Origin of the sequence: Pseudomonas sp. LBUM920 (genome assembly GCF_003852315.1) — a bacterium.
Classification (GTDB): Bacteria; Pseudomonadota; Gammaproteobacteria; order Pseudomonadales; family Pseudomonadaceae; genus Aquipseudomonas.
Genome location: NZ_CP027762.1, coordinates 4839425 through 4896747, shown reverse-complemented (window position 1 = coordinate 4896747; position 57323 = coordinate 4839425). Strand labels below are relative to the sequence as shown.

48 protein-coding genes and 1 other RNA gene (2 of these 49 running past the window's edge) are annotated in these 57323 nt (G+C 61.4%); 25 read left to right on the top strand and 24 right to left on the bottom strand.

Annotated elements, in window-relative coordinates:
• From C4J83_RS22580 to C4J83_RS22550, 7 genes are all read right to left on the bottom strand, one after another.
• Positions 1-320, bottom strand: the start of a protein-coding gene (locus C4J83_RS22580) for a nitrate reductase (RefSeq protein ID WP_124418246.1). Its footprint begins 2389 nt before the window's first position; the window shows 320 of its 2709 coding nt (coding positions 1-320); its start codon is at positions 318-320; its stop codon lies off the left edge, out of view.
• The gene (gene nirD / locus C4J83_RS22575) at positions 320-637 is read right to left on the bottom strand and encodes a nitrite reductase small subunit NirD (RefSeq protein WP_017134764.1); all 318 of its coding nucleotides are present in this window, start codon (positions 635-637) and stop codon (positions 320-322) included. Before nirD ends, C4J83_RS22580 begins: the two co-directional genes overlap by 1 nt.
• The gene (gene nirB, locus C4J83_RS22570; protein WP_119742104.1) at positions 634-3087 is read right to left on the bottom strand and encodes a nitrite reductase large subunit NirB; all 2454 of its coding nucleotides are present in this window, start codon (positions 3085-3087) and stop codon (positions 634-636) included. Before nirB ends, nirD begins: the two co-directional genes overlap by 4 nt.
• 234 nt (positions 3088-3321) lie before the next feature.
• A complete protein-coding gene (locus tag C4J83_RS22565; RefSeq protein WP_124418245.1) occupies positions 3322-4992 on the bottom strand; it encodes a bifunctional protein-serine/threonine kinase/phosphatase in 1671 nt (556 codons plus the stop codon).
• The gene (locus C4J83_RS22560; protein ID WP_124418244.1) at positions 4992-6203 is read right to left on the bottom strand and encodes a nitrate/nitrite transporter; all 1212 of its coding nucleotides are present in this window, start codon (positions 6201-6203) and stop codon (positions 4992-4994) included. The genes C4J83_RS22565 and C4J83_RS22560 overlap by 1 nt, the downstream gene beginning before the upstream one ends.
• Before the next feature lie 211 nt (positions 6204-6414).
• Positions 6415-6990 carry an ANTAR domain-containing response regulator gene (locus C4J83_RS22555; protein WP_083357333.1) on the bottom strand — a complete coding sequence of 192 codons (576 nt, stop codon included), beginning with the start codon at positions 6988-6990 and terminating at the stop codon, positions 6415-6417.
• Positions 6991-7003: 13 nt separating this feature from the next.
• Positions 7004-8230, bottom strand: a complete 1227-nt coding sequence (locus C4J83_RS22550) for a CmpA/NrtA family ABC transporter substrate-binding protein (protein WP_124418243.1) — start codon at positions 8228-8230, stop codon at positions 7004-7006.
• 259 nt (positions 8231-8489) lie between these two features.
• On the opposite strand from C4J83_RS22550, the gene sctC reads away from it, so the two are divergent.
• The 4 genes from sctC to C4J83_RS22530 all read left to right on the top strand — a co-directional run bounded on the left by sctC (position 8490) and on the right by C4J83_RS22530 (position 12131).
• A complete protein-coding gene (gene sctC, locus C4J83_RS22545) occupies positions 8490-9968 on the top strand; it encodes a type III secretion system outer membrane ring subunit SctC (protein WP_124418242.1) in 1479 nt (492 codons plus the stop codon).
• Positions 9969-10169: 201 nt separating this feature from the next.
• On the top strand, positions 10170-10571 hold the full coding sequence (locus C4J83_RS22540) for a winged helix-turn-helix domain-containing protein (protein ID WP_106576312.1): 402 nt from the start codon (positions 10170-10172) through the stop codon (positions 10569-10571).
• The gene (locus tag C4J83_RS22535) at positions 10564-11019 is read left to right on the top strand and encodes a transglycosylase SLT domain-containing protein (RefSeq protein ID WP_106576313.1); all 456 of its coding nucleotides are present in this window, start codon (positions 10564-10566) and stop codon (positions 11017-11019) included. The genes C4J83_RS22540 and C4J83_RS22535 overlap by 8 nt, the downstream gene beginning before the upstream one ends.
• An 86-nt stretch (positions 11020-11105) precedes the next feature.
• Positions 11106-12131 carry a quinone-dependent dihydroorotate dehydrogenase gene (locus C4J83_RS22530; RefSeq protein WP_124418241.1) on the top strand — a complete coding sequence of 342 codons (1026 nt, stop codon included), beginning with the start codon at positions 11106-11108 and terminating at the stop codon, positions 12129-12131.
• Positions 12132-12313: 182 nt separating this feature from the next.
• On the opposite strand, the gene rmf is transcribed toward C4J83_RS22530, so the two are convergent.
• On the bottom strand, positions 12314-12529 hold the full coding sequence (rmf, locus tag C4J83_RS22525) for a ribosome modulation factor (protein ID WP_002553055.1): 216 nt from the start codon (positions 12527-12529) through the stop codon (positions 12314-12316).
• A gap of 532 nt (positions 12530-13061) precedes the next feature.
• On the opposite strand from rmf, the gene rlmKL reads away from it, so the two are divergent.
• Entirely contained in the window at positions 13062-15326 is a 2265-nt protein-coding gene (gene rlmKL, locus C4J83_RS22520) for a bifunctional 23S rRNA (guanine(2069)-N(7))-methyltransferase RlmK/23S rRNA (guanine(2445)-N(2))-methyltransferase RlmL (RefSeq protein WP_056861554.1), read from the top strand.
• A gap of 150 nt (positions 15327-15476) precedes the next feature.
• Positions 15477-17861 (top strand): sensor domain-containing diguanylate cyclase, encoded by a 2385-nt coding sequence (locus C4J83_RS22515; protein WP_124418240.1) that lies wholly within the window; start codon positions 15477-15479, stop codon positions 17859-17861.
• Positions 17862-17999: 138 nt separating this feature from the next.
• On the opposite strand, the gene dacB is transcribed toward C4J83_RS22515, so the two are convergent.
• The gene (gene dacB / locus C4J83_RS22510; RefSeq protein ID WP_106576317.1) at positions 18000-19460 is read right to left on the bottom strand and encodes a D-alanyl-D-alanine carboxypeptidase/D-alanyl-D-alanine endopeptidase; all 1461 of its coding nucleotides are present in this window, start codon (positions 19458-19460) and stop codon (positions 18000-18002) included.
• Between the two features lie 236 nt (positions 19461-19696).
• On the opposite strand from dacB, the gene C4J83_RS22505 reads away from it, so the two are divergent.
• Positions 19697-20041 carry a YggL family protein gene (locus C4J83_RS22505; RefSeq protein ID WP_003193255.1) on the top strand — a complete coding sequence of 115 codons (345 nt, stop codon included), beginning with the start codon at positions 19697-19699 and terminating at the stop codon, positions 20039-20041.
• A gap of 36 nt (positions 20042-20077) precedes the next feature.
• Here C4J83_RS22505 and C4J83_RS22500 read toward each other — a convergent pair whose 3' ends face one another.
• Entirely contained in the window at positions 20078-21268 is a 1191-nt protein-coding gene (locus C4J83_RS22500; protein ID WP_119742116.1) for a benzoate/H(+) symporter BenE family transporter, read from the bottom strand.
• Positions 21269-21494: 226 nt separating this feature from the next.
• Between C4J83_RS22500 and C4J83_RS22495 the strand changes: the two genes are divergently transcribed.
• On the top strand, positions 21495-22259 hold the full coding sequence (locus C4J83_RS22495; RefSeq protein ID WP_017134778.1) for a GntR family transcriptional regulator: 765 nt from the start codon (positions 21495-21497) through the stop codon (positions 22257-22259).
• Positions 22260-22385: 126 nt separating this feature from the next.
• On the opposite strand, the gene guaD is transcribed toward C4J83_RS22495, so the two are convergent.
• The 4 genes from guaD to xdhA form a co-directional block, all read right to left on the bottom strand.
• Positions 22386-23690, bottom strand: coding sequence for a guanine deaminase (gene guaD / locus C4J83_RS22490; protein WP_124418239.1), 1305 nt, complete (start codon positions 23688-23690; stop codon positions 22386-22388).
• 7 nt (positions 23691-23697) lie between these two features.
• Positions 23698-24540: a xanthine dehydrogenase accessory protein XdhC gene (gene xdhC / locus C4J83_RS22485; protein WP_106576319.1), complete on the bottom strand. Its 843-nt coding sequence runs from the start codon at positions 24538-24540 to the stop codon at positions 23698-23700.
• Positions 24541-24658: 118 nt separating this feature from the next.
• On the bottom strand, positions 24659-27058 hold the full coding sequence (gene xdhB / locus C4J83_RS22480) for a xanthine dehydrogenase molybdopterin binding subunit (RefSeq protein WP_124418238.1): 2400 nt from the start codon (positions 27056-27058) through the stop codon (positions 24659-24661).
• The gene (gene xdhA / locus C4J83_RS22475) at positions 27051-28499 is read right to left on the bottom strand and encodes a xanthine dehydrogenase small subunit (RefSeq protein WP_124418237.1); all 1449 of its coding nucleotides are present in this window, start codon (positions 28497-28499) and stop codon (positions 27051-27053) included. Before xdhA ends, xdhB begins: the two co-directional genes overlap by 8 nt.
• Before the next feature lie 280 nt (positions 28500-28779).
• On the opposite strand from xdhA, the gene C4J83_RS22470 reads away from it, so the two are divergent.
• From C4J83_RS22470 to C4J83_RS22425, 10 genes are all read left to right on the top strand, one after another.
• Positions 28780-29439, top strand: a complete 660-nt coding sequence (locus C4J83_RS22470) for a GntR family transcriptional regulator (RefSeq protein WP_106576322.1) — start codon at positions 28780-28782, stop codon at positions 29437-29439.
• Between the two features lie 2 nt (positions 29440-29441).
• Positions 29442-32930, top strand: coding sequence for a chromosome segregation protein SMC (smc, locus tag C4J83_RS22465; RefSeq protein ID WP_119742120.1), 3489 nt, complete (start codon positions 29442-29444; stop codon positions 32928-32930).
• Positions 32931-33215: 285 nt separating this feature from the next.
• Positions 33216-34079, top strand: coding sequence for a cell division protein ZipA (gene zipA, locus C4J83_RS22460; protein WP_119742122.1), 864 nt, complete (start codon positions 33216-33218; stop codon positions 34077-34079).
• A gap of 87 nt (positions 34080-34166) precedes the next feature.
• A complete protein-coding gene (gene ligA, locus C4J83_RS22455) occupies positions 34167-36533 on the top strand; it encodes an NAD-dependent DNA ligase LigA (protein ID WP_119742124.1) in 2367 nt (788 codons plus the stop codon).
• Positions 36534-36666: 133 nt separating this feature from the next.
• Positions 36667-37830, top strand: coding sequence for a zinc-binding metallopeptidase family protein (locus C4J83_RS22450; RefSeq protein WP_124418236.1), 1164 nt, complete (start codon positions 36667-36669; stop codon positions 37828-37830).
• 115 nt (positions 37831-37945) lie between these two features.
• Positions 37946-38042: signal recognition particle sRNA small type (gene ffs, locus C4J83_RS22445), an RNA gene on the top strand.
• Positions 38043-38259: 217 nt separating this feature from the next.
• Positions 38260-39261, top strand: coding sequence for an N-acetylmuramidase family protein (locus C4J83_RS22440; RefSeq protein WP_124418235.1), 1002 nt, complete (start codon positions 38260-38262; stop codon positions 39259-39261).
• 156 nt (positions 39262-39417) lie between these two features.
• Positions 39418-40464, top strand: coding sequence for an N-acetylmuramidase family protein (locus C4J83_RS22435; RefSeq protein WP_119742130.1), 1047 nt, complete (start codon positions 39418-39420; stop codon positions 40462-40464).
• Position 40465: 1 nt separating this feature from the next.
• On the top strand, positions 40466-41056 hold the full coding sequence (locus C4J83_RS22430) for a hypothetical protein (protein ID WP_124418234.1): 591 nt from the start codon (positions 40466-40468) through the stop codon (positions 41054-41056).
• Between the two features lie 63 nt (positions 41057-41119).
• On the top strand, positions 41120-41353 hold the full coding sequence (locus C4J83_RS22425) for a hypothetical protein (RefSeq protein WP_164487958.1): 234 nt from the start codon (positions 41120-41122) through the stop codon (positions 41351-41353).
• 117 nt (positions 41354-41470) lie between these two features.
• On the opposite strand, the gene C4J83_RS22420 is transcribed toward C4J83_RS22425, so the two are convergent.
• Together C4J83_RS22420 and C4J83_RS22415 are read right to left on the bottom strand one after the other, a co-directional pair.
• Entirely contained in the window at positions 41471-42373 is a 903-nt protein-coding gene (locus C4J83_RS22420) for a DUF2167 domain-containing protein (RefSeq protein WP_124418232.1), read from the bottom strand.
• Positions 42374-42432: 59 nt separating this feature from the next.
• Positions 42433-43296, bottom strand: a complete 864-nt coding sequence (locus tag C4J83_RS22415; RefSeq protein ID WP_124418231.1) for a LysR family transcriptional regulator — start codon at positions 43294-43296, stop codon at positions 42433-42435.
• Positions 43297-43381: 85 nt separating this feature from the next.
• Between C4J83_RS22415 and C4J83_RS22410 the strand changes: the two genes are divergently transcribed.
• Positions 43382-44356, top strand: coding sequence for a DMT family transporter (locus tag C4J83_RS22410; RefSeq protein ID WP_124418230.1), 975 nt, complete (start codon positions 43382-43384; stop codon positions 44354-44356).
• Here the strand turns inward: C4J83_RS22410 and C4J83_RS22405 are convergent.
• Together C4J83_RS22405 and C4J83_RS22400 are read right to left on the bottom strand one after the other, a co-directional pair.
• Entirely contained in the window at positions 44270-44641 is a 372-nt protein-coding gene (locus tag C4J83_RS22405) for a VOC family protein (RefSeq protein WP_124418229.1), read from the bottom strand. The two genes, C4J83_RS22410 and C4J83_RS22405, sit on opposite strands and share 87 nt — an antisense overlap.
• 54 nt (positions 44642-44695) lie before the next feature.
• Positions 44696-45463, bottom strand: a complete 768-nt coding sequence (locus C4J83_RS22400; protein ID WP_124418228.1) for a substrate-binding periplasmic protein — start codon at positions 45461-45463, stop codon at positions 44696-44698.
• A 133-nt stretch (positions 45464-45596) separates the two neighbouring features.
• Here C4J83_RS22400 and dnaX point away from each other — a divergent pair, with 133 nt between their 5' ends.
• From dnaX to C4J83_RS22375, 5 genes are all read left to right on the top strand, one after another.
• Positions 45597-47666, top strand: coding sequence for a DNA polymerase III subunit gamma/tau (gene dnaX, locus C4J83_RS22395; RefSeq protein WP_124418227.1), 2070 nt, complete (start codon positions 45597-45599; stop codon positions 47664-47666).
• Between the two features lie 43 nt (positions 47667-47709).
• Positions 47710-48048 carry a YbaB/EbfC family nucleoid-associated protein gene (locus C4J83_RS22390; RefSeq protein WP_083357362.1) on the top strand — a complete coding sequence of 113 codons (339 nt, stop codon included), beginning with the start codon at positions 47710-47712 and terminating at the stop codon, positions 48046-48048.
• A gap of 133 nt (positions 48049-48181) precedes the next feature.
• The gene (curA, locus tag C4J83_RS22385; protein WP_124418226.1) at positions 48182-49216 is read left to right on the top strand and encodes an NADPH-dependent curcumin/dihydrocurcumin reductase; all 1035 of its coding nucleotides are present in this window, start codon (positions 48182-48184) and stop codon (positions 49214-49216) included.
• A 66-nt stretch (positions 49217-49282) separates the two neighbouring features.
• Positions 49283-49885: a recombination mediator RecR gene (recR, locus tag C4J83_RS22380; protein WP_124418225.1), complete on the top strand. Its 603-nt coding sequence runs from the start codon at positions 49283-49285 to the stop codon at positions 49883-49885.
• A 189-nt stretch (positions 49886-50074) separates the two neighbouring features.
• The gene (locus C4J83_RS22375) at positions 50075-51223 is read left to right on the top strand and encodes an acyl-CoA dehydrogenase family protein (protein ID WP_124418224.1); all 1149 of its coding nucleotides are present in this window, start codon (positions 50075-50077) and stop codon (positions 51221-51223) included.
• Between the two features lie 107 nt (positions 51224-51330).
• Here the strand turns inward: C4J83_RS22375 and C4J83_RS22370 are convergent, their stop codons facing one another.
• A complete protein-coding gene (locus tag C4J83_RS22370) occupies positions 51331-51879 on the bottom strand; it encodes an adenine phosphoribosyltransferase (RefSeq protein WP_124418223.1) in 549 nt (182 codons plus the stop codon).
• A gap of 81 nt (positions 51880-51960) precedes the next feature.
• The gene (gene fnr / locus C4J83_RS22365; protein WP_106576340.1) at positions 51961-52695 is read right to left on the bottom strand and encodes a fumarate/nitrate reduction transcriptional regulator Fnr; all 735 of its coding nucleotides are present in this window, start codon (positions 52693-52695) and stop codon (positions 51961-51963) included.
• Positions 52696-52848: 153 nt separating this feature from the next.
• Here fnr and C4J83_RS22360 point away from each other — a divergent pair, with 153 nt between their 5' ends.
• Positions 52849-53319, top strand: coding sequence for a hypothetical protein (locus C4J83_RS22360; RefSeq protein ID WP_119742147.1), 471 nt, complete (start codon positions 52849-52851; stop codon positions 53317-53319).
• A gap of 7 nt (positions 53320-53326) precedes the next feature.
• On the opposite strand, the gene hemN is transcribed toward C4J83_RS22360, so the two are convergent.
• The 4 genes from hemN to C4J83_RS22340 all read right to left on the bottom strand — a co-directional run.
• On the bottom strand, positions 53327-54709 hold the full coding sequence (gene hemN, locus C4J83_RS22355) for an oxygen-independent coproporphyrinogen III oxidase (RefSeq protein ID WP_124418222.1): 1383 nt from the start codon (positions 54707-54709) through the stop codon (positions 53327-53329).
• Between the two features lie 103 nt (positions 54710-54812).
• Positions 54813-55496 (bottom strand): sulfite exporter TauE/SafE family protein, encoded by a 684-nt coding sequence (locus C4J83_RS22350; RefSeq protein ID WP_106576343.1) that lies wholly within the window; start codon positions 55494-55496, stop codon positions 54813-54815.
• The gene (gene ccoS, locus C4J83_RS22345; protein WP_017735332.1) at positions 55489-55701 is read right to left on the bottom strand and encodes a cbb3-type cytochrome oxidase assembly protein CcoS; all 213 of its coding nucleotides are present in this window, start codon (positions 55699-55701) and stop codon (positions 55489-55491) included. The genes C4J83_RS22350 and ccoS overlap by 8 nt, the downstream gene beginning before the upstream one ends.
• Positions 55702-55723: 22 nt before the next feature.
• Positions 55724-57323 carry the 3' portion of a heavy metal translocating P-type ATPase gene (locus C4J83_RS22340; RefSeq protein ID WP_124418221.1) on the bottom strand. 851 nt of this gene lie beyond the right edge of the window, so 1600 of the gene's 2451 nt are visible here — the last part of the coding sequence; its start codon lies off the right edge, out of view — the gene reads right to left on this strand; the stop codon is at positions 55724-55726.

Sequence of the window (57323 nt, the reverse complement as noted above, 5' to 3'; positions counted from 1 at the left end):
GAAATGTAGAACGCCACGCTGTCCGGCCCGTGTTCGCTGATGGTCTCGGCGAACACCTTGGCCGCGTGCTCCAGTGCGGTTTCCCAGTCGGTGCGTGCTCGCGCCAAGCTTTTGCCCAGACGCAGCTCCGGGTACAACGCGCGGGCCGCCAGGTCGCCGGTCAGGTGCAGACTTGAGCCTTTGCTGCACAACTTGCCGAAGTTCGCCGGGTGGTTCGGGTCGCCTTGTACACCGAGGATCTGCGCGCCGTCGTGCTCGATCAGCACGCCGCAACCCACCCCGCAATAACAGCAGGTGGACGCGGTGACCTGGCGGTTCATCAACCCGCGTCCCGCAGGGCCAACATGACCCGGCCGTTTTCCACGCGGGCGGGGTGATGGTGCGCGCAGCCGATGTCCGGTGCCTGGGCTTCGCCGGATGCCAGATCAATCTGCCAGTTGTGCAGCGGGCAGGCCACGCGCTTGCCGTAGATCAGGCCTTGGGATAACGGACCGCCCTTGTGCGGGCAGCGGTCATCGAGGGCGAACACTTCGTCATCACTGGTGCGAAAAATCGCGATATCACCTTTGGGTCCATTGATGATGCGCGAGCCCAGGGCATTGATTTCATCGAGTGCGCAGATATCCAGCCAGTTCATACCGAGACCTCCAGCTGTTTGACGGGGATGACCTCGAATTCCTTTTTCAGCAGCGGCTGTTCCAGGCGTTCTTTCCAAGGGTCTTGTTCGAACGACAGCGAAAACTGCAGACGCTCGTTGAGGGCTTGGCGGCGAGCCGGGTCTTCCAGTACGGCCTTCTTGATGTGCTCCATGCCCACGCGTTGCAGGTAGTGCACGGTGCGCTCGAGGTAGAAGGCTTCTTCGCGGTAAAGCTGTAGGAAGGCGCCGTTGTATTCACGGACTTCTTCGGCGGTTTTCAGCTTGACAAAGAACTCCGCGACTTCGGTTTTGATCCCGCCGTTGCCGCCGATGTACATCTCCCAGCCGGAGTCCACGCCGATGATGCCCACGTCCTTGATGCCGGCTTCCGAGCAATTGCGTGGGCAACCGGACACCGCCAACTTGACCTTGTGCGGCGACCACATATTGAACAGGTCATGCTCCAGCTCAATGCCCAGCTGCGTCGAATTCTGTGTGCCAAAACGGCAGAACTCACTGCCGACGCAGGTCTTCACGGTGCGGATGGATTTGCCATAGGCGTGACCGGAAGGCATGTCGAGGTCCTTCCAAACCCCTGGCAGGTCCTGTTTCTTGATGCCCAGCAGGTCGATGCGTTGACCGCCGGTGACCTTGACCATCGGCACGTTGTACTTGTCGGCCACGTCGGCAATACGCCGCAGCTCTGACGGATTGGTCACACCGCCCCACATCCTCGGGACTACGGAGTAGGTGCCGTCTTTCTGAATATTGGCGTGGGCACGTTCGTTGATCAGGCGCGATTGCGGATCATCCCTGGCTTCGCCCGGCCAGGTGGAAATCAGGTAGTAGTTGAGGGCCGGGCGGCAGGTGGCGCAGCCATTGGGCGTGCGCCAGTTCAAGTAGCTCATGGTGCCGGCGATGGTCAGCAAGTGCTGATCGCGGATGGCCTGGCGGATTTGCCCGTGGTTGAGGTCGCTGCAACCGCAGATCGCTTTTTCGCTTTTCGGTTTGACGTCCGCGGCACCGCCAACGGTATTGATCAGGATCTGTTCCACCAGCCCGGCGCAGGAGCCACAGGAGCTGGCGGCCTTGGTGTGCTTCTTGACCTCGTCAACGCTGAACAGCCCGTGTGCCTGGATGGCCTTGACGATGGTGCCCTTGCATACGCCGTTGCAACCGCAGACTTCGGCGTTGTCGGCCATGCTCATGGCCTTGTCCTGGCCTTGATGGCCGACATCGCCTAATGCGTTTTCGCCGAACATCAGGTGGTCGCGGATCTCGCCTATCGCATGGTTCTCACGGATCTGACGGAAATACCAACCGCCGTCAGCGGTATCGCCGTACAGGCAGGCACCGACCAGGATGTCGTCCTTGATCACCAGTTTTTTGTACACGCCGCCAATTGGGTCGCTGAGGGTGATGGTTTCGGTGCCTTCGCCGCCCATAAAGTCGCCGGCGGAGAACAGGTCGATACCGGTGACCTTCAATTTGGTTGAGGTGACCGAGCCCTTGTAGGTGGCAAAGCCCAGCTGCGCCAGGTGATTGGCGCAGACTTTGGCTTGCTCGAACAGTGGCGCAACCAGGCCATAGGCGATGCCACGATGGCTGGCGCATTCGCCGATGGCATAAATGCGTGGGTCGTAGGTCTGCAAGGTGTCGTTGACCAGAATCCCGCGGTTGCACGGGATGCCGGATTTTTCTGCGAGTTCGGTGTTGGGGCGAATGCCGGCAGCCATCACCACCAGGTCAGCGGGGATGACGTCGCCATTCTTGAATTGCACCGAGCCGACGCGGCCGTTGCCGGCGTCGTGCAGTGCCTGGGTCTGTTCACGCAGACGGAACACCAGGCCACGGCTTTCCAGTTCGGTTTGCAGCAATTGGCCGCTGGTCTTGTCCAGTTGCCGCTCCAACAGCCATTCGCCGATATGCACCACGGTCACGTGCATGCCGCGCAGCATCAGGCCGTTGGCGGCCTCCAGGCCGAGCAGGCCACCGCCGATCACAACAGCATGCGTGTGGGTCTTGGCGGTGTCGATCATGGCCTGAGTGTCGGCGATGTCGCGGTAGCCGATCACGCCCTGCAAGGTGTTACCGGGGATCGGCAGGATAAACGGCGTCGAACCGGTGGCGATCAGCAGGCGATCGTATTCGGCTGTGGTGCCGTCTTCGGCGATGACCAGGCGTTTGACACGGTCGATCTGCACCACTTTGCGGTTGAGCAACAGCTTGATGTGGTTATCCAGGTACCAGTCGAGATCGTTGAGCACGATCTCTTCGAACGTTTGCTCGCCGGCCAGCACCGGCGACAGCAGAATGCGGTTGTAGTTGGTGTGGGGCTCGGCGCCGAACACGGTGATGTCGTACAGGTCGCTGCTCAGTTTGAGCAATTCTTCAAGGGTGCGAACCCCGGCCATGCCGTTGCCGATCATCACCAATTTGAGTTTTTTCATGTCGTTCTCCGCAATGGCTCGACCAATTACGCGCAAACAAAAAAAGGCGTCCCCGCTAGTGATCTAGCGAGGACGCCTTTGTCCTGGTCCCGTTCTCTCGGGAAGCTCGCCCTTCGACGTTGAAGGGGCGGCTGTATGTGTGTTGTTGGGGAAGCTAATGCAGTGGCTGTGCCAAGTTGGCCAGCCTGCGGGTTTATTGGGGCTTTGAGTCAAAGCCGCCTGGGGATTTGCCCTCTAGTGGTGCAACAGCCAGTACAGCAGCACCAGATTGACCAGCAGCGACACGGCGGCCAGGCTTTGCCAGACCTTGAGCGGTTCGCGCTCCAGCAAGGGCCGTGGTCGCACGCTCAATTCACGGCGGTCGGCCTGCTCCAGCACCAGCAGCCATTCTTCGGCGGTTTCATAACGTTGCGCGGGTGAGGCGGCCACGGCGCGTTCCAGACTCAGTGGCAACCCGTCAGGCAGGTCGGGACGGTAGCGGCTGGCGCTGACGGGCTGGGCGAAACGCGGCCGTTGGAAAGCTTCGATTTCGCCGTAGGGATAATGCCCGGTCAGCAGGTAATACAAGGTAACGCCAACACTGTATAAATCCTGCTGCGGCGTAGGCCGCTCGCCGCTGAACGCTTCGGGTGCGATAAAACTTGGCGTGCCGGGCAGCAAATGAGCGCGGTCTTCGGAGAGCCCCGGGCAATAGGCCAGGCCGAAATCCAGCACGCGCAGTTCGCCATCGTCACCCAGCAGCAGGTTTTCGGGCTTGATATCGCGGTGCAGGATTTGTCGCCGATGCAGCAGGCCCATCGCCCGCAGCAGCCGCTCGGCGATGAACTGCCACTGCGCCAGGGGCAATGGGCCCTGTTGCCGGAACAGTTCAGCAAGGGTTTGCCCCGGGTATTCGCGCATCACGTAGTACAGGTGCTGGCGCCCACTGGCCGCGTGAACTTCAGGAAACGCGCGCCCGGCAACCCGCCGCAAAAACCACTCTTCAGATAGCAGCGCTTGGCCGGCATCGCTGTCATCGTCGCGGTTGAGCGGCAAGGTTTTCAGCAGCCAGGGTTGCTGCTGGGCATCACGTACCCGGTACAGCAACGACTGTCGACTCTGCGCCAGCAGGCTTTCAACCTGCCAGCCTTCAAAGCGTTGCCCAGGTTTGAGCGGCGGTGGCAGCGGCCATTGCTGCAACTGCACCAGCGCATCACCAAGGGTGGCGGCGCCGAGCTGGTCGATGCGCACCAGCAGGGCGCTGGCATTGTCCTGGCTGGCGGCCAGGTGCGCGGCGTTGACCAGCGTGTTGACCGCCACATCGAGGTCAGTTTGCTCGCGCAGGATCGCACTGATGCTGTGCTCACCCAAGGCGGCCCACACACCATCGCTGAGCAATAAAAAACATTCGCCTGCGCGCAGTTCACCGTCGAGAAAATCCAGCACCAGGTGCTGGTCCAGACCGAGCGCGCGCTTGAGCACGTGCTGCATGCCCGGCTGTTCCCACACATGGTCTTCGCTGATGCGCTGCAACTCGCCGTCCAGCCAGCGATACACCCGGCAATCGCCGACGTGCGCGAGGGTGAAACGTTGGCCGCGAAACACCAGTGCACTCAAGGTGGTCAGCAGCGGCTGGCCGCCGCCGTTGGCCTGCAACCAGCGATTCTGCGCCAGCAACAGACGCTCGAGCGCCTGGGCCACGCCCCAGGTTTGCGGCGTGGCGTAGTAGTCCAGCGCCAGCGCCTGCAAGGTCGAGCGCGCCGCCAGGCCGCCATCGGCGCATTGGCTGACGCCATCGGCGATGGCGCACAGGTAACCTTTACTCGCCGCCAGCTCCGCCACGGGGGTGACGACGCGCAGGGCGTCCTGGTTTTCGGCGCGAGGGCCAATGGCGCTGGCCTGCGCGACACTCAGTTGCAAGCCCATCAGACGCGTGCGGCGGTCACGGCAGCCGAACCCCAGGTGGTTCTCCAGCGACGTTTGACCCCGTGCAGGCCGAACCAGGCCAGCACGCCGAGGCTGGCGAACAGCCACAGGGCCATTTGATAACTGCCGGTGCTTTGCTTGATCGCGCCCATGCCTGCCGCGAGGGCAAAGCCGCCGATCCCGCCGGCCATGCCGATCAGGCCGGTCATCACGCCGATCTCGCGGCGAAAACGCTGGGGCACCAGTTGAAACACTGCACCATTACCTGCGCCGAGGCCGAGCATGGTGCAGACGAAAAGTGCCAACGCAGCGTAAGAACTTGGCAGGTTGAAACCCACCGCTGCGATGCAGATCGCCGCCACGCTGTACATGCCGAGCAGGGTGCGAATCCCGCCGAAACGGTCCGCCAGGGCGCCACCCAACGGGCGCATCAGGCTGCCGCCAAACACACAGGCCGCGGTGTAGTAGCCCGCGGTCACCGGGCTCAAGCCGTATTGGTCGTTAAAGTAGCCGGGCAGGGCGCTGGCCAGGCCGATAAAGCCGCCGAACGTCACGCTGTAAAAGAACATGAACCACCAGCTGTCGCGGTCGCCCAGGGCTTTAAAGTAGTCGGCCATGGATTTGGCCTTCGGGCGTTCCGGGGCATTGCGCGCAAGCCAGGCGAAGACAACCAACGTGATGACCAATGGAATCAGCGCGAAGCCGAACACATTGCTCCAGCCAAACGCGGCGGCGAGTACCGGTGCCAGCAATGCAGCAAACACGGTGCCGGAGTTGCCAGCACCGGCGATGCCCATGGCCTTGCCCTGGTGTTCAGCGGGATACCACTGAGAGGCCAGCGGCAGGGCGACCGCAAACGAGGCGCCCGCCATGCCCAGGAACATGCCCAGCAACAGGGCCTGCTCGTAACTGTGAATGCCCAGTTGCCAGGCGCCGAACAGTGCGGCAATCACAATGACCTGGCCGATCAGCCCGGCGGTTTTAGGCGACAGTTTGTCGGCCAGCATGCCCATCAGAAAACGCAGCACCGCGCCGGCCAGGATCGGCGTGGCCACTACCAGTCCGCGCTGTTGAGTGGTCAAGTGCAGGTCGGCGGCGATCTGCACCGCCAGCGGTCCCAACAGGTACCAGACCATGAAGCTCAGGTCGAAATACAGGAACGCGGCAAACAGGGTCGGGGTGTGCCCGGATTTCCAGAAGCTTGATTTCATCACGCACCTCAACGGTTGGGGTCTTGTAAGAAGGCCAAGTGATGGGGCCGCCGGCTAAAGGCCACCCCACCGGCCCCAGGCTCTGGGACCAAAACGAAAAAACGCCGCCACCGGGCTCGCGAGGGCAAACCGGATGTGCGACGTCTTTGTCGTGGAAGGGGCAACCGCCGTTGGTTACCTGTGGTGAATGCTTAGCAAGAGCTGCGCCAGATCAGCCGAGCAACTCGCTCATGGCGATAATCTGCTCCGCCACCTGGATCAGTTTCTGTTGGCGGCTCATGGCTTGGCGGCGCATCAGGGTGTAGGCCTCTTCTTCGTTGCAGTGCTTCATTTTCATCAGCATGCCTTTGGCCAGCTCGATGCGTTTACGCTCGGCCAGTTGCTGGTCGCGCGCCTGGAGCTGGGCGCGCAAGGCCTGATCGCTTTCAAAACGGGCCATGGCCACGTCCAGGATCGGCTGCAGGCGCTGGGCCTGAATGCCTTCGACGATATAAGCGCTGACCCCGGATTTGATGGCCTGGCGCATCACGTTCGGGTCGTGCTCGTCGGTAAACATCACGATCGGCCGGGGCTGATCGCGGCTGACCAGTACCACCTGCTCCATTACATCTCGGCCAGGTGACTCGGTATCGATCAGGATCACGTCCGGGCGCACCGTTTCGACGCGCGCGGGCAGGTCGATGGTCAGGCCGGACTCATCGATCACCTCGAACCCGGCTTCGATCAATGCGGCCTTGAGGCGCCCGACCTTGCGCGGCGTATCGTTGATCAACAGGATGCGTAACATAGAGGTCGTCCTGTCAGCGCTGCGCCTGGTGGCTGGAGTGGTCTGCCATGGCGTGCAGTCGAAAGCTGCGCGCGTAGGCGGCGGGGTCGGAGCCGTCCCAGATTTTGCCGTCGATCAGTTGGCTGCTGCGCATGTCCGCTGCGTTTGCATTGACGCCGACGGCGGCAGCGGCCTGACGGTATAAAGCCAGTTGCTGCACGTGGCGGGCCACGCCCAGGTAGTCCGGGTCTTCGCGCAGCAAGCCCCAGCGCCGAAACTGGGTCATGAACCACATGCCGTCGCAAAGGTACGGCAGGTTCACCTCGCCATCGCCGAAAAACCGCAGGGCATGTGGGTCTTGCCACTGGTGGCCGAGGCCGTCGTCATAAGCACCCAGCAGGCGCGGCTCGATGCAGTCGAGCGGCGCATCGAGGTAGTCGCGAGCACTGAGTAATTGTGCGGTGGAGCGGCGGTTTTCATGGCTTTGCTCGATAAAGCGGCTGGCCTCGAGAATCGCCATCACCAGGATGCGCGCAGTGTTGGGGTACTGATCGACAAACGCCTGGGTGCATCCTAGAACCTTTTCCGGATGATTCGGCCAGATCGCCTGGGTGGTCGCCAGGGTGAACCCCTGGTTTTGCTTGACCGCGCTGGCACACCAGGGCTCGCCGACACAGAACCCGTCGATGCGCCCGGCTTGCAGGTGCGCGACCATCTGCGGCGGCGGTACCACCACGCTGTCGACGTCGTGCAACGGATGAATGCCTTGGCTCGCCAGCCAGTAATACAGCCACATGGCGTGAGTGCCTGTGGGAAATGTCTGTGCAAAGGTCAGTTTTGTGCGGCTTTGGTGCACGTGGCGGTCCAGTGCCTCAGGAGTGATCACGCCTTGCTGTTGCAGGCCGTGGGACAGGTTGATGCTCTGCCCGTTCTGGTTGAGCCCCATCAGAACAGCCATGTCGGTCGGCGCTACGCCACCGATGCCCAGGTGCACGGCATAGATCAGCCCATAGAGGCTATGGGCGGCATCCAGTTCGCCGCTGACCAGTTTGTCGCGCAGGTTGGCCCAGGACGATTGGCGCTTGAGGTTCAGCGTCAGGCCGTAGGGTTGCGCGAAACCCTGGGTGGCGGCGACCACCAGCGAGGCGCAATCGGTCAGCGCCATGAAGCCCAGGTCGAGGCTGCTCTTTTCCGGTGCGTCACTGCCGTTTACCCAGGCCAGCGAATGGTTCACCGGGTTGTTGCCGACCGAATCGTTCATCAACACTCACCTTTGCTCAAAAAAAAGCGTCGTAACCCTTGAGGGTTGCGCGGGTGGCAGCGCAAGCCATTGCAGGGAAACGACGCCATTGTCCGTAAGCCTGCTCCGACGTTGGTGCAGGCTTTGATACAGAGCCCGTAGCAAGGCACATGCCACGGAGATCCAGGCGCAGTCCGCCGTCAGCTTTCCATCAAGATTGAAACTCAGCTGCCTTCCAGTATGGCCGCCTCTTTGCGCCAGGCGGCGAGGAACATCCACGGTGTCTATCAATTCCCCAACCATGAGCCGTTACCGCAGGTTATGCCGTTGGCTGGTGTGCGGTGCATTGCTGTTGGCAAACGCGTGCGCCCTGGGGGATAGCTATCAGGCGCGGGATGAAAGCCTGCATACCTTTTTTACCGCGCTGTCGGTGCCCTTGGGCTTGCCTGTCGTTGTCAGCCGCGAGGTGGCGCGTAAAACCATCACCGGCCAATTCGACCTGGGGGCGGCGCAGCACACGCTGGAAACTGTCGCCGAGCAGCAAGGCCTGATCTGGTATAGCGACGGGCAGGTGCTGTACCTGTACGACGCCGGTGAAGCAAAAAGCTCGGCAGTAGCGCTGCGGCATATCTCGGTCGACAGGCTGCGCGGGTTCATGCGCCGTTCCGGGCTCGATGAATCGCGTTTTCCCCTGAGGGAAAGCGGCGGGCGAATGTTCTATGTGTCCGGGCCACCTAACTACGTCGACCAGGTATTGCACCTGACTCAACTGATGGACAAGCAGCGCACTGAGGTACGCGTCGGCGCACAAACCTTCGGCGTGGTGCAGGTGTTCAACACCCACGTGGCGGATCGCACGTATTCGATGGGCGACGACCAGGTCAACGTTCCGGGTATGGCCTCGATGATCGAAGCCGTGCTGGCCAGCGAGCAAAAGAACGACACGCAACGCCCCCCGGGTTTACTGGCCGACAAGAGCCTGGTGGTGATGGCCTATCCGGATTCAAACAGCCTGTTGATAAAGGGCAAACCTGCCCAGGTAAAGGTGCTCGAGGAACTGGTGGCGGAGCTCGACAAGCCCAAGCGGCCGATTGAGGTGTCGCTGTGGCAAGTGGATGTGGAGCGCAGTGAATTCGCCAAGATGGGCGCGGCCTGGGCTCAGCAAACCGATACCGGGACTTTCGTGACGCGCGTACTGGAACCTTTGGAAGATAACCGCTTGATGGCACAGCTCGGTGTGCTGGAGCGCCGGCGCAAGGTCAGGGTCGTCGCGTTTCCCATCATCCTTACCCAGGAAAACGTGCCTGCGGTTTTCCAGGATAACCATACGTTTTACCCGCCACGGCCTGGCGACGATAAGGGTGATTGGCAGCCCGTGCGTTATGGCGTTGAAGCCAGTGTGCTCCCGCGCTTTGCCGGAGCGCATCAGATCGAGATGCTGGTGAACCTCGAGGATGGCCGTCAGATGGACAGCCAATTCAAGCCAGGCTCGGCAGGGGCGGTGGGGCGAATGGCCGTCAGCTCTGTGGTGCGTGTACCTCAAGGCAGACGCTTGTGGCTGGGTGGTTTCCACCGTGAGGACGAGGCGCCCCGCCGTGGTCGACGCGCGCAGGTACGGCTCTTTGTGATCCAGGCGCGGGCGGTCGGCAGTGAGCCGCGGATGTTGGCCGGCGCTGTCGGCCCGCCGCCGCTGACCCCTAGCCAATATGAGCGCGTACAGCGTGCGTTTGTGCGCGAAAGCCGTGAAGTCCTTGAGTGACATAACCCGTTGGTCAGAGCCCTGAAACGCTTGTGGGCGGCGACTGCGAAAAGTCCTACGTGGCGCCCGCCGAAAGCCTCGATTACATGGGTTTTTTCCTAACGTTGTTCGCGGCTCAGGTTTTTATAGTCGTGATGTTGGCGTATCGGCCGTTTCTGGAAACAAGGAATTCAATGTCAGTAGTCGGGTGCAGAGGTGTGCATGACCCTCGTGAATGATGGGCTGACGGCTGCCTGGGTGTTTGCCGGGTGGACCTTGCAGGGCGATGGCCGATTGATCGGCGAAGGCGCGGATATTCAGTTGCCGCCCAAGGAGTGGCACGTGCTGCGGCTGCTGTTGGCGTCTGACGGAGCATTGATGACCAAGGATCGTCTGCTTGAGTTGGTCTGGCCCCGAGGGGAGGTGGCAGAGGAATCGCTGACGCGCTGTATCTACGCATTGCGCAAGCAGCTTAAGAAGGACAAGGGCTTTATCAAAACAATTTACGGCAGGGGGTATCGCTTTACCTGTGCCGTGAAAGCCGAGCAGCGCGCAATTCTCCAGACGGGGCCAGGGCGCGTGCAACGCATCTGCTCGGCTTGTGGGCAGGTGACACATGATTAATCGATTGGGCAAAGCGTTGGTGTTGAGCCTGTTGATGGGCAGCCATCAGGCCTGGGCCGATTGCTGGGAAGAGGTGGCTAGCCGCTATGACCTCGAACCTGAGCTTTTGCAGGCCATCGCCGCCGTGGAATCGGGTTACCGTGCGCACGCCGTGAACGCGCTCAACAGCGATGGCTCTCGGGATATTGGCCTGATGCAGATCAACAGCATGCACTTGCCTCGCCTGGCCAAGCAGGGCATTACCGAAGAGAGGTTGTTGAGTGAGCCCTGTTTGTCGGTCGAGGTGGGCGCTTCGATTCTTGCCGGGTTTGTCCAGCGTTTCGGTTACAACTGGACAGCCGTGGGCTCCTACAACGCCGGCGCAGCACCTGAGCGTGAAGCGTTGCGTTTGCGTTACGCAGAAAAAATATGGGCGCGGTATGAGGCGTTGGTGGCACAACGTCATTGACGATTGGACGGCGCACCTCGCACCTGGCGCGCCACCCCGGCTATAATCGGCGCCACCTTTCGCCGCCATCCGAGTCTAGCCCGCCCATGTATACCCTGGCCCGCCAGCTGTTGTTCAAACTCTCTCCGGAAACCTCCCACGATCTGTCCCTGGACCTGATCGGTGCCGGTGGTCGTCTGGGGCTCAATGGCCTGGTATGCAAGTCACCGGCAAAAATGCCGGTATCGGTGATGGGACTCGACTTCCCCAACCCGGTCGGGCTGGCTGCCGGCCTCGACAAGAACGGCGCGGCTATCGACGGGTTTGCGCAACTGGGTTTCGGTTTTGTCGAAATTGGCACCGTGACGCCACGCCCGCAACCGGGCAACCCAAAACCCCGGATCTTCCGCCTGCCGGAAGCCGAGGCGATCATCAATCGCATGGGCTTTAACAACCTGGGCGTCGATCATCTGCTGTCACGGGTTCAAGCCGCGAAATACAAGGGCATCCTCGGCATCAATATCGGCAAGAACTTCGACACGCCTGTAGAGCGCGCCGTCGATGATTACCTGATTTGCCTGGACAAGGTCTACGCCCACGCCAGCTACGTCACCGTCAACGTCAGCTCGCCGAATACGCCCGGTCTGCGTAGCCTGCAGTTCGGTGATTCGCTCAAGCAACTGCTCGAAGCCTTGCGTCAGCGCCAGGAAGACCTGGCCGTACGTCATGGCAAACGTGTGCCGCTGGCCATCAAGATTGCGCCGGACATGAGCGATGAAGAAACCGTGCTGGTCGCTCAGGCGCTGGTGGATTCGGGCATGGATGCGGTGATCGCCACCAATACCACCCTCAGCCGTGTGGGTGTCGAAGGGCTGGCGCATGGTGATGAAGCGGGTGGGCTGTCGGGCGCACCAGTGCGCGACAAAAGCACTCACATCGTCAAGGTGCTGGCGGCTGAGTTGGCCGGGCGCTTGCCGATCATCGCCGTGGGCGGCATCACCGAAGGCAAGCACGCGGCCGAGAAGATCGCCGCCGGTGCAAGCCTGGTGCAGTTGTATTCCGGTTTTATCTATAAGGGACCTTCGCTGATTCGCGAGTCGGTGGATGCGATTGCGGCTTTGCCAAAAAGGTAGGCCCGGCTTGTTGGCGATGGCAGGCCAAAAGTACACCTGTGAGTGTGTAGGCCATGTCGCCTTCGGAGCAATAAAAAGGGCTCCTTAAAGGAGCCCCTGGGCCGAAGCCCGCCGCCCTGATGGGGCGTGCGTGGTTAAGTCGTTACATATTCAAGGTAGTGTGTCGGATTAAGTGCCCTGTGTTAGCCGACGGCGTGAAGTTCGTTGAGTCTGTGGATTCCCGCAGTGCCAGTCATACCGTCCCAGTTGTCGCCGCGTCCTTCTCGCCAGCCGTTGATCCAGGCTTGGCGTACCGACGGTAGAGTAAATGGGCAAAGCTCACGGGATTTGCCATGAACGCCATATTGATATCCGCGTAAAAATGCTCTTTCCAACGGATCACGCTTAAGTCTTCTCATAGGGTGTTTCCCTCACTTGTTGACTGTCTTGATATCCTTCGGCCTCGTCTGAGGCCGGGCAGAGTTTTTCTGCCGTTGGTGGGCTCGCTGCCGGCGTGGCGAGCCAATGTGTCGGCGTCGTTACGGCGCCAACCTGTGTTGAGTTCTAACCAATAGGTCACATGGATTCAATGATCGTTTTGTCATAAGCACGTAACGATAACGATGCTATAGCCATAAGCTGGGATGGCTTTTCGCCCCTTTTATTGGGCAAAGCCAGCTATGATGTGCCCTGCATAGAGGATGGGTTTAATCCTTTAGTGAGAATGTCCGCCCGTTGCAGTCGGTTATTATTCGACGAAGGGTCGGAATATTTCTTTTTGTTGCAATCAATTATTTCTCTGCCCCGGAAATTCTGGCCCAAAGGCCCGGCAGCCGGGGTGGGACGGCACATTCGTGCCACGCGAGCACTCTTCGAGAAAAGTGCTTGATTAAAAACCGAGCCGGCGATGCGTCGCCTGTTCATTTATTGCTGAAAAGCCTGGAATGCCCCATGTCGGACCGTTTTGAACTCTTCCTCACTTGCCCCAAGGGCCTCGAAGGCCTGCTGATCGAGGAAGCCGTCGGGCTTGGCCTTGAGGACGCACGCGAGCACACCTCGGCCGTGCGCGGCATGGCCGACATGGAAACCGCCTACCGCTTGTGCCTCTGGTCGCGCCTGGCCAACCGCGTGTTGCTGGTGCTCAAGCGCTTCCCGATGAAGGACGCTGAAGACCTTTACCATGGCGTGCTGGACATCGAATGGGCCGACCACATGGTCCCGGATGGCACCCTGGCGGTGGAATTCAGCGGCCATGGTTCGGGCATCGACAACACTCACTTCGGCGCGCTGAAGGTCAAGGATGCGATTGTCGACAAACTGCGCACCCCGACCGGCGAACGCCCCTCCATCGACAAGATCAACCCGGACCTGCGTATTCACCTGCGCCTGGACCGCGGCGAAGCGATTCTTTCGCTCGACCTGTCGGGCCACAGCCTGCACCAGCGCGGTTACCGCCTGCAGCAGGGCGCGGCACCGTTGAAGGAAAACCTGGCGGCGGCGATTTTGATTCGCGCCGGCTGGCCGCGCATTGCGGCCGAAGGCGGCGCGCTGACGGACCCGATGTGTGGCGTGGGTACCTTCCTGGTCGAAGGCGCGATGATCGCCGCCGACATGGCCCCCAACCTCAATCGCGAACTGTGGGGCTTCACTACGTGGCTCGGCCACGTTCCGGCGCTGTGGAAGAAGCTGCACACCGAAGCGACCGAGCGGGCTGCCATCGGCATGAACAAGCCGCCGTTGTGGGTGCGAGGCTATGAAGCCGACCCACGCTTGATTCAACCTGCGCGCAATAACATCGAGCGCGCCGGCTTGAGCCACTGGATCAAGGTGTACCAGGGCGAAGTCGGCACTTTCGAGCCGCGCCCGGACCAGAACCAGAAAGGCCTGGTGATCTGCAACCCGCCGTACGGCGAGCGTTTGGGTGACGAAGCCAGTCTGTTGTATCTCTACCAGAACCTCGGCGAGCGTCTGCGTCAGGCCTGCATGGGTTGGGAAGCGGCGGTGTTCACCGGCGCGCCGGACCTGGGCAAGCGCATGGGCATCCGCAGCCATAAACAGTATTCGTTCTGGAACGGCGCCTTGCCGTGCAAACTGCTGCTGATCAAGGTCAACCCGGACCAGTTCGTCACTGGCGAGCGCCGCACCCCGGAGCAGCGTCAGGCCGAACGTGAGCAAGCCGCTTACGATCAGGCCCCGACCGAGCCGGTAGAACGCCAGTACAACAAGAACGGTAACCCGATCAAGCCAGCCCCGGCCCCGGTGGTTGAGCAGGCGCGCCTGAGCGAAGGCGGGCAGATGTTCGCCAACCGCCTGCAGAAAAACCTCAAGCAGCTGGGCAAGTGGGCCAAGCGCGAAGGCGTGGATTGCTACCGTGTGTACGACGCCGATATGCCGGAATACTCCATGGCCATCGACCTCTACCACGACTGGGTGCACGTGCAGGAATACGCCGCGCCGAAATCCATCGACCCGGAAAAAGCTTCCGCACGGATGTTCGACGCCCTGGCCGCGATTCCCCAGGCGCTGAACGTCGACAAGAGCCGCGTGGTGGTCAAGCGCCGCGAGCGTCAAAGCGGCACCAAGCAGTACGAGCGCCAGAGTGCTCAGGGCAAGTTCACCGAGGTCAGCGAAGGCGGCGTGAAGCTGCTGGTCAACCTCACCGATTACCTGGACACCGGCCTGTTCCTCGACCACCGCCCGATGCGCATGCGCATCCAGAAGGAGGCGGCCGGCAAGCGCTTCCTCAACCTGTATTGCTACACCGCTACCGCCAGTGTGCACGCGGCCAAGGGTGGCGCGCGCAGCACCACCAGCGTTGACTTGTCCAAGACCTACCTGGACTGGGCACGTCGCAACTTCTCGCTCAACGGTTTCTCCGACAAGAACCGCCTGGAGCAGGGTGATGTGATGGCGTGGCTGGAGGCCAGCCGCGATGAGTTCGATCTGATCTTCATCGACCCGCCGACCTTCTCCAACTCCAAGCGCATGGAAGGCATCTTCGACGTGCAACGTGACCACGTGCAGTTGCTCGACCTGGCCATGGCGCGTCTGGCACCGGGCGGCGTGTTGTACTTCTCGAACAACTTCCGCAAGTTCGTGCTCGAGGACAACCTCAGCGAACGCTATGCGGTCGAGGAAATCAGCGACAAGACCCTCGACCCGGATTTTGCACGTAACGCGAAGATCCACCGGGCGTGGAAAATCACCGCGCGCTGATTGCTGCACACAGTTGGAACAAAAAAGCCGCAAGCCTGGCGTATTCCGGGCTTGCGGCTTTTTTGCGCTGGTCAAACAGTGGCCTCATGGCTATAACTTAAGCCCTAGCCAAAGTGACAGCCCCGCACGCTGGCGTTGTGAGTGTTGCCTATGCCGATGCATGCCGTACGCCCCAAAATCCTAGGCTTTATCAGTGAGCAGGCGTCGGCTTGGCTGGTGGCTTTGGTGGTGTTATTGGCAGGTTGCGCGCTGACGGTGATTGTTGCCTGGGCCGCCGCCGATCTCTATCAGCAACAGGTTCGCCAGCGTTTTCAGCTGCTGGTCAATGAACGCTACAGCCGCCTGCAGGAGCGCTTCGAAGACCAGGAGCAACGCCTGGCCAGCCTGCAGCGCTTCTTCGTCAACTCAAGTGATGTGTCCCGCGCCGAGTTCGATGGGTTTGCTCAACCCTTGCTGTTGCGCGCCCGCGCCTATGCCTGGGCACCGCGGATTTTTCGCGATCAGCGCAAGCCGTTTGAACAGGAGATCTCGCGCCAGCGCGGCACGCCCTTTGCCATCCGTGAACTGAATTCGTCAGGGGAGTTGGCGCCTGCCGCCGAGCGCGATGAATACGTGCCGGTGTTGTATAGCCAAACCCAAAGCCTGCTGGGCTCGCCGCTCGGTTTCGACCTGTTGGCCCAGCCGCTTCGCCGCTCGGTTCTTGAGCGTGCGCAAAAAAGCGGTACGCCCGCGGTATCCCAGCCGATGCAATTGGTGGGTGTGGAGCCGGCCTATGCGGCCGGGGTTTTGCTGGTGGCGCCGGTGAGCAAGCTGGCTGAGGCCGAGCCCAGCGGCTTTGTGATGGCGGTGATCAGCATGCGACAGCTGGTGGCCGACGGTTTGCCCAAGCCGAACCGCGACAACCTGGTGATGCAGATCGTCGATACCTCCGACACCCAGCAGCGCGTGCTGTATGCCTCCAGCAATGCGGTGGGCACCAGCGACCTCAGCGCCGCGCGCCGTCTGACCCTGGGCGACCATGTGTATGCCCTCACGTTGCGTGCCAGCCAGGTCTTCGATCAGGCCAACCATTCCTCGATGAGCACCATCCTGACCATGGGCGGGTTGCTCAGCCTGCTGCTCAGTGCCTTGTTGTATGTGGTGGTCAGCCAACGCCAGCGCGCGCTGAAGCTGGTGGAGCAGCGCACCGTGCAGTTGCGCCTGCGTGAACAGGAATTGCGCGGTGCGCACGGCCAATTGCGCAGCGTGCTGAATGCGGCCACCCAAGTCGCGATCATCGCCACTGACCTGCGCGGGGTGATCAACACGTTCAATGCCGGGGCCGAGCAAATGCTGGGGTACACATCCGACCAGGTGCTGGGGCGCATGACCCTGGAAAGCCTGCACCTGGCCGCTGAACTCGAGGCGCGCGCCACCCGTTTGAGCGCGGCCATGGGCAAGCGCATCCCGCCAAGCCAGGCGATGCTGGTGGAGAGCCCGGACCACCTGCACCAGGCGCGCGAGTGGACCCTGTTACGCGAAAATGGCAGCCCCTTGACGGTGAACATGCTCGGTACCGTATTGCTGGACGACCATGGCCTGTGGATCGGGCATCTGGCGATTTACCTGGATGTCACCGAGCAGAAACGCGCCTACGAGGCGTTAGCGGCGCGCGATCGTTTGCTGAAAAAACTCAGTGCCCATGTGCCCGGCGGGATCTTCCAGTTCACCCTGGAACCCAAGGGCAACGGGCGTTTCATCTATGCCAGCGATGGCATGCGCGACATTTATGAAATCGAAACCGGCGTGTTGCACCAGGACGCGGGCAAGGTCTTCGAACGCATTCATCCCCAGGACGTCGAGCGGGTCCGCCTGTCGATACGCTTGTCGGCGTTGCAGCTGAGCCATTGGCGCGAAGAGTACCGCGTGCTGTTGCCACAACGCGGCCTGCGCTGGATTCGCGGCGAAGCCACGCCTGAAGAACTGCCGGGCGGCGGTACGCTGTGGCATGGCTACGTGTCGGATATTTCCGACCTCAAGCGGGTAGAGGAAGAGCTGCGCGCGCTGTCCATCACCGATTCGCTGACGGGCATTCATAACCGGCGTTATTTCCAGGATCGCCTCAAGGCCGAGATGCTCAGGCTCAACCGCGCCTGTGGGGCGCTGTCGTTGATCATGCTGGATATCGACCACTTCAAGCGCATCAACGACCAGTACGGTCACGCGGTAGGCGATGGGGTTTTGCAGGAGGTATGCAAGCGCATCAGTCAGCGCCTGCGGCGCACGGATGTATTTTGCCGACTGGGCGGCGAAGAGTTCGTGGTGCTATGCCCGCACACTGATTGCGAGCAGGCGTACAGCCTGGCGATGGAGTTGTGGCAGTCGTTGCGCAGTGCGCCGATGGACACGGTGGGCATCGTGACTGCCAGCTTCGGTGTGGCCAGCTGGCGGATCGACGAGGGCATTGATGGGCTGCTGCTGCGGGCGGACTCGGCGGTGTATGTGGCCAAGCAGGCGGGCAGGGACCGGGTGGAGGCCGAGCGACTTAGGGCTTGATTGACAGGTTTTTCCAGACGTCGCGCATTCATGTGGGAGATGGCTTGCCTGCGATTGCAGCGTGTCAGTCAGCGAATTGGAGACTTATGCACCGTTATCACAGGCAAGCCCGCTCCCACATTTGATCTGTGTTGCCTTTTAGAGCACCGGCGCAGCCGCCGCCAGCTTCGGCTGGCGATACAGGTCCAGCAGCACCTGGTCCAGCACTGATGAGGCGCCCCACGGTTTCGAATCGTTGAGGATCGCCACCACCACCCAGGTGTTGCCATTGTTGTCGCGGCTGAACCCGGCGATGGCACGCACGGTGTTCAGGGTGCCAGTCTTGACGTGGGCTTCGCCGCGCATGGCGGTGGTCTTCAGGCGTTTACGCATGGTGCCGTCGGTGCCGGCAATCGGCAGCGAGCTGATGTATTCCGCCGCGTACGGGCTCTTCCAGGCGGCTTGCAGCATGGCCGCCATCTCGCGGGCGCTGACACGTTCGGCGCGCGACAGGCCGGAGCCGTTCTCCATGACGAGGTGCGGCGCGGTGATGCCCTTCTTCGCCAGCCACTGACGGACCACACGTTGCGCAGCCTTGGCGTCGTCGCCGTCGGCATCGTTGCGAAATTGCGCGCCCAGGCTCAGGAACAGCTGCTGGGCCATGGTGTTGTTACTGTATTTGTTGATGTCGCGGATGATTTCCGCCAGGTCCGGCGAGAAGGCACGGGCGAGTACTTTGGCGTCCTTGGGCACGGGCGCCTGGATATCGCGGCCCTGGATGGTGCCGCCCAATTCCTGCCAGATCGCACGCACAGCGCCGGCGGTGTAGGTGGCATGGTCGAGCAGCGACAGGTAAGTCTGCGAACTGCAGCCATCGCCCAGTTGGCCGCTGACCGTCACGGTGACACTGCCGTCGGCGGCGGTGACCGGGCTGTAGCGCACGTCGCCGGTGCATTGCTTGGCGTTGGAGACTTTCACCTGGTTGTCGATGCGAATGCTGGCAATCGGCGGTTCGACCGATACGATCACGCGGCCCGAATCGTTGCGGGTCACGAAGCGCAGGGCCTTGAGGTTGACCAGCAGGGCGTCGGGCTTGACCAGGAACGGCTTGTTCTCGTCATTGCCGTCGTCATTGAATTCGGGCAATTGCGGCTGGTTGAAGAAGCTGCGGTCGAGCACCAGGTCGCCGGTCACTTGCTGCACGCCATTGGCACGCAGGTCGCGCATCAGCAGCCAGAGTTTTTCCATGTTCAGCTTGGGGTCGCCGCCGCCCTTGAGGTAGAGGTTGCCGTGCAGGACGCCACCGCTGAGCGTGCCATCGGTGTAGAACTCGGTCTTCCACTGATGGTTGGGGCCGAGCATTTCCAGGGCCGCGTAAGTGGTGACCAGCTTCATGGTGGAGGCCGGGTTCACCGAGACGTCGGCGTTGAACACGGTAGGGGTACCGGGGCCGGTGAGGGGCAGCATCACCAGCGACAGCGCGGTATTTTGTAGCTTGGCTTTCTGCAGGGCCTGCGCAACGTTGGGTGGCAGGGTGTTGTTGATTGGGGCGGCAGCGGCGGAGAAGGCCAGTGGAAGAAGAAAGCCGGCCAATAACACGCAACGAAAAGATTTGATCATAAGGAATAAAACCCTACTGCTGAGAAGGGTGAAAAAGGCGAGGGGTATGGAAGAAAATCCCTCATTGGTCACGAAAGTGTCGGCATTATGCCCCAAGGTGGATCCAGTTGTAGCTGAACGATAGCTGGAATTGCGCGTTTTTTTGCAGACAGATAGCCGCCTATCCCAGAGAGTCGGGCAATCCTTGCCTTAAACTGCTAGAGTGCCGCCCGTTATTACTTATGAGGATTGTTCCAATGGCGACTAACCGTTCCCAGCGTCTGCGCAAAAAACTGTGCGTTGATGAATTTCAAGAGCTGGGTTTCGAACTGAACCTGGACTTCAACGAAGGCCTGAGTGAAGAAGCTATCGACGCTTTCCTCGAAGCATTCATCAAAGAAGCCATGGAAGCCAACGGTCTGGGCTATGTCGGCGGCGATGACTACGGTCTGGTTTGCCTGCAGAAGCGTGGCTCGGTCTCCGAAGAGCAGCGTGCTGCCGTTGAAGCCTGGCTGAAAACCCGTTCCGAGCTGACCAAGGCTGAAGTCAGCCCGTTGCTGGACGTGTGGTATCCGGAAAAGCCGATCAACGCGGCTAAGTGATACTGAAAAAACGGCGACCTTCGGGTCGCCGTTTTTTTATGCCTTGCGCCCGTTCAGAATCAGCAGCGTCAACACCCCCGCCACAATCCCCCAGAACGCCGAACCGATGGAAAACAACGTCAAGCCTGACGCGGTGACCATAAAGGTGATCAGCGCCGCTTCGCGCTCCTTCGGCTCATTCATGGCGATGCTCAAGCCATTGATGATCGAGCCAAACAACGCCAACGCTGCAATCGACAGCACCAGTTCCTTTGGCAATGCTGCGAACAGTGCCGCCAAGGTCGCGCCAAATACCCCGGCAATCCCGTAGAACACGCCGCACCACACCGCAGCGGTATAGCGCTTGTTGCGGTCTTCATGGGCATGCGGCCCGGTGCAGATGGCCGCGCTGATGGCCGCCAGGTTGATGCCGTGGGAGCCGAAGGGCGCGAGCACCAGCGAGGCCAGGCCGGTTGCGGTGATCAAAGGCGAGGCGGGCACGGTGTAGCCGTCGGCGCGCAACACGGCGACGCCGGGCATGTTCTGCGAGGTCATCGCCACCACGAACAGCGGGATGCCGATACTGATGGTCGCCGCCAGCGAGAAATGCGGCGTGGTCCATACCGGCGTTGCCACTTCCAGGTGAAAGCCACTGAAATCCAGCAACCCCATCAGCCCCGACAGCACAGTGCCGAGCACCAGCGCGGCGAGTACCGCATAGCGGGGCGACAGGCGCTTGATGATCAGGTATGTGAAAAACATCCCCAGGACCAGGCCGGTGCGATGCTGCGCGGCGACGAAAATCTCGCTGCCGATCTTGAACAGAATCCCCGCCAGCAAGGCCGCCGCCAGCGACGCCGGGATGCGCTTGACCAGTTTCTCGAAGCTGCCGGTCAGCCCGCACAGCGTCACCAGTACGGCGCAGGTGATGTAGGCACCAATGGCCTCGCCGTAACTTACGCCGCCCAGGCTGGTGATCAACAACGCCGCGCCGGGTGTGGACCAAGCAATGGTGATGGGCGTGCGATAGCGCAAGGACAGGCCGATGCTGCACACCGCCATGCCGATGGAGATGGCCCAGATCCACGAAGAAATCTGCGCCGTGGTCAACCCGGCGGCTTGTCCGGCCTGGAACATCAGGACCAGCGAGCTGGTGTAGCCGGTCATCATGGCAATGAAGCCGGCGACGATGGCCGACGCAGAAGTGTCGGCCAACGGGCGCAAAGGCGCTTGGGTGGCGTCGTTCATGGAGAGGCGTTCCTTTTACCTGGGTATTTGCCGGTGAAGGCGCAGATTCAAGCCTAAACTCAAACGGAACTACTCGTTGCAATACAGCCAACGCAGCAAACAGCCGTACAGTGTGTTGGCGCATTGGGTTGTGTACAATGTGCCCTGTTTTTAGGTGATACTTGCCAGCAACCCGCGCTTGCCGTATTACCGTTAATTCGCCGCCGTTCTCCAAACCCGAGTGCCCATGAACGAACAGTTGCAACCTCTCAAGAAACAACCGCGAGCTGGCAAGGCCGGTCGCAGCGGAACCCAGGACGATATTGTCTACGCGCATATCTTCGAGGCCATCCTTGAACAACGCCTGGCGCCCGGAACCAAGTTGAGTGAAGAGGCACTGGGCGAAATCTTCGGCGTCAGCCGCACCATCATTCGCCGCGCGCTCTCGCGTTTGGCCCATGAAGGCGTGGTACTGCTGCGGCCCAATCGTGGTGCGGTGGTGGCGAGCCCGAGTGTAGAAGAAGCGCGCCAGGTATTCCTGGCCCGGCGTCTGGTCGAACGGGCGATCACGGAATTGGCAGTGCAGCACGCCACGGCCGAACAGCTGGCCGAGCTGCGCCAGATGGTCAACGACGAGCGTGACAGTTTCTCCCGCGGCGACCGCGGTGCTGGTATCCGCCTCTCCGGCGAATTCCACCTCAAGCTGGCCGAGGCGGCGAAGAACGCGCCGCTGATCAGCTTCCAGCGCAGCCTGGTGTCGCAGACCTCGTTGATCATCGCCCAGTACGAAAGCGGCAACCGCTCGCACTGTTCCTACGATGAGCACACGCAGCTGATCGACGCGATCGAAGCACGCGATGCAACGTTGGCGGTGAACCTGATGATGCACCACATGGATCACATCGACAGCAAGCTCAACCTCGATGAGGAAAGCGCGTCGGATGATTTGCATGCGGTGTTCTCGCATTTGTTGCAGACGAAAAAGCCGGGTCGCTCGTCCGTAAAACTGTAAACCCGATCAAAAATGTGGGAGCGGGCTTGCTCGCGAAGGCGGTGGTTCAGTCTAAGTATCTGTTGACTGACACACCGCATTCGCGAGCAAGCCCGCTCCCACATTTGTTTTGTGGCGTTTGTTAGATCAGCGTTGGTGCACGAGATTGCCGGCTGCGTAGGTCCGCAGAACCGCCCGATCATCCCCCAGCGTCATCAACACAAACAGCGTTTCGGCAATGTTATTGGCCTGCTTCAAGCGATAGCTCAGCAGCGGCGTGGCGTTGTAATCCAGCACCAAAAAGTCCGCATCGGTACCCGGCTGCAACGTGCCGATCTTGTCTTCCAGACGCAGCGCCCGCGCGCCGCCCAAAGTGGCCAGGTACAGCGACTTGAACGGGCTCAACCGCGCGCCCTGCAGTTGCATGACTTTGTAGGCTTCGTTCAGGGTTTGCAGCAGCGAGAAGCTGGTGCCGCCGCCCACGTCGGTGCCCAGGCCGACATTCAATTTGTGCTTCTCGGCCATCGGCAAGTTGAACAACCCACTGCCGAGGAAGAAGTTCGACGTCGGGCAGAACGCCACCGCCGAACCCGTCTCCGCCAACCGTGCGCACTCGTCATCACACAGGTGCACGCCGTGGGCAAACACCGAGCGTTCGCCCAGCAATTTGTAGTGGTCATACACGTCCAGGTAGCCCTTGCGCTCCGGGAACAGCTCTTTCACCCATGCCACTTCCTGCAGGTTTTCACTGATGTGCGTCTGCATGTACAGGTCTGGGTATTCGCCCAGCAGTTGCCCGGCCAGCGTCAGTTGCTCCGGGGTGCTGGTCGGGGCAAAACGTGGCGTGACCGCATAGTGCAAACGGCCCTTGCCGTGCCAGCGTTCGATCAGCGCCTTGCTTTCCTGGTAGCCGGATTCGGCGGTGTCGGTCAGATAGTCCGGCGCGTTGCGGTCCATCATCACCTTGCCGGCGATCATGCGCAGGTCGAGTTTTTCGGCCGCTTCAAAGAATGAATTGACTGATTGCGGGTGCACGCTGCCGAACACCAGCGCCGTGGTCGTGCCGTTGCGCAGCAGTTCCTTGATGAAGATATCCGCGACTTCTTCGGCGTGCGCCTTGTCGGCGAACTGGCTTTCGCACGGGAAGGTGTAGGTGTTGAGCCAATCCAGTAACTGCTCGCCATAGGCGCCGACCATGCCGGTTTGCGGCAGGTGGATATGGGTGTCGATCAGGCCTGGGGTGATCAGCGCATCCTGATAATGGGTAATGTCGATATCGGCGGGCAGTGTCGGCAACAAATCGCTGGCGTGGCCCAGGGCGCTGATCTGGCCGTTATCGATCACCAGCAGGCCGTCTTCGAAATACTCATAGGAAGCTTCGATCCCCACTTCAGCAGGGTCGGCAATGCTGTGCAGGATGGCGGCACGGTAGGCTTTGCGAGTCAAAGGCATGTTCATCTCAATTGATAGCTTGGCTGCGGCGCGAGGCCGGCAGCAGTTTGGCAATGGGTTCGGCGCTCGCGGTGTGCTGACCGAAATTGGCGTTATAGGTGGCGATGATTTCGCCGGCGATGGAGATGGCGATCTCCACCGGCAGTTTGCCCTTCACCTCGGTGAGGCCCATCGGGCAGCGCATGCGTTGCAGTTGCGCGGTGTCGAAGCCGCGATCACGCAGGCGGTGTTCGAACTTGACCCGTTTGGTTTTCGAGCCGATCAGTCCGAAGTAGGCAAAGTCGTTGCGTTTGAGCAGCGCGGCGGTCAGTTCCAGGTCCAGCGCGTGATTGTGGGTCATGACGATGCAGTAGCTGCCCACTGGCAGGTCGGCAATTTCGTCGACTGGCTCCTCGCTGACGATTTTACGCACGCCCTGGGGAATGTGTTCCGGAAACTCCTGGTCGCGGGAATCGATCCAGCGCACTCGGCATGGCAGGCTCGCCAACAGCGGCACCAAGGCGCGGCCGACATGGCCGGCGCCAAACACTGCAATGTGCGCCTGCACCTGGCCCATGGGTTCGAACAGCAGCACCGTCACACCGCCGCAGCACTGGCCCAGGCTTGCACCAAGGCTAAAGCGCTCCAGATGGGTGTTTTGCTGGCCGCGCACGAGCATGTCGCGGGCGATCTGCATCGCCTTGTATTCCAGGTGCCCGCCACCGATGGTGTCGAAGGTCTGCGCGGCGCTGATCACCATCTTCGAGCCGGCATTGCGCGGCGTGGAGCCGAGCTCTTCGATGATGGTCACCAGCACGCAGGGTTCACCCTGGTTCTGCAGGTCGGCGAGGGCGCTGATCCAGTTGTTCATAGTCACCTCTTGTGGCGTCTGTCAGGCCGCTATCGGGGGCAAGCCCTCTCCCACATTTTGATGTGTGAACACCATCAAATGTGGGAGAGGGCTTGCCTGCGATGGCAGCACCTCGTTCCTAGAGCGAAGCCATCTCGGTTTCAGCTTCAACAGCCTTTGCCGCCTGCAACTGGCGCATCTGCTCGCACCCCCACAACACCCGCTCGGGTGTGGCCGGTGCATCAATCCTGGGCTGATGGCGATACTCACCCACACTTGCCACGGCATCCTTGATCGCGCACCACGAGGCAATCCCGAGCATGAACGGCGGCTCGCCCACGGCCTTGGAATGGAACACCGTGTCCTCCGGGTTCTTGCGGTTTTCCACCAGCTTCACGCGTAAGTCCAGGGGCATGTCAGCCACGGCCGGGATCTTGTAACTGGCCGGGCCGTTGGTCATCAGCTTGCCTTTGTTGTTCCACACCAGCTCTTCCATCGTCAGCCAGCCCATGCCCTGGATAAAGCCGCCTTCCACCTGGCCGATGTCGATGGCCGGGTTCAGCGAGGCGCCCACGTCGTGCAGGATGTCGGTGCGCAACATTTTGTATTCGCCAGTGAGGGTGTCGACGATCACTTCGCAGCACGCCGCGCCGAACGCGAAGTAATAGAACGGCCGGCCCCTCGCCTGGCTGCGGTCGTAGAAGATTTTCGGGGTCTTGTAGAACCCGGTGCTCGACAGCGAGACCTGGGCGAAATACGCCTGCTGGATCAGGCTCTCAAAGGTCAGGATCTGGTCGCGTACCCGTACGTGACCATTGTGAAATTCCACATCGGCTTCACTCACGTCGTATTTGCGTGCGGCAAATTCCACCAGGCGCTGCTTGATGGTTTCGGCGGCGTTCTGGGCAGCCTTGCCGTTCAGGTCGGCACCGCTGGACGCGGCGGTGGGCGAGGTGTTGGGCACTTTATCGGTGTTGGTGGCGGTGATCTGCACGCGGTCGATGTCGACCTGGAACACTTCGGCCACCACTTGCGCGACCTTGGTGTTCAAGCCCTGGCCCATCTCAGTGCCACCGTGGTTCAAATGGATGCTGCCGTCGGTGTAGATGTGGATCAGCGCACCGGCCTGGTTCAGGAAGCTGGCGGTAAACGAAATACCGAACTTCACCGGCGTCAGCGCCAGGCCTTTTTTCAGGATCGGGCTGTGGGCGTTGTACAGGCGGATGGCTTCGCGGCGCTCGGCGTATTGGCTGCTGGCTTCAAGTTCGGCGGTCATCTCTTCGAGCATGTTGTGCTCGACGGTCTGGTAGTAGTGGGTGACGTTGCGCTCGGTCTTGCCGTAGTAATTGACCTTGCGCACCGCCAATGGGTCCAGACCCAGGTGCCGAGCGATGGCGTCCATCACTTCCTCGATGGCGACCATGCCTTGTGGCCCACCGAAGCCGCGATACGCGGTGTTGGAGGCTGTGTTGGTCTTGCAACGATGGCCATTAACGGTGGCGTCGCCCAGGTAATACGAATTGTCGGCGTGGAACATCGCGCGGTCGACAATCGAGTTCGACAAGTCCGGCGAGCAGCCACAGTTACCCGCCAGTTCCAGATTGATCCCGTGCAGGCGACCCGTGTCGTCAAAGCCCACGTCGTATTCGATATAGAAGGGGTGGCGCTTGCCGGTCATCAGCATGTCTTCGACGCGCGGCAGGCGCATTTTGGTCGGCTGGCCGGTGAGGCGCGCAACCACCGCGCACAGGCACGCGGGGCTGGCGGCCTGGGTTTCCTTGCCGCCGAAACCGCCGCCCATGCGGCGCATGTCGACGACGATTTTGTTCATCGACACGTCCAGCACTTCAGCCACCAGCTTCTGCACTTCGGTGGGGTTTTGCGTGGAGCAGTAGACAATCATGCCGCCGTCTTCGGTGGGCATCACCGACGAGATCTGGGTTTCCAGGTAGAAGTGTTCCTGGCCGCCGATGTGCAGCGTGCCCTGGATACGGTGTTTCGCCGTGGCCAGCGCGCCCGCCGAGTCGCCGCGCTGGTGAGTATGGCTGTCGAGCACGAAATGCTTGTTGCGAAAGGCCTCCACCACGTCCAGCACCGGCTCTAGGTCTTCGTATTCGATCACCGCCGCCATGGCCGCTTTGCGTGCGGTTTCCAGGTCGCGGGCGGCGACGGCGAGCACCACCTGGCCGACAAACTGCACGGTGTCGATGGCCAGCAGCGGGTCGCCGGGCATCAGCGGGCCGATGTCTTTCAGGCCCGGCACGTCTTCGTGGGTGATCGCGATGCGCACGCCGTCAAAGGCGTAGCAAGGCGCGGTGTCGATGCTGAGGATGCGGGCGTGGGCGCGGTCGGACATGCGCGCATACAGGTGCAGTTGGTTGGGGAATTCCAGGCGGTCATCGATGTACTGCGCCTCGCCGGACACATGCTTGGCGGCGCTGTCGTGCTTGACGCTGCGGCCGACCCCGCAGGTCAGGTCCTGGGCGAACAGCTCGGCGAGTTCGGCCTGGGTTTTAACGACGGCGTGATGGTTAGACATAAGCGGTCACCCGAGTCTCGATGTGCGGCGTTTGCAGTTCGATGAAGTATTTGCGCAGCAGGTTTTGCGCGCTGAGCAGGCGGTATTCCTTGCTGGCGCGAAAGTCCGACAGCGGGGTGAAATCCGCGGCCAGGGCGGTGCAGGCTTTCTCCACCGTGGCGGCGTTCCAGGTGGCGCCAACCAGCACGGTCTCACAGCTTTTCGCGCGTTTGGGCGTGGCGGCCATGCCCCCGAAGGCGACGCGCGCCTCGTTGATCACGCCGTTCTCGATCTTCAGGTTGAAGGCGGCGCACACCGCAGAAATATCATCGTCCAGGCGCTTGGACACCTTGTAGGCACGGAACAGTGTGTGGCCCTTGGGCACGATGATTTTCTCGATGAACTCGCTGTCCTGACGCGCGGTGACGCGGTAGTCGATGAAGTAGTCTTCCAGCGCCAGGGTGCGGCGCACGTTGCCTTTGCACAGCACGATCTGTGCACCCAGGGCGATCAGCAGCGGTGGTGAATCGCCAATCGGCGAGGCGTTGCCGATGTTGCCGCCCAAGGTGCCCTGGTTGCGGATTTGCAGGGAGGCGAAGCGGTGCAGCAAGTCGCCGAAGTCCGGGTACTCGTGGTGCAGCGCGGTGTAGCAGTCGGAGAGGGCGGTGGCGGCGCCGATTTCCAGGCGGTCATCGAAGCGTTCGATGCGCTTCATTTCGTCGATATTGCCGACGTAGATCATCACCGGCAGTGTGCGATGAAACTGCGTGACTTCCAGCGCCAGGTCAGTGCCGCCGGCCAGCAGCCGGGCTTGCGGGTAGGCGTCGTAGAGGTCGGCGAGGTCGGCGACGGTCAGCGGCACCAGGCAGCGTTTGTCGCCACTGTTGAGTTCGCCGGTCTGCGTTGGCGCGATGGCTTTGAGGCGGGCGATGGTCTCGGCCTGGCGGCTGTCGAACTGGTCTACGGGTTTGTTGCAGCAGGCCTGTTCGGCGGCGGCCAGGATCGGGCGGTAGCCGGTGCAACGGCACAAATTGCCGGCCAGCGCTTCGTGGGCTTTTTGGCTGTCGGGCGCGTCGCTGTTCTTTTGCAGGGCAAACAACGACATCACAAAGCCCGGTGTGCAAAAGCCACATTGCGAGCCGTGGCACTCGACCATGGCTTTTTGCACGCTGTGCAATTGGCCTTGGTGCTTGAGGTCTTCAACGCTGATCAGCTGTTTGCCGTGCAGCGACGACACAAAGGTCAGGCACGAGTTGAGGCTGCGATAACGAATCTGCTCGGCGCCTTGTTCATCGTGGTGCAATTCGCCGACCACCACGGTGCACGCCCCGCAATCGCCGCTGGCGCAGCCTTCCTTGGTACCGGATTTGCCCAGGTGCTCACGCAGATAGTTGAGCACGGTCAAGTTGGGGTCCAGGGCGTGCTCACTACGGAGTTCCTGGTTGAGTAAAAACTGGATCACGGAAGGCCTCGCAGACTCATTATTGTTGTTAACCGCTTTGCGCCGAATCTAGTCATGTCTGACTTTTCGGTCAACGATTTTCTGACCAGAAGGTCAAGAAATTGTGATCACAACACTTTCAATTATGGTCCAGTCTTCTGGAACCGTTGTTTTTGGCGGCTTCTGGCTTTTCATCGCTGCTTATTTCATGCCAAATTCGCCACCGTGGGCGTAGCGCCATCAGCGGGCCAATGCGCTACACTGCCGCGCTTTTACTGATAGAAGATTCTGAAGGGAAAACATGACGTTCAAGGCGCCGGACAGTCTCGCCGAGCAAATTGCTCACCACCTCGCCGAACGTATCATTCGCGGCGATCTCAAGCCTGGGGAGCGGATCCAGGAACAGAAAGTCACGCTGGCGCTCAATGTCAGCCGTGGTTCCGTGCGTGAAGCCTTATTGATCCTCGAGCGCCGCCACCTGATCGCGATCCTGCCGCGCCGTGGCGCCCACGTCACCGAGCTCACCGCGCACAAGGTGCAGAGCCTGTGCACGCTGATGGGCGAGTTGTACATTCTGCTCGGCAATGCGGTGGCCGAGGGCTGGAAGGTGCAGGCCGACATGGCGCCGTTCCTGCAGATCCAGCAGCGTCTGGTGAATAGTTTTGAGCGTCAGGACATCCGCGCCTTCGTCGAAGAAAGCTTCAACGTGATGCGCGCCGCGTACCCTTTTGCCAACAACCCGTATTTGCAGGAAACCGTCGAGAACCTGCAGCCGGCGATGAACCGCGCCTATTACCTGGCACTGGATCAACGCAAAGCGTCCATGAGCGAGTACCTGGCGTTGTTCGAGCAACTGCTCGCTGCCGTGCTCGCGCGTGACCTGGCGCAGATTCGCCTGGTGCTGTCCGCCTACGGCCAGCGCAGTTGTTCATTGGTCATCGCTGCGTTGGCGGACGCCTAAACGTGCGGCTCAAGTGCATCAAACTGGCGGGGTTCAAATCCTTCGTCGACCCGACCACGGTGAACTTCCCCAGTAACATGGCGGCGGTGGTGGGGCCCAATGGGTGCGGCAAGTCGAACATCATCGACGCCGTTCGCTGGGTGATGGGCGAGAGTTCGGCAAAAAACCTGCGCGGCGAGTCGATGACCGACGTCATCTTCAATGGCTCCACCAGCCGTAAACCGGTGAGCCAGGCCAGCATCGAGCTGGTGTTCGACAACTCCGACGGCACCCTGATCGGCGAATACGCGGCGTACGCGGAAATTTCCATTCGCCGCAAAGTGACGCGCGACAGCCAGAACAGCTATTTCCTCAACGGCACCAAGTGCCGGCGCCGGGACATCACCGACATCTTTCTCGGCACGGGCTTGGGCCCGCGCAGCTACTCGATCATCGAGCAGGGCATGATCTCCAAGCTGATCGAAGCCAAGCCCGAAGACCTGCGTAATTTCATTGAAGAAGCGGCCGGCATCTCCAAGTACAAGGAGCGCCGCCGCGAGACCGAAAACCGTATCCGCCGCACCCACGAGAACCTCGCCCGCCTGACCGACCTGCGCGAAGAGCTGGAGCGCCAGTTGGAGCGCCTGCACCGCCAGGCCCAGGCCGCCGAGAAGTATCAGGAATACAAGGGCGAAGAACGCCAGCTCAAGGCGCAACTCTCGGCCCTGCGCTGGCAGGCGCTGAACGATCAGGTCGGCCAGCGCGAAGCGATCATCGGCACCCAGGAAATCAGCTTTGAAGCGCTGGTGGCCGAACAGCGCAATGCCGACGCCAGCATCGAGCGTCTGCGTGACGGTCACCATGACCTGTCCGAGCGCTTCAATCTGGTGCAGGGGCGCTTCTATTCGGTGGGCGGCGACATTGCCCGTGTCGAGCAGAGCATTCAGCATGGCCAGCAGCGTCTGCGCCAGTTGCAAGATGATCTGAAGGAAGCCGAGCGCGCCCGCCTGGAGACCGAATCGCACCTGGGCCATGACCGCACCTTGCTGCTGACCCTCGGCGAAGAGCTGGACATGCTCACCCCCGAGCAGGAAATCACCAGCGCCGCCGCCGAAGAAGCCGCCGCCGCCCTGGAAGAAGCCGAAACCACCATGCACGGCTGGCAGGAGCAGTGGGACGTTTTCAACCTGCAATCCGCCGAGCCGCGCCGCCAGGCGGAGGTGCAGCAGTCGCGCATCCAGCAGTTGGAAACCAGCATGGAGCGTTTGGCCGAGCGTCAACGGCGTCTGCAGGAAGAGCGCGTGTTGCTCGCCGCCGACCCGGAAGACGCGGCGATCATGGCGTTGAGCGAGCAACTGGCCGAAAGCGAGATGACGCTGGAAGAGCTGGAAGCCAGCGAAGAACAACAAGTGGAGCGCCTGGAGCAATTGCGTCAGCAACTGCAACAGGCGACCCAATCGCAGCAGCAGGCCCAGGGCGATTTGCAGCGGCTGAACGGCCGATTGGCGTCGCTGGAGGCCTTGCAGCAAGCCGCGCTGGACCCCGGCACCGGCACCGCCGAGTGGCTGCGCGACCAGCATCTGGCCGAGCGCCCGCGCCTGGCTGAAGGGTTAAAAGTTGAAGCGGGTTGGGAGCTGGCGGTAGAGACCGTTTTAGGCGCCGACCTGCAGGCTGTGCTGGTCGACGATTTTGGTGGCTTTGACCTGGCCGGCTTTACTCAGGGCGACCTGCGTTTGCTCAGCCCGGCGGCCGATGGCACGCGCGTGCCGGGCAGTCTGCTGGACAAGGTCGAGGCGGCGATTGACCTGTCGCCCTGGCTGGGGCAGGTCAAACCGGTGGATTCCCTGGAGCACGCCCTGGCGCAGCGCGGCCAACTGGGCGCGGGCGAAAGCCTGATCAGCCGCGACGGCTACTGGGTCGGCCGCCATTTCCTGCGTGTGCGCCGTGCCAGCGAAGCGGAAAGCGGCGTATTGGCCCGTGGCCAGGAAATCGTCAACCTGAGCGCCGAGCGCGAAGAACGCGAAGCCACCCTCGAACGCCTGGAAACCGAACTGCAAACCCTGCGCGCCACCCAGCGCCAGCAAGAGACCGGCCGCGAACACCTGCGCCGCCTGTTGCAGGACGAAGCGCGCCAGCAAGGTGAACTCAAGGCCCAGCTGTCGGCGAGCAAGGCCAAGGTCGAGCAATTGACCCTGCGCCGCACCCGTCTTGACGAAGAAGTCGCCGAGATGGGCGAGCAACGCGCCCTCGAGCACGAACAGATCGGTGAGGCGCGCCTGCAACTGCAGGAAGCCCTCGACAGCATGGCGCTGGACACCGAGCAGCGCGAACTGCTGTTGGCCCAGCGCGACAGCCTGCGCGAACGCCTTGACCGCGTGCGCCAGGAAGCGCGCCAGCACAAAGATCACGCTCACCAATTGGCGGTGCGCCTCGGTTCATTGCAGGCTCAGCACGCGTCCACGCGTCAGGCCCTTGAGCGCCTGGAGATGCAATCCGAACGCCTCACCGAAAAGCGCGAGCAACTGAGCCTCAACCTGGAGGAGGGCGAAGCGCCGCTGGAAGAGTTGCGGCTCAAGCTCGAAGAATTGCTCGACAAGCGCATGACCGTCGATGAAGAACTCAAGACTGCGCAAATCGCCCTGGAAGACGCCGACCGCGAACTGCGCGATGCGGAAAAACGCCGGACCCAGGCCGAGCAGCAATCCCAGTTGATTCGCGGCCAGCTCGAACAGCAGCGCATGGAATGGCAGGCCCTGACGGTTCGCCGCAAGACCCTGCAGGACCAGTTGCTGGAAGACGGCTACGACCTGCACGGCGTGCTTAATACGTTGACCGCCCAGGCCAATGAGAAAGAAGCCGAAGAAGAACTTGAACGGATTGCCGCGCGTATTCAGCGACTCGGCGCGATCAACCTTGCGGCCATCGACGAGTACCAGCAGCAGTCCGAGCGCAAACGTTATCTGGATGCCCAGGACGCCGATCTGGTGGAAGCCCTGGACACCCTGGAAAACGTGATCCGCAAGATCGACAAGGAAACCCGTAATCGCTTCAAAGATACCTTTGATCAGATTAATGGCGGTTTACAGGCGTTATTCCCGAAAGTTTTCGGTGGAGGCAGCGCCTACTTGGAACTGACGGGCGAAGATCTACTCGATACAGGGGTAACGATCATGGCGCGGCCTCCGGGCAAGAAGAACAGCACCATCCATTTGTTGTCCGGTGGCGAAAAGGCACTGACGGCATTGGCACTGGTATTTGCGATCTTCAAGTTGAACCCGGCGCCGTTTTGCATGCTCGACGAAGTTGACGCCCCGCTGGATGACGCTAACGTTGGACGCTACGCTCGGTTGGTTAAAGAGATGTCCCAGACCGTGCAGTTCATCTATATCACCCACAATAAGATCGCCATGGAAATGGCCGATCAATTGATGGGTGTAACGATGCACGAACCCGGCTGTTCGCGTTTAGTGGCGGTGGATGTGGAAGAGGCGATGGCGCTCGTGGACGCCTAACGGCGAGTTGCTAGTTACAAGTGCTTGAGGCTTAAAGCTTGCAGCTTGAGGCTCACAGTTGACGGCTGGCGCAAGAGTTCTTCCAGGTGGCCGAAACATGGCAAATCGACACATTTCGCGCCAACTGTGTAAAGTTATCGAAGGTCGTGCTAGTTTATTGTCAATTCCTCGTATGCGTGGGCAAAACGTCAGTCAGAACATAGAGTTGGCGCCACGTTTTAAAGCGGTTTGGATGTTGCTAAACCCCTTATTTTTCAGCATTTTTTATTAGAGGCACGGGATTACATGGAAATCGGTCTGCGCGAGTGGCTGATCGTCATCGGCATTATTGTCATTGCCGGTATTCTTTTTGATGGCTGGCGCCGCATGCGCGGTGGCAAGGGCAAGCTCAAGTTTCGTCTGGACCGCAACCTGTCCAACTTGCCTGACGATGATGGCAGCGCCGAACTGCTGGGGCCGCCTCGCGTGCTGGATACCCATAAAGAGCCGCAACTGGACGAACACGACTTGCCGTCGATGAGCGCGCCGGTGCGTGAAGCCCGTGAACCGTCTTCCAAACGCGGCAAACGCGGCAGCGCCGCAGTTGCCGAGCCGCATCAGGGCGACCTGAACCTTGACGTCGATGATGGCCCGAGCTTCAGCAGCCGTGATGATGATTTCCCCGACGAGACCCCAACCAAAAGCGCGCCACGCCAGTCAGTCAATGACCAGCCGGCCGCTGAAGAAGTCTTGGTGATCAGCGTGATCTGCCGCGACGCCGGCGGTTTCAAAGGCCCGGCGCTGTTGCAGAACATCCTGGAAAGCGGCTTGCGTTTTGGCGAGATGGATATTTTCCACCGTCACGAAAGCATGGCCGGTAACGGCGAAGTGCTGTTCTCCATGGCCAACGCGGTCAAGCCGGGCACTTTCGATCTGGACGATATCGACCTGTTCAGCACCCCGGCGGTGAGCTTCTTCCTCGGCCTGCCAGGCCCGCGTCACCCCAAACAAGCGTTCGACGTAATGGTGGCCGCGGCCCGCAAGCTGTCTCAGGAACTCAACGGCGAGCTCAAGGACGACCAACGCAGCGTCCTGACCGCCCAGACCATCGAACACTACCGTCAGCGCATCGTCGAGTTCGAGCGTCGCGCCCTGACACAGAAACGCTGAGGATTGGTCTTCAGCGTTGTCAGTAGAATAAGCGCACTAACATATTGAGCAGCTTCGGCTGCTCTTTTGCTTTCTGAGAGAACACCCATGACCGCCGCCCATACCCGCATCCTCCAATTGCGCGCTGAACTGGATCAGCACAACTACCGTTACCACGTGCTCGACGAGCCGAGCATTCCGGACGCCGAGTACGACCGGCTGTTCCACGAGCTCAAAGCCCTGGAAGCCGAGCATCCGGATTTGGTAACGCGTGATTCACCGACGCAGCGGGTCGGCAGTGCGGCGTTGTCGGCGTTCACTCAGGTCAAGCACGAGATACCGATGCTCAGCCTCGGTAACGCTTTTGACGAAACCACCATGCTCGAGTTTGATCGCCGGGTCACCGAGGGCCTCGACCTGCCGGTGGGCGATCTGTTTGGCGGTGGCGCGGCGGTGGAATACAGCTGTGAGCCCAAACTGGATGGCCTGGCGGTCAGCCTGCTGTATCAGGAGGGCGAACTGGTGCGCGGCGCCACCCGTGGCGATGGCACCACTGGCGAAGACATCAGCGTCAACGTGCGCACTGTGCGCAATATCCCGTTGAAGCTGCACGGCAGCGGCTGGCCAGCGACCCTGGAAGTGCGCGGCGAAGTGTTCATGTCCAAGGCCGGTTTCGAGCGCCTGAATGCCTCGCAGCTGGAAGTCGGCGGCAAGACCTTCGCCAACCCGCGCAACGCGGCGGCTGGCAGCCTGCGCCAGCTGGACTCGAAGATTACCGCCAGCCGCCCGCTGGAGTTCTGCTGCTATGGCATTGGCCAGGTCACCGCAGACATCAGTGACACCCATATCGGCAACTTGAAGCAGTTGCAGAAGTGGGGCATGCCGATCAGCCACGAACTGAAGCTGGCCAAGGGCATCCAGGAATGCCTGGACTACTACCGCGATATCGGCGAGCGGCGTAACAGCCTGGCTTATGAGATCGACGGCGTGGTGTTCAAGGTCAACAGCATTGCGGCCCAGCGTGAGCTGGGTTTTCGCGCGCGTGAACCGCGCTGGGCCATCGCGCATAAATTTCCGGCCATGGAAGAGCTGACTGAACTGCTCGACGTCGAATTTCAGGTCGGTCGTACCGGCGCCGTCACCCCCGTTGCACGCCTCAAACCGGTCAAGGTCGCGGGTGTGACCGTGTCCAACGCCACCTTGCACAACATGGATGAAGTCGCGCGCCTGGGCCTGATGATCGGCGATACGGTGATCATCCGCCGCGCCGGTGACGTGATCCCGCAAGTCGTCTCGGTGGTCACCGAACGCCGCCCGGAAAACGCCCGCGCGGTGCAGATCCCCGAAAGCTGCCCGGTGTGTGGTTCCCACGTGGAGCGCACGCAACTGGTCAAGCGCAGCAAGGGCAAGGAAACCGTCAGCGAAGGCGCGGTGTACCGCTGCGTCGGGCGTCTGGCCTGTGGCGCGCAGCTCAAGCAGGCGATTATCCATTTCGTCTCGCGCCGTGCCATGGACATCGACGGCCTGGGCGACAAGACCATCGAGCAGCTGGTGGACGAAAAACTCATCGGTTCGCCGGCCGACCTCTACACACTCAAGTACGAGCAGATCATCGACCTGGAAGGCTTTGCCGATATTTCCAGCAAGAAGCTGATCACCGCCATCGAAAACAGCAAGACCCCGACCCTGGCGCGCTTTATCTACGCCTTGGGCATCCCGGATGTGGGCGAGGAGACTGCCAAGGTGCTGGCGCGCTCCCTGGCGTCTCTGGAGCGTGTGCAGAAGGCCTTGCCGGAAGTGCTGACGTACTTGCCGGACGTGGGCCTGGAAGTGGCGCACGAGATTCACAGCTTCTTTGAAGACAGCCATAACCAGGAGGTGATTGGCGCGCTGCTGTCGCCGGAGCAATGCGGCCTGCAATTGCAGGATCAGGGCGACCTGAGTGCCGAGTTCGCCGCCAGCACCACCTTGGGCGGCTTGCTCGACAAACTGCACGTGCCCAGCGTTGGGCCGGGCGCTGCGCAGAAACTGGCGGATAAATTCGGCTCTCTGGAAGGCGTGATCAAGGCTGACTGGCTGGACATGCGTCAGGCACTGCCTGAAAAGCAGGCCAAGGCCGTGCGCGAGTTTTTTGATAATCAGGACAATGCCAACCATGCCCTGGCCATTGAGCAGCAGCTCAAGGACTTCGGCATGCACTGGCAGAGCGAGAAGAAGGTCGTCGAAGGCTTGCCCGAAGCAGGGCACACCTGGGTACTCACCGGCTCTCTGGAGCTGATGAGCCGCGATGTGGCCAAGGACAAACTCGAAAGTCTGGGCGCCAAGGTGGCCGGTTCGGTCTCGGCGAAAACCCACTGCGTGGTGGCTGGGCCGGGCGCCGGCTCGAAATTGGCCAAGGCCAGCGAGCTGGGCTTGAAGGTGTTGGACGAAGAAGCGTTCGTGGCATTCCTGGCCAAGCACAACATCACGGTCTGATGGCGCGTGTGGGGAGTGAGCTTCTTGATGTGGCGAGCGGGCTTGCCCCGTGTCGGGCTGCGCAGCCGCCTCGCCTGTGGAACGATCTCTCACGGGAAATGATCTAGTCTTGGTCACCCAGGGAGAGATCGCCATGTTCCGCTACTTTGAGCAACTCAGTTCACGCATCGCAGCACCCTTCGCGGCGGGCGCATCTCGTAACAGCAAAGTCTGGCAGTGCCGCTGTGGCCAGTCCCTGTTCTTTCGCAACAGCCAGTGCCTGGCGTGCCAGGCGCTGCTCGGTTATCAGCCGCAGCAAAGCCGCCTATCGTCTTTACAGCCGGGCCCGGTTGTCGGGACTTGGCTGCAAGACGACAACCTTGACGCCGGCGCCTTCCGTCGCTGTGCCAACCTTGACACTCCCGCCGCATGCAACTGGCTGATCCCGGCGCACAGTACGGCGCCGCTGTGCGTGGCGTGCAGTCTGAACCGCACCATTCCCGACCTTTCTATTGCGCAAAATCATGAGCGCTGGCGCAAAGTCGAAAACGCCAAGCGCCGCTTGGTCGCGCAATTGATCAGCCTCGGCCTGCAAGTGGTGCCCAAGAGCGTCGATGAAGACAACGGCCTGGCCTTCGACTTTGTCGGCGTCGACCTGGAAGGCAATGCTCCAATGACGGGCCACGCCAACGGTCTGATTACCCTCGACATCAAGGAAGCCGACGACGCCCACCGTGAGAAAGTCCGCGTACAAATGCGCGAGCCTTACCGCACGCTGCTTGGCCACTTTCGCCATGAGGTCGGCCACTACTATTGGGACCGCCTGATCGCCGATACCCACTGGCTCGAACCTTTTCGCGCCTTGTTCGGCGACGAACGCGCCAGCTACGCCGATGCCCTCGACCATCATTACCAGAACGGCCCGCGCCCCGACTGGCAGCAAACCTGCGTCAGCGCCTACGCCACCATGCACCCCTGGGAAGACTGGGCCGAAACCTGGGCCCACTACCTGCACATGATGGACGCGGTCGACACCGCCCTGGGCTTTGGCATGAGTGCCCGTGAGATGGACCTGGATTACCAGCCGTTTCCCCTCAGCACCCTTTACGACCCTGAGCACCCAGGCGGTGCGGCGTTCCTGTCGTTCGTCAACGCCTGGATCGAACTGGCCGGCATGCTCAACGAACTGTCGCGCAGCATGGGCCAGCCGGATTTTTATCCCTTTGTGCTGCCGCCGGCAGTGATCGCCAAGCTGCACTTTATTCACCTGGTCATCCAGGAAGAGGGCGGCAAGGCAGATGAAGCCGTGATTCTGTAGCGGCACAAGTGCTTGAGCCCCTTGATTTTTTAATCCTGAACCAACTGTTGTAACTTCCGATGAGATCGGTACAATGGCGCGGCTTGCCGAGAGGCGAGCGTCGTTATGGTGACCCCATCGGTCCCCCCGCAACGATTACCCGTGAACCTGGTCAGAGCCGGAAGGCAGCAGCCACAGCGGGAACATTGTGTGCCGGGGTGTGGCTGGTGGGGTTGCCTCCATAACGCTCTCCCGCAACGCCCTCTGTTTCAAATCAAAAAATGTCTCTTCAGTCATCTGCCCATCTGTAGTGTGCAGCGATGACGGCTTTTTGCTGGACAACCTTCGACCGTCTGCTAGCGTCAATCATGCGTTTTTTTCAAAAAATGACCGTGGTGCTGGAGTAGTAAAGAAGTGATGGCACTCCTTCAATCAGAAAGGATGATTGCCATGCACAGCCTCCAAGGTTTACCCAGTCGTATCAGTGGTTCCGTCGGCACCCCCGGCAAGGCCCGCAATGATTCTGATGATGTTCGATCCATTCAGAATCTATTCAACCTGATCACCCCCAAACCCGCGTCGCCTTTGCTGGTGGATGGCAAGTGCGGCCCGCTGCTGGTCCAGCGCATCAAGGACTATCAATCCAGTCGTCTGAAGGTCGCCACCCCCGACGGCGTGATTGACCCGGCAGGCCGAACGTTCAACACCCTGCTCGAAGACGCGCGCAAGGCAACTCCCGTGACCCCGGCAAACGACTCGGCCGTTGCCGCTGCCGCCCCAACCCCGCCACGCCCTCCGGCGCCTGCTCCGGCCCCAGCAGACACACTGCAGTTGGTTACAAAAGCCACCTGTGATGGACGTGTGACGCTGACCGACGCTGACTTTCAAAGCGCCGCGACAGCATTGGGCAGCGGTATTTCGGTGAACATCATCAAGGCCTTTGCCACTGTGGAATCGGGTGGGCGATCCGGCTACGGCCCGGCCCAGATGCCGGTGATCGCGTATGAAGGCCACATCTTTCGCAAATACACCCAGCAGAAGTACGACAAGGCCTATCCCCCGCTGTCATACGCCTACCGGGAGAAAGCCGGCCCGCAATGGAAAGCCAACAACAAAACCCAGGCGGTGGCGTGGCAGACCCTGGCCGATGCGTTCAAGTTAAATCAGGAGGCGGCGTTGATGTCGGCGTCGTACGGCATGTTTCAGATCATGGGCTTCAACTTCGCCGCCTGCGGTTACAAGAGCGTCTTCGATTTTGTCAGCGCGATGAAACTCAACGCCGGCCAGCAACTGATGGCGTTCGTCGGCTTTTGCCGCAAGAACCCGACGTTGTTCAAGGCCATGAAGAACAAGGACTTCGCGGGCATGGCCGCCCAATACAATGGGGCGGATTATGGCGATTACGACAAGCGAATCCAGAAGGCCTTTGAGGCGCTGGAGAGGAAAAAGTAGCCGTGCATGACGGTTGTTTCACAACGTGCAAAGCGCCCACTGGACAACCCAAAACCATCTTGTTAGTTTCCGCCAGCCGCTTGTTTCAAGGTGTAACAAGAGCGCTGCATTGATATTGAAGTGCCACCACTTCTTTAACTTACAAGGATGTCAGTGATGAAAAGCCTGCAAGGGTTGCCCCGTCTTATCAGTGCTTCGGTGGGCGCGCCGGGTAAAGCGCGCAACTTGCCTGCCGATGTTCAGTGCATCCAGTATTTATTCAATTTGATCATTCCCAAGATGGGTTTTCCGCTGGCCGAAAACGGCAAGTGCGACGGCCAGTTGGTGCAGTGCATCAGCCAGTATCAGTTTCGCCACCTTAAATACGCGCACCCCGATGGGGTGATCGACCCCACCGGGCGTACGTTCAACAGCCTGATCGAAGAAGCGGTGAAAGTGCCGGTGAAGGCGTTTCCGACGATGCGCATTCCAAGCTTTCTCAACGCGTTCGGCAATAACAACGCCGATGCGGTGCAGGCCACCGTCAATGTGTACCTGGACCGCATGCGTGCGATGGTCGAGGCCGAGCGCCGCAACCGGCAATTGATGCTCCAGCCCACGTGCGACGGCGGCATGACGCTCACCGAAACCGACTTCCAGAACGCCGCCACGCAGTTGGGCAGCGGTATTTCGGTGAATATCATCAAGGCGTTCGCCACTGTGGAGTCCGGCGGGCGTTCCGGTTTCGGGCCGGCCAAGTTGCCGGTGATCGCTTTTGAAGGGCACCTGTTTCGCAAGTACACCAAGCACATCTATGACCAGGCACACCCACTGCTGTCGTATATCTACGTGAGGAAGGCCGGGCCACAGTGGCAAGTCAACAACAAGGACCAGGCCAAGGCCTGGGAAACCATGGCCACCGCCTTTGCGCTGGATCAGGAAGCGGCCTTGATGTCAGCGTCCTGGGGCATGTTCCAGATCATGGGGTTCAACTACGCCTCCTGTGGTTACAAGACCGTGTTTGAATTCGCCGCGGCATTAAAGATCAATGCCGGCAACCAATTAAAGGCGTTCCTCGGTTTTTGCAGCAAAAGCCCGGCGTTGATCAAAGCCATGAAAGACAAAGACTATGTGGCCATGGCGCGCAACTACAACGGTGAGGATTACGGCGACTATGACCGCCGTATCAAGAAGGCCTACGAAGCACTGGAAGGGAAGAAATAAGATGATGCGTTTTCTGGCAGTGGGTGTTTTGTCGTTGTGCGCTATCGCGCCTGCATGTGCAGACGAAACAGCCTTGCACTCAGGCAAGTACGAAGGGCTGATGCTGGCGGTCACCCCTGAGCGTCAAGTCGAAGGTTTCTACTCGGAGGAGTTGGGTGAGGGCGTAACCCGCACCTGTACGTTTTACCTGCAAGGCGCGCCCGACGCGCTGACGACCTGGGTCGATGACGCCTACCCTGGCAGCGTGACGGCCTCGTCCGACGGCGTGACGCTGACCGTGGAACAAGGCCGCCAGCACCCCGGTTGTCTCAGCGTGCTGATGCCGGAAATCGCCACCGGGCTGGACCTGACCCAAACCGCCCGCAAACAGTGGATCGGCCTGGTGACGGTCACTGCCGACAAGGCTTACCTGCTCAAAACCCCTGGCGACAACGCGGGCAAGCATCCGTATATCGTCAAGGACGATGTGGTCGGCGTACTGGCTTTCAAGGATGGCTGGGCCCAGGTTGAATTCACCAATGCCAAGGACCGCTCGTTCACCGGCTGGATCCGCCAGGATCAATACAGCCGCCTGACTGCGCCCAAAAGCTGAACCACGACGCTCTACCAGGGAAAGTCCTACCTGCCGGTCAGGACCCTGCGCGTCGATGAGGTGATGTGCGCAAAAGTGACGCAGGCGCGCGGCAAACCCGAAACCTTCTACGTGGTTACCCACGATGATGCCTTCATGCTTGCCCCGATCACGCCGCGTGGCGCACTCAACGTCCCGATGAAAGGCAAGGTATTCGATTACCTGTTGAGCCATCAGCAGAAGGTGTTCACCGGTATCGAGGGTGCTGCGTTATGTAACGGTGCCGGGCTACAAACCAGGGATGGCGGCTGTGGATGAGTTTGCGATCGTCAACCCTTGCCCGGGCGCGCAGCAGCCAGAGCCTGCTGCGCAGCACTGAGCCAACCCCTGCGCCGCAACGTGTCATGCACGTTGCGGCATTTTTGTGCCCGGGGTTCAGGCCTTGTTGCGGTTGAACAGCTTGCGGATCACGGCAAACAGCGCCACAACGCCGACCACCAGGAACTTCTTCGCCGCCAGCAGGAAGATGCCGATCTTGGCAAACAACCCGGCCTTGGCCGCTATCCCGCCGGCCACCAGGGCCGCCAGGCCGTAAGTGGCCAGCTTGTCGGTCTTGGGGTTGAAGTCGGTGTACAGGTTGCCGTCGGTAAAGTTGGTAAAGGCCAACACCTTGGGCATTTCCTGCTTGATGGTGGGCAGGTCGGCCATGGCGGCGACGGCGTTGAGTTCCAGTACGCCTTCACGGCCCAGCACGCGGATGCTGTAGTTGAGGGTGGTCTGCTGGGCGTCGTCGGCTTTCAGCTCGCGGGCCCAGTACATTTTGTGAGTGGTATCGTCGTAGCGCGGCGGTTCGGCCCAGCCCAGCAGGTGCAGGCCGGCGTAGCCTTGTTTCTGGCGTTGCTGGTTGTCTTCCTCGTCTTCTTCCTGCATCTGCTTGAGCAGTTCGGCGTAGTCGATTTTCGCCGCATCCTCGTCGGAAACGTGCCCATCAGCCTTGTAGCTGACGATCACGCCCCAGCCGCGTTCCGACAACGGGCTGACTGCTTTTGGCACGATCATGCCCAGGGTCTTGAAGCCGGGTGGGTTGCCCCAGCCATCGGTCAACAGGCGCTCGGTGTCGGCGGGGTCGAGGTAGTAGAACTCGTCGTTGAGCTTGAGCGTGGCAATGCCGCTGGGCAGCATGACCGTGCCGGTCTTCTGCTTGAGTGAGGCGAGGAAGTGTTCAGCCGTTTCAGCCGGCGCGCTGGCTTCGGCGGGCGCGGGCGCAGGGGCAGCAAAGGCAGGTAGGGCAGACAGGCTCAGCGCAGCCGCCGCCATCAACACGCGGATGTAATTCATGGTAGTCCCTTACATTTTGAATTAATTTCGCGGAAGAATACTGAAATTCGCTGCCCGGGTCAGCCAAAAGTCTCCCGCAGCAGCCCGGCAAACGCGTCCCGCGCCAAGTGCCGCTGGGTGTCCTTGTGCCAGAACAGCAGGTTGTCCACGGCCTGCAGCTCTTCAAACCGGTAGGAGGCCAACTGATTGGCCTGCTCATAACGGGCCAGGATGCCTTCCGGCGCCAATGCCACGCCAATCCCCGCACTGACACAGCCGATGATCGTGCCCCAGCTGGCATAGCTGGCGATGCTCGGTTTGAATGCATGCGGTTTGACCCAGTTCTCCAGCGCCGCCCGATACGGGCAACCCGTTGGCCATACCAGCAGCGTTCGACCGGCCAGGTCTTCGGCGCTGGTGATCGGGGCGCTGGATGCGCTGGCGATCAGCACCAGGCGTTCGCTGTAGACCACGCTGTGTTCAAGCTTGGCGCGTTTGCCACCACAGGCCACCAGCGCCACATCGAGGCGATGGTGTTGCAGGTCGTCCAGCAGCTGCGCCCAGACGCCGGTGACCAGTTCGAGCGAGACGTCCGGGTAGCGCCGATGGTATTCCGCCAGCAAGGGCGGCAGGCGGCCGCTGGCGCTGGATTCCACTGCGCCGATGCGCAAGGTGCCGCGGGGGATGGCGTCGGCATCCACCGCACGTTTGGATTCGTCTACCAGCGCCAGAATGCGTTCGCAGTAGTCCAGGAAGATTTCCCCGGCGGCACTGATCGCCAGCCCGCGCCCGGCACGGATAAACAAGGGCGTGCCCAACTCGCTTTCCAACTGCTTGATCCGCGTAGTGATGTTGGACGGCACGCAATGCAATTGCAGGGCGGCCTGGGCCACGCTGCCGGTTTGCGCCACGGCTCGCACCATTTTCAGTTGGGCCAGTTCCATTGCTCAGTTCCAGTGATTTCAGAAGTCAGAAACGCTTAATTGTCCTGCGCCTTGCCTGGGCCAAGACTGACGGCATCCTACTCAGTTGCCGGACGTCGCCGATGAATACCCGTCACCCGCAAAGCTTACGCTAGTCATCGCCGGCGTCATCCTCTGTTGGGCCTATTCGCCGATTGGCGTGCATATGGGGTTGCACAGCTACAGCCCCGGCCAACTGGCGTTGCTGCGGTTTCTGATTGCGTCGGTGTTCATGGGCGGTGTGGCATGGGCGGTGGGCATTGGCCGGCCGCGTTTGCGCGACCTGCCGTGGTTGCTGGTGCTGGGGTTCTTCGGCGTGTTTTTGCACCACACCAGCCTCAATTATGGGCAGCAATGGGTGACGGCGGCGGCGTCGAGCGTGCTGGCGCAGTCGGCGCCACTGTTCAGCGTGCTGATCGCGAGTTTGTGTTTGAAAGAACGCGTCAGTGCCTGGCGCTGGGGTTGTGTGTTGCTGGGCTTGCTTGGCGTGCTGGTGGTGATCTGGGGCGATCATGGCGTGGGCGATATTGACCCGCGCGGTTTGCTGATTGTGCTGGCGGCGGTGTCATGGAGTGTGTATTTCGCCATCCAGAAGCACTATGCCCATCGCTACAGCCCGCTGACCATGGCGTGTTACATGGTGTGGGCGGGCACCCTGATGCTGTGCGTGAACCTGCCAGGCCTGGCCGATGCCGTGCAGCAGGCACCGGCGCCGGAAAACCTCGCGGTGCTGATACTTGGCATTTTCCCCAGCGCCCTGGCGTACCTTGCCTGGGCCTATGTGTTGAAACACGTCGAGGTCAGCCGAGCGTCGGTGGCGATGTACCTGATCCCGCCGGTCGCCATGACGATGGCCGCGACGCTGCTGGGCGAGCACATTGCCGTGCAGGTGATGCTGGGCGGTGTGATGGTACTGGCCAGCGTGGCGGCCATCAGCCTGGAGGGCCGCAGGCGGTCAGTCGCTCAGGCAGAACGCGCGCAGCCGGTGCCCGTCGAGGTCCTGGGCGACAAAGATGTAGCCGAAATCCAAAGGGGTCGGTGACTGAATGATGGTTGCGCCACGCGCCACCCACTGAGCATGCAGGGCCTCTACGGCAGCCTGGTCTGGCAGGCAAAAGCCCACTTCGCCGCCGCCGCCGGTCATCCGGGCCGCTGGCTCCACCGTGGGGCGCGACCACAGTCCCAGCTTTACGCCGTTGTCGAGCATGAACAGGGCAAAGGTGGGGTTCAGTTCAAGCGGCGGGCTATCCAGCAGGCGGCTATAAAAGTTGGCACTGGTGGCCGGGCTGTCGACGTAGAGCAGGAAATAATGGGCGACGGTGGGCATGCAGGCTCCTTGGGAATGGGCGGTCAAGTGCGCCCAGTCTAAGGGGATGCCCTGTCAGTTCTTGTCAGGAGTGAGCGGTGATCGCGCACCTTCGCCGGTGTACAGGCTGATGATGTCGTCGATTTCCCCCGACATCTTCATCCGCAGCAGCGTACGCAAGATCCGCTGTACCGGCACGTTCGGGTCGTTGCGCACGATGCAACCCAGGCTTTGCTCGTCGATGATTGCGACCTTTTGCAGCCGCTCTTTCGGCGCCAGGTTCAAATTGAAGCGCTCGAGTATCCATTCGTTAATGACGGCGTATTCAAAACGCCCGGCGACCAGCTTTTGCAGCACCAAGGCTTCGCTGCGCGAGTCGTCACGGGTGAGCTGGCCTGTGGCAAACAGTGGGTCGAGGACAGCGTAGCGGTAGTTGAGCACCGTGCCGATCGGCTGAGGCGTCAGCGTGCCCACGTCTGCAGGCTGCGGCGCCGTGTGGCGGCCTACCAGCACATTGCGTTGCACCATCAGCGGCACGCTCCAGGTGTAGTCGCCGGACAGGCTGTCGACCCAGGTCTGGGCGACATAACAGCGCACATCGATGTCGCCATGGGCCATGGCGTTGGCGATGCGTGCCCGCGCCAGCACGTGAAACTCGGCCGGGCGCCCGACCTGGGTGGCCAGGCTTACCATCAAGTCATACAAAATGCCCTGGGTGGGCTGGCTGTCCTCCACCTGGGCCATGGGCATCGTCCAGCTGTCGGAAACCGAGAAACGCAACGGCGCAGGTGCCGCGAGGCTGGCAAGGGAAATCATCCATAAGGCGCCCAGGACTACGCGCATACACTCTCCGGGTTCAGGCCTTTGCGGGGCCATTGAGCAGAGCTTAGTCAGATTAGACGAGCGTGCCGGATGCAATTTCCCCCTTGCTCCGCTAGCATTACCGGCTTCCGCTTCCCAGTTGCGACGGTTTTCGATGAGTTATCAGGTTCTTGCACGTAAATGGCGTCCGCGCTCGTTCCGCGAAATGGTCGGCCAGACCCATGTGCTCAAGGCTCTGATCAATGCCTTGGACAGCCAACGGCTGCACCACGCCTACCTGTTCACCGGCACGCGAGGGGTGGGCAAGACCACCATTGCGCGCATCATCGCCAAATGCCTGAACTGTGAAACCGGTATCACTTCGACGCCTTGCGGCACGTGTTCGGTGTGCCGCGAGATCGATGAAGGGCGTTTTGTCGACCTGATCGAGATCGACGCCGCCAGCCGCACCAAGGTCGAAGACACCCGCGAGTTGCTCGATAACGTGCAGTACGCACCGAGCCGTGGCCGCTTCAAGGTCTACCTGATCGACGAAGTGCACATGCTTTCCAGCCATTCCTTCAACGCGCTGTTGAAAACCCTGGAAGAGCCGCCGCCTTACGTCAAATTCATCCTGGCCACCACCGACCCGCAAAAACTTCCTGCAACGATCCTGTCGCGGTGCCTGCAGTTTTCCCTGAAAAACATGACCCCCGAGCGTGTGGTCGAGCATTTGACCCACGTGCTGGGTGTCGAGAACGTACCGTTCGAAGACGACGCGCTGTGGCTGCTTGGCCGCGCGGCCGATGGTTCGATGCGCGATGCCATGAGCCTCACCGACCAGGCCATCGCCTTTGGCGAAGGCAAGGTGATGGCCGCCGACGTGCGCGCCATGCTCGGTACCCTCGACCATGGCCAGGTGTTCGACGTGCTGCACGCGCTGATCGAGGGCGACGCCAAGGCGTTGCTTGAAGCGGTGCGCCACTTGTCGGAACAAGGTCCGGACTGGAACGGCGTGCTCTCGGAAATCCTTAATGTCTTGCACCGCGTTGCGATCGCCCAGGCGCTGCCTGAAGGTGTCGACAACGGCCATGGCGACCGCGACCGCGTATTGGCGCTGGCCCAGGCATTGCCGGCCGAAGATGTGCAGTTCTACTACCAGATGGGCCTGATCGGGCGCCGCGACCTGCCGCTGGCGCCGGACCCGCGCGGTGGCTTTGAAATGGTCCTGCTGCGGATGCTGGCGTTCCGACCGGCGGATTCGGCCGACGCGCCGAGACAGCCGCTAAAGCCAGTGGGGATCAGCCAGGCCACAGTTGATTCCGCCAAACCAGTGGCTGGCGCGGCAGTGGTCGCGCCAGTAGTTGCTGCGCCTGCGCCTGCGCCCGTGGCTCCTGCGCCTGAGCCCGTAGTGGCTGCGCCCGAGCCGGTGATGGCTGAGCCGGCCATCGCGCCGGTGACCGAGCCCGAGCCCCTGGTCGACCTGCCGTGGAATGACCCGGTAGACGCCGAACCCGACGTCGAATTGCAACCTGCCGTGGAGCCCGTGCTGGAAACCAGCGGTGAGCAGCCCGAACTGACGCCGATGCCGACGCCGACCCCCGACAGCGCGGTGCCGGACGCACCCGAGTGGGTGTCTGCTCCGGTTCCAGAGCCGACCGTCGCCCAGGTTGAGGCCGCGACACCCGGCATCGACCTCGATGACGAACCGCCGCTGGACGAAGATTACATCGAGCCGGACATGGATTCGGCCTACAGCTACCTTGATGACCTGGCCAGCGAACACACCGCTGAGCCTGCACCCGAGCCCGAGGCGGAACCCGCTGCGGCCCCGGCCACCGGCCTGGCGCTGCAATGGCTGGAGTTGTTTCCGAAGTTGCCGATCTCCGGCATGACCGGCAGCATCGCCGCCAACTGCACCTTGATTGCCATCGATGGCGATCACTGGCTGTTGCACCTGGACCCGGCGCACAGCGCGCTGTTCAACGCGACCCAGCAACGCCGGCTCAACGATGCATTGAACCAGTACCATGAGCGCACGCTGACCATCACCATCGAGTTGATCAAGCCCGAGCAGGAAACCCCGGCCCAGGCCGCGACACGCCGACGCATCAACCGTCAGCGTGATGCCGAGCACTCGATCCAGGCTGATCCGCTCATCCAGCAAATGATGCAACAGTTCGGTGCGGTCGTGCGTCACGATACTATTGAACCTGTCGAAGCCCCGGTGCCCCAAGCGTCATGACACCGGGCTATTAATTGATCCACGTACTTTTGAGGTGATTCCCATGATGAAAGGTGGCATGGCCGGCCTGATGAAGCAGGCACAGCAGATGCAGGAAAAGATGGCCAAGATGCAGGAAGAACTGGCCAACGCCGAAGTCACCGGTAAAGCCGGTGGCGATATGGTTAGCGTGGTGATGACCGGTCGTCACGACATCAAGCGCGTGAGCATCGACCCAAGCGTATTGCCAGGCACCAGCGAAGATGACCTGGAAATGCTTGAAGCGCTGTTCGCCGCGGCCGTCAACGACGCCGTGCGCAAGATCGAAGCCAACAGCCAGGACAAAATGTCCGGCGTGACCGCTGGCATGCAACTGCCACCGGGCATGAAGATGCCGTTCTGATGGTCTAGCCTTGGCTAGCATCAAATGCCAGGCCCAGTGCCTGGCATTTTTGTTTGTGCCGATCCAATCGAACCCTGGCGTGGCAAGCATGGTCTGCACCCTATACCGACGCATTCGATAAAGGACCCCCCTCATGCCTCAAGAACCCATTCTCAACCAGCGCATCGTTCTGGTCTCGCGCCCGCAAGGTGCGCCAACCCCGGAAAACTTTCGCCTGGAGCGCGTGAACCTGCCGGAGCTGGCAGACGGCCAGGTGCTCTTGAAAACGCTGTACCTGTCGCTCGACCCGTACATGCGCGGCCGCATGAGCGACGCACCGTCCTACGCCGCGCCGGTGGAAATCGACGAGGTGATGACCGGTGGCGCTGTCAGCCGTATCGAGCAGTCGCGTAATCCGAAATTTGAAGTGGGCGACCTGGTCGTCGGTTCCACGGGCTGGCAGAGCCACAGCATCTGCGACGGGAGCAACCTGATGCCGGTGCCCAATGGCCTGGCCAGCCCGTCGATGGCGCTGGGTGTGCTGGGGATGCCGGGCATGACGGCGTACATGGGGTTGATGGATATCGGTCAGCCCCAGGCCGGCGAAACCCTGGTCGTCGCGGCGGCATCCGGCGCAGTCGGCTCGGTGGTGGGCCAGGTGGCCAAGCTCAAGGGCTTGCGCGTGGTGGGCATCGCCGGTGGCGCGGACAAGTGTCGCTACGTAGTGGACGAGCTGGGGTTTGACGCCTGCATCGATCACAAGAGCGCCAACTTTGCCCATGAGCTGGCGCTGGCGTGCTTCAACGGCGTGGACATCTATTATGAAAACGTCGGTGGCAAGGTCTTCGACGCGGTGTTGCCGCTGCTCAATCCCAAGGCGCGCATTCCCTTGTGCGGCCTGATTGCCGGCTACAACGCCCATGAAGCCCCAAGCGGCGCCGACCGCCTGCCCGCGTTGCAACGCACGTTGCTGACCAAGCGCGTGCGCATCCAGGGTTTTATCGTGTTCGACGACTATGGCGATCGCCAGCCCGAATTCCTCAGCGCCATGGCACCGTGGGTGCGGGACGGCAAGATCAAGTTCCGCGAAGACGTGGTAGAGGGCCTGGAGCAGGCGCCCGAAGCCTTTATCGGTTTGCTTGAGGGACGCAACTTCGGCAAGTTGGTGGTACGCGTCGCGCAGGATTGACCATTTGACGCTAATCCGGGGCGCGGGTATAAACCGCGTCTCGTTGTTTTGTCGGACCATTCGCTCATGAGCTTCAGCCCCCTGATTCGCCAACTGATCGACGCCTTGCGCACCTTGCCGGGTGTCGGTCAGAAAACCGCCCAGCGTATGGCGCTGCAACTGCTGGAGCGTGATCGCAGCGGTGGCACCCGGCTGGCCCAGGCCTTGAGCCAGGCCATGACCGGTGTGGGCCATTGTCGCCAGTGCCGCACCCTCACCGAAGAAGACCTGTGCCCGCAATGCGCCGACCTGCGTCGCGACGACACGCTGCTGTGCGTGGTGGAAGGCCCGATGGATGTGTACGCGGTGGAACAGACCGGTTATCGCGGTCGCTACTTCGTGCTCAAGGGCCACTTGTCGCCGCTCGATGGCCTGGGGCCGGAAGCCATCGGCATTCCGCAGTTGGTGGCGCGCATCGAAGAGCAGGACACGTTCACCGAGGTGATCCTGGCGACCAACCCGACGGTGGAAGGCGAAGCCACCGCGCATTACATCGCCCAGCTGCTGACCAATAAAGGCTTGATCACCTCGCGCATCGCCCATGGCGTGCCGTTGGGCGGCGAGCTGGAATTGGTGGACGGCGGGACGCTGGCGCATTCGTTTGCAGGCCGCAAGCCGATCGCCCTCTAAGCCAAACCGGCGTTCAAAACGTGGGAGCTGGCTTGCCTGCGATGGTGGAGTGTCAGGCGACATCGACGTCTCTGATCCAACGCCATCGCAGGCAAGCCAGCTCCCACAGTGGTTTTGTGGTGTAAGTGGGATCTTGAAAACCAAGCAAGCGCTTGGTAAGTTCGCTCCACCCCACCGTGGAGCTTGCCGATGCCTGCCTATCTGGACTACTTCGATCCCAGCCACCAATTGGTCCGCGACAGCGTGCGCCGTTTTGTCGAGCGCGAGATGTTGCCGGGCATTGAGCAATGGGAGGAAGCACAGAGCTTTCCTCGTGAGCTGTACCTCAAGGCCGGCGCGGCAGGAATCCTGGGCATCGGTTACCCCGAAAGCCTGGGCGGCAGTCACGAAGGTGACCTGTTCGCCAAGGTCGCCGCCAGCGAAGAGCTGATGCGCTGCGGCTCCGGTGGTGTGGTGGCCGGCCTGGGTTCGCTGGATATCGGCCTGCCACCGGTCGTCAAATGGGCGCGGCCCGAGGTGCGCGAGCGCGTTGCGCCTCAGGTATTGGCCGGTGAGAAGATCAGCGCGCTGGCGGTCACCGAGCCGGGTGGTGGCTCCGATGTCGCCAACCTGCAAACCCGCGCCATCCGCGATGGCGAGCATTACCGCGTGAGCGGCAGCAAAACCTTTATCACCAGTGGCGTGCGTGCCGACTTTTACACGGTCGCGGTGCGCACCGGTGGGCCGGGCTTTGGCGGCATCAGCTTATTGCTCATCGAGAAAGACACGCCCGGTTTCACGGTCGGCCAGCCGCTGAAGAAAATGGGTTGGTGGGCGTCAGACACGGCTGAGTTGTTCTTCGACGATTGCCGTGTGCCGGTGGGCAACCTGATTGGCGTCGAGAACATGGGGTTTGCCTGCATCATGGGCAACTTCCAGAGTGAGCGCCTGGCCCTGGCGCTGATGGCCAATATGACCGCGCAGCTTGCATTGGAGGAGAGCCTCAAATGGGCCACCCAGCGCGAAGCGTTCGGCAAACCCATCGGCAAATTCCAGGTGCTCAAGCACCGGCTGGCGGAAATGGCCACGGCGGTGGAGGTTTCGCGGGAATTCACCTACCGCCAGGCGGCGAAGATGGCGGCCGGCAAAAGTGTGATCAAGGAGATTTCCATGGCCAAGAACCTGGCCACCGACACCGCCGACCGCGTGACTTATGACGCGGTGCAGATCCTGGGCGGCCAGGGTTACATGCGTGGCAATTTGGTGGAGCGGCTGTACCGCGACAATCGCATCCTGTCCATCGGCGGGGGGACGCGCGAGGTGATGAATGAAATCATCAGCAAGCAAATGGGGCTTTGATTGGTGCTGGTCTTTCGCACGCCTCGCAGGCAAGCCAGCTCCCACATTGGAGCGCGGTCACTTGTGGGAGCCGGGCTGGCCCGCGATGAGGCCCTAACAGACGCCTCTTAACGCTCCGTCAGCCCAAACTGCGTCAGGCAAAATGTCGGAATGCCCATGTCTTGCAGGCGTTGCGAGCCGCCCAGTTCCGGCAGGTCGATAATCGCCGCCGCTTCGAAAATGCTCGCGCCCATGCGCCGCACCAGATTGGCCGCCGCGATCAGGGTGCCGCCGGTGGCGATCAGGTCATCGAACATCAGCACCGAGTCGCCTTCGCACAGGCTGTCTGCGTGCACTTCAAGAAACGCTTCACCGTACTCGGTTTGATAACCCTCGGCCAGCACGTCAGCCGGCAGCTTGCCCTGTTTGCGGAACAGAATCAGCGGTTTGTTCAGTTGGTAGGCGATGATCGAACCGATCAGAAAGCCCCGCGCATCCATCGCGCCGATGTGGGTGAAATCGGCCTCGACATAACGCTGGGCAAAGCTGTCGGCAACCAGGCGCAGGGCACGGGGCGATTGGAACAGCGGGGTGATGTCACGAAAGATAACCCCAGGCTTGGGGAAGTCGATGACAGGGCGGATCAGGGATTTGATGTCGAACGAATCGAAGGTCATCGTCGAAGAGTCCTGGGAGCGGAAAACGGACTCGAAGTATACCTGCGGCCTCGCCGATTGGCGCGGCCGCAAGCGGCTGGATCAACCTTCCAGGGAGCCGCCGGCCAGCGCGCACAGCTGGATCGGGTCGAGGATATGCACTTCCTTGCCTTCAGCGGCAATCAGCTCGTTTTGCTGGAAGCGCGTGAACACGCGGGACACGGTTTCCACCGCCAGGCCCAGGTAGTTGCCGATTTCATTGCGCGACATGCTCAGGCGGAACTGATTGGCCGAGAACCCACGGGCACGGAAACGCGCCGACAGGTTGACCAGGAACGTGGCAATCCGCTCGTCGGCGGTTTTCTTCGACAGCAACAGCATCATCTGCTGGTCGTCGCGAATCTCGCGGCTCATCACACGCATCAATTGGCGACGCAGTTGCGGCAATTGCAGGGCCAGTTCATCCAGGCGTTCGAAGGGGATTTCGCACACCGATGTAGTCTCCAGCGCCTGGGCCGACACCGGGTGAATCTCGGTGTCCATGCCGGACAACCCGACCAGTTCGCTGGGCAGGTGGAAGCCGGTGATCTGCTCTTCGCCGCTGTCGCTGAGACTGAACGTCTTCAGCGCGCCTGAACGTACTGCATAAACGGAATCGAATTTGTCGCCTTGGCGAAACAGAAATTCGCCCTTTTTCAGCGGGCGGCCGCGTTTAACGATTTCGTCCAGCGCTTCCATGTCTTCCAGATTCAACGAAAGTGGCAGGCAGAGGGGGGCCAGGCTGCAATCCTTGCAGTGAGCCTGGCTGTGAGCGCGCAGTTTGACTGGCTCGGACATTTCTTAAATCCTTGTGGGAAAACACACATAAGACGTAAGGGTAACGCACCGAGGGTGGATCAGGCCAGCGTGTACAAAAAAGCGGCACGTGGATAAAGGTTTTTGTATCGATGCCGATACACAGGTGAATCCCTATGAGCTGGAGCTCAGGTCATGTCGGTAATCCCTTTCAATAACCCTGTCATTACTACGAAAGCCCCTCAGGTGCTGACGGCCGCTGATGCGCTTGCGGGCAAAAAGGTCGATGACAAACCTGCGCCGCCACCCACGCCCGGTGAAGGTGTGGTGGTCACGATATCCGGGGCAGGGATGAAGGCTTCTCAAGCCGGTAGCAACCCCAACAAGGACATCGACGACAGCAACCTGAAAGACAACATCAAACAGCTGCTGAAAATGATCCGCGAACTCAGGAAGCAGCTTGCCGAGAAGATGGCTCAGCTTTCAGCAGCCATGAATGATACGGCCCTGAGCCCGGAGGCACGCCAGGCGAAAGTCGCCGGTTTGCAGGGGGATATTGCTTCAATTCAGTCCGGGTTGATGACCGCTCAGGGGCAACTGGCCAAGTCGCTGAAAGATGAATCGCCTGAGGCTCAAATGGAAGCAATGACGCTGCTGTCGAAATAATTCAGGCCTAGATGACCCGCGAGAATCGTTGCCTGTTCTGGTGCTCCAGGTAGGCATCGAACACCATGCACACCGAGCGCACCAGCAAGCGCCCGGCGGGCAGTACGCGAATGCCCTGAGCTTCAAGCTCGATCAGGCCATCGGCGGCCATCGTTTGCAGCTGCGGCCATAGCTCGTCGAAATAGCCGCGAAAATCGATGTTGAAGGCCTGTTCGATCTGCTCGAATTTCAGGCTGAAGGTGCAGATCAACTGCTGAATTACCTCGCGCCGCAACCGATCATCCGTGGTGCACACCAACCCACGGCTGGTGGCCAGTTGCGCACCGGCCAGGGCGTTCTGGTAGTGATTGAGGTCACTGCTGTTCTGGCAGTACAGGTCGCCGATCTGGCTGATCGCCGATACGCCCAGCCCGATCAGGTCGCAATGCCCATGGGTGGTGTAGCCCTGAAAGTTACGCTGCAACGTCCCTTCTTCCTGGGCGACGGCCAGTTCGTCATCCGGCAGGGCGAAGTGGTCCATGCCGATGTAGCGATAGCCCGCGCGGGTCAACTGTTCGATGGTGGTTTGCAGCATCAGCAGTTTTTCCGCCGGGGAGGGCAGCTCGTCGGTGTTGATCCGCCGTTGCGGCATGAAACGCTCCGGCAAATGCGCGTAGTTGAACACCGACAGGCGATCCGGTTGCAGGCTGATCACTTCCTCCACCGTACGCGCGAAGTTGATCGGCGTTTGCTTGGGCAGCCCGTAGATCAGGTCGATATTGATCGAGCGAAATTGCAGGGTGCGCGCCGCATCGATCACGGCGCGGGTTTCTTCCAGGCTCTGCAGGCGGTTGACCGCACGCTGCACCTCGGGGTCGAGGTCTTGCAGGCCAATGCTCACACGGTTGAAACCCAGTTCACGCAGCAGGCCCATGGTCGCCCAGTCGGCTTCACGCGGGTCGATTTCAATGCCGTAGTCGCCAGAATCATCGTCGAGCACATTGAAGTGCTGGCGCAGGCGTGCCATGACCTGGCGCAGTTCGTCGTGGCTCAGAAACGTCGGTGTGCCGCCGCCAAAGTGCAACTGCTCGACCGGCTGTTTCGGGTCGAGGTGGCAGGCCACCAGCTGGATTTCCTGCTCCAGGCGTTGCAGGTAAGCCTGGGCGCGGCCACGGTCCTTGGTGATGACCTTGTTGCAGGCGCAGTAGTAGCAAATGTTCGCGCAGAACGGCACATGCACATACAGCGACAAGGGGCGCACGGCCTTGCGGCTGTCGCGCAAGGCGTGGAGCAGGTCGAAAGTGCCGACCTGGCTGTCGAATTGTACGGCGGTGGGGTAGGACGTGTAGCGCGGCCCCGCCAAGTCGTAACGGTGAATCAGATCTGTGTCCCAACGAATGGCGTCGAGCATGCGGGCGGTCCCCCGGATTGGCTAGTGGGCCGAGTCTAGGGGCGCGCCGGGCAGGGCATGTTGATTTGCATCAACGGGGAGCGGCGCTATGCCACATGGCGATTTAATGGCCCATTAGCCAGTGCTGATGCGGACCGGGCAAGGTCCACAGGCCGAATAGAATCACCAGCAGGCCTCCAGCGACACGCACACTGCGTTTGCGCAGCACGGCGGTGACGCGTTCAGCGGCCAGCCCGGTCGCCAGCAACACCGGCCAGGTGCCCAGCCCGAACGCCAGCATCAGCAACGCGCTGTCCGCCGCATTGCCCTGGCTTGCCGCCCACAGCAGCGTGCTGTAGACCAAGCCGCACGGCAGCCAGCCCCACAGCGCGCCCAGCAGCAACGCGCGCGGCAGGCTGGACACCGGCAGCAAACGGTTGGCGACGGGCTGTAGGTAGCGCCACAGGCCGCGACCGAGGCTTTCGATGCGCGTAAGGCCGCTCCACCAACCGGCCAGGTACAGGCCCATGCTGATCAGCAACAAGCCTGCCAGCACACGCATGAACATCGCCGCCGGGCTGTTGGCCACCGCCCAGCCGGCCAGGCCGATCAATAAGCCGGCGGCGGCATAGCTGAGAATGCGCCCCAGGTTGTACGCCAGCAGCAGGCGAAAGCGCCGGCTGCGTTGCGCTGTGGGGATCGCCAGCGTCAGTGCGCCCATCAACCCGCCGCACATGCCCAGGCAATGGCCGCCGCCGAGCAGGCCAAGGATGAGCGCGGAGACCAGCAGCGGCGCCAGTTCAAGCATGGGGCGGGTCTTTGGGCGGTTGCTCGGGCCCGTTGGCTTCGTCGACAGCCGCCAGGTGGTTTGGGTCCTGGTCATCGAACAGCACGCTGTGGGCCGGGCCGTCGAGGTCGTCGTACTGGCCGCTGTCCACCGCCCAGAAGAAGATGTAGATAGCGACGCCGACTAACAGCAGCGCCGCTGGAATCATCACGTATAGAGCTGGCATCTGCACTCCATGCCCACGCGGCTCAAGCCGGCAGCGGGCGGGTTACTAAGGGGGCGCTGGCAGTCGGCGCGCTCGGCAGGCGAGTCAGGCGCAAGGCGTTGAGCACCACAGTCAACGAGCTGAGCGACATGCCGATCGCCGCCCAGATCGGCGTGATCCAGCCGAGCGCGGCAAACGGCAGCATAAGGCCATTGTACAGCCCGGCCCACAGCAGGTTTTCGAGGATTACCCGACGGGTGCGCCGCGCGAGGGTAAAGGCCTGCACCAACGCGTCGAGTCGATTGGACAACAGCACGGCATCGGCGCTGGTTTTTGCCAGGTCCGTGGCCGAGCCCATTGCCACACTGATATCGGCCGCAGCGAGCACCGGCACATCGTTGACACCATCGCCGAGCATCAGCACCTTGCGACCTTCCTTGTGCAGCTGTTGCAGCATTTGCAGTTTGTCGTCGGGGCGCAGGCCGCCATGGGCTTCGTCGATGCCCAGGTCACAGGCAACGCTGGCCACCATCGGAGAGCTGTCACCTGACAGCAGCAACGTGCGCCAGCCGCGCGCTTTGCATGCCGCCAACAGGGCTGGCGCGTCGCTGCGCAGACGGTCATCCAGCACGAACCAGGCGAGCGCGCCGTCACGATCGCCCAGCAGCAGCCACTGGCCCGCGTCGTCCGGCGAGGCGGGAGTCGGACAGCCGCTCAAGTCGCAGACAAACCCCGGTTGGCCGATACGCAGTTGGCGCTCACCCACACGGCCTTCCAGGCCCAGGCCGGGGAAACTCAGGACTTCTTCGGCGGCCAGCGGCGCACGGCCAAAAGCCCGTGCAATCGGGTGTTCGGAGCGGTTTTCCAGGGCTGCGGCGAGGCTCAGGCAATCATCGCTGCTTAGCGCGCTCAAAGGGTGGGTCGCACGCAACGCCAGGCGGCCTTCGGTCAGGGTGCCGGTCTTGTCGAAAATCACCGTGTCGATCTGGTTCAGGCCTTCCAGCACATGCCCGCGGGTCAGTAACAGCCCGAGTTTATGCAGCGTACCCGTGGCGGCGGTGAGGGCGGTTGGCGTGGCCAAAGAGAGCGCGCACGGGCAGGTCGCCACCAGCATCGCCAACACAATCCAGAACGCCCGCGAGGGATCCAATTCCCACCACAGCAGGCCGATCAACGCCGCGGCGATCAGCGAGCACAGCAGAAACCATTGCGCGGCACGGTCGGCGATTTGCGCAAGGCGCGGTTTCTCGGCCTGGGCGCGCTCCAGCAGGCGCACGATGGCGGACAGGCGCGTGTCATGGCCCAGGGCGCGGACCTCAACGCTCAACGCACCTTCGACGTTGAGTGTGCCGGCAGTCACCACATCGCCCACGTGGCGTGGCTGCGGCAGGTATTCGCCGGTGAGCAGGGCTTCATCGATGCTTGACTGGCCGTCGAGGATGACGCCGTCTGCCGGCAGCACCGCGCCGGGGTGTACCAGCACGCGGTCACCCACGGCCAATTCGCTGAGCAGAATGCGTTCGCTCTGGCCGCCAGCTTTCAGGCGCAGGCACGAGGCGGGCAACAGGTTGACCAGTTGAGCGGTGGCGGCGGCCGTACGTTCCCGCGCTCGGCGCTCCAGGTAGCGGCCGGCCAGCAGGAAC

Excerpts from the sequence above, each read along its gene's own strand:
- C4J83_RS22530 (WP_124418241.1), top strand. The coding sequence starts at position 11,106 with ATGTATACCCTGGCCCGCCAGCTGTTGTTCAAACTCTCTCCGGAAACC.
- ligA (WP_119742124.1), top strand. The coding sequence starts at position 34,167 with ATGACCGCCGCCCATACCCGCATCCTCCAATTGCGCGCTGAACTGGAT.
- guaD (WP_124418239.1), bottom strand. The coding sequence starts at position 23,690 with ATGCCTTTGACTCGCAAAGCCTACCGTGCCGCCATCCTGCACAGCATT.
- C4J83_RS22515 (WP_124418240.1), top strand. The coding sequence starts at position 15,477 with ATGCCGATGCATGCCGTACGCCCCAAAATCCTAGGCTTTATCAGTGAG.
- fnr (WP_106576340.1), bottom strand. The coding sequence starts at position 52,695 with ATGTCCGAGCCAGTCAAACTGCGCGCTCACAGCCAGGCTCACTGCAAG.
- xdhB (WP_124418238.1), bottom strand. The coding sequence starts at position 27,058 with ATGTCTAACCATCACGCCGTCGTTAAAACCCAGGCCGAACTCGCCGAG.
- C4J83_RS22370 (WP_124418223.1), bottom strand. The coding sequence starts at position 51,879 with ATGACCTTCGATTCGTTCGACATCAAATCCCTGATCCGCCCTGTCATC.
- C4J83_RS22415 (WP_124418231.1), bottom strand. The coding sequence starts at position 43,296 with ATGGAACTGGCCCAACTGAAAATGGTGCGAGCCGTGGCGCAAACCGGC.
- C4J83_RS22505 (WP_003193255.1), top strand. The coding sequence starts at position 19,697 with ATGGCGACTAACCGTTCCCAGCGTCTGCGCAAAAAACTGTGCGTTGAT.
- recR (WP_124418225.1), top strand. The coding sequence starts at position 49,283 with ATGAGCTTCAGCCCCCTGATTCGCCAACTGATCGACGCCTTGCGCACC.
- C4J83_RS22540 (WP_106576312.1), top strand. The coding sequence starts at position 10,170 with ATGACCCTCGTGAATGATGGGCTGACGGCTGCCTGGGTGTTTGCCGGG.
- C4J83_RS22375 (WP_124418224.1), top strand. The coding sequence starts at position 50,075 with ATGCCTGCCTATCTGGACTACTTCGATCCCAGCCACCAATTGGTCCGC.
- C4J83_RS22405 (WP_124418229.1), bottom strand. The coding sequence starts at position 44,641 with ATGCCCACCGTCGCCCATTATTTCCTGCTCTACGTCGACAGCCCGGCC.
- rmf (WP_002553055.1), bottom strand. The coding sequence starts at position 12,529 with ATGAGAAGACTTAAGCGTGATCCGTTGGAAAGAGCATTTTTACGCGGA.
- C4J83_RS22560 (WP_124418244.1), bottom strand. The coding sequence starts at position 6,203 with ATGAAATCAAGCTTCTGGAAATCCGGGCACACCCCGACCCTGTTTGCC.
- xdhC (WP_106576319.1), bottom strand. The coding sequence starts at position 24,540 with ATGAACAACTGGATCAGCGCCCTCGCCGACCTGCAGAACCAGGGTGAA.
- hemN (WP_124418222.1), bottom strand. The coding sequence starts at position 54,709 with ATGCTCGACGCCATTCGTTGGGACACAGATCTGATTCACCGTTACGAC.
- dnaX (WP_124418227.1), top strand. The coding sequence starts at position 45,597 with ATGAGTTATCAGGTTCTTGCACGTAAATGGCGTCCGCGCTCGTTCCGC.
- C4J83_RS22495 (WP_017134778.1), top strand. The coding sequence starts at position 21,495 with ATGAACGAACAGTTGCAACCTCTCAAGAAACAACCGCGAGCTGGCAAG.
- C4J83_RS22440 (WP_124418235.1), top strand. The coding sequence starts at position 38,260 with ATGCACAGCCTCCAAGGTTTACCCAGTCGTATCAGTGGTTCCGTCGGC.
- nirD (WP_017134764.1), bottom strand. The coding sequence starts at position 637 with ATGAACTGGCTGGATATCTGCGCACTCGATGAAATCAATGCCCTGGGC.
- C4J83_RS22360 (WP_119742147.1), top strand. The coding sequence starts at position 52,849 with ATGTCGGTAATCCCTTTCAATAACCCTGTCATTACTACGAAAGCCCCT.
- C4J83_RS22550 (WP_124418243.1), bottom strand. The coding sequence starts at position 8,230 with ATGAACGATTCGGTCGGCAACAACCCGGTGAACCATTCGCTGGCCTGG.
- C4J83_RS22500 (WP_119742116.1), bottom strand. The coding sequence starts at position 21,268 with ATGAACGACGCCACCCAAGCGCCTTTGCGCCCGTTGGCCGACACTTCT.
- C4J83_RS22470 (WP_106576322.1), top strand. The coding sequence starts at position 28,780 with ATGACGTTCAAGGCGCCGGACAGTCTCGCCGAGCAAATTGCTCACCAC.
- rlmKL (WP_056861554.1), top strand. The coding sequence starts at position 13,062 with ATGTCGGACCGTTTTGAACTCTTCCTCACTTGCCCCAAGGGCCTCGAA.
- C4J83_RS22350 (WP_106576343.1), bottom strand. The coding sequence starts at position 55,496 with ATGCTTGAACTGGCGCCGCTGCTGGTCTCCGCGCTCATCCTTGGCCTG.
- dacB (WP_106576317.1), bottom strand. The coding sequence starts at position 19,460 with ATGATCAAATCTTTTCGTTGCGTGTTATTGGCCGGCTTTCTTCTTCCA.
- nirB (WP_119742104.1), bottom strand. The coding sequence starts at position 3,087 with ATGAAAAAACTCAAATTGGTGATGATCGGCAACGGCATGGCCGGGGTT.
- curA (WP_124418226.1), top strand. The coding sequence starts at position 48,182 with ATGCCTCAAGAACCCATTCTCAACCAGCGCATCGTTCTGGTCTCGCGC.
- zipA (WP_119742122.1), top strand. The coding sequence starts at position 33,216 with ATGGAAATCGGTCTGCGCGAGTGGCTGATCGTCATCGGCATTATTGTC.
- C4J83_RS22555 (WP_083357333.1), bottom strand. The coding sequence starts at position 6,990 with ATGTTACGCATCCTGTTGATCAACGATACGCCGCGCAAGGTCGGGCGC.
- C4J83_RS22565 (WP_124418245.1), bottom strand. The coding sequence starts at position 4,992 with ATGGGCTTGCAACTGAGTGTCGCGCAGGCCAGCGCCATTGGCCCTCGC.
- ccoS (WP_017735332.1), bottom strand. The coding sequence starts at position 55,701 with ATGCCAGCTCTATACGTGATGATTCCAGCGGCGCTGCTGTTAGTCGGC.
- C4J83_RS22425 (WP_164487958.1), top strand. The coding sequence starts at position 41,120 with ATGTGCGCAAAAGTGACGCAGGCGCGCGGCAAACCCGAAACCTTCTAC.
- C4J83_RS22400 (WP_124418228.1), bottom strand. The coding sequence starts at position 45,463 with ATGCGCGTAGTCCTGGGCGCCTTATGGATGATTTCCCTTGCCAGCCTC.
- C4J83_RS22430 (WP_124418234.1), top strand. The coding sequence starts at position 40,466 with ATGATGCGTTTTCTGGCAGTGGGTGTTTTGTCGTTGTGCGCTATCGCG.
- C4J83_RS22435 (WP_119742130.1), top strand. The coding sequence starts at position 39,418 with ATGAAAAGCCTGCAAGGGTTGCCCCGTCTTATCAGTGCTTCGGTGGGC.
- C4J83_RS22535 (WP_106576313.1), top strand. The coding sequence starts at position 10,564 with ATGATTAATCGATTGGGCAAAGCGTTGGTGTTGAGCCTGTTGATGGGC.
- C4J83_RS22390 (WP_083357362.1), top strand. The coding sequence starts at position 47,710 with ATGATGAAAGGTGGCATGGCCGGCCTGATGAAGCAGGCACAGCAGATG.
- C4J83_RS22450 (WP_124418236.1), top strand. The coding sequence starts at position 36,667 with ATGTTCCGCTACTTTGAGCAACTCAGTTCACGCATCGCAGCACCCTTC.
- C4J83_RS22420 (WP_124418232.1), bottom strand. The coding sequence starts at position 42,373 with ATGAATTACATCCGCGTGTTGATGGCGGCGGCTGCGCTGAGCCTGTCT.